62 protein-coding genes, 1 pseudogene and 4 riboswitches (2 of these 67 only partly in view) are annotated in these 55801 nt (G+C 45.0%); of the genes and pseudogenes, 19 read left to right on the top strand and 44 right to left on the bottom strand.

The window, feature by feature from the left end; translation table 11 throughout:
- The 7 genes from mgtE to ykoG all read right to left on the bottom strand — a co-directional run.
- Nucleotides 1–678, bottom strand: partial view of a magnesium transporter gene (gene mgtE, locus P3L57_RS07215; RefSeq protein WP_024121136.1) — the 5' end (the start) only. The gene continues 678 nt to the left of window position 1, outside the view; 678 of the gene's 1356 nt are visible here — the first part of the coding sequence; its start codon is at nt 676–678; the stop codon falls past the left edge of the window.
- Between the two features lie 17 nt (nt 679–695).
- Nucleotides 696–818, bottom strand: a complete 123-nt coding sequence (locus P3L57_RS07210) for a hypothetical protein (protein WP_010330178.1) — start codon at nt 816–818, stop codon at nt 696–698.
- Between the two features lie 95 nt (nt 819–913).
- Nucleotides 914–1080: riboswitch (M-box (ykoK) riboswitch) on the bottom strand.
- Between the two features lie 108 nt (nt 1081–1188).
- Entirely contained in the window at nt 1189–1326 is a 138-nt protein-coding gene (locus P3L57_RS07205) for a transcriptional regulator SplA domain-containing protein (protein WP_003218541.1), read from the bottom strand.
- A 76-nt stretch (nt 1327–1402) separates the two neighbouring features.
- The gene (locus P3L57_RS07200) at nt 1403–1915 is read right to left on the bottom strand and encodes a PepSY domain-containing protein (RefSeq protein WP_059352809.1); all 513 of its coding nucleotides are present in this window, start codon (nt 1913–1915) and stop codon (nt 1403–1405) included.
- 92 nt (nt 1916–2007) lie between these two features.
- Entirely contained in the window at nt 2008–2685 is a 678-nt protein-coding gene (locus tag P3L57_RS07195) for a PepSY domain-containing protein (protein WP_069486450.1), read from the bottom strand.
- Entirely contained in the window at nt 2682–4046 is a 1365-nt protein-coding gene (locus tag P3L57_RS07190) for a sensor histidine kinase (RefSeq protein ID WP_069486449.1), read from the bottom strand. The genes P3L57_RS07195 and P3L57_RS07190 overlap by 4 nt, the downstream gene beginning before the upstream one ends.
- A gap of 3 nt (nt 4047–4049) precedes the next feature.
- On the bottom strand, nt 4050–4736 hold the full coding sequence (gene ykoG / locus P3L57_RS07185) for a two-component system response regulator YkoG (protein ID WP_024121132.1): 687 nt from the start codon (nt 4734–4736) through the stop codon (nt 4050–4052).
- Between the two features lie 101 nt (nt 4737–4837).
- A riboswitch (TPP riboswitch) is annotated at nt 4838–4949 on the top strand.
- 96 nt (nt 4950–5045) lie between these two features.
- Between ykoG and P3L57_RS07180 the strand changes: the two genes are divergently transcribed.
- The 4 genes from P3L57_RS07180 to P3L57_RS07165 are packed head-to-tail and all read left to right on the top strand — an operon-like array spanning nt 5046 to nt 8619.
- Complete coding sequence (locus tag P3L57_RS07180) at nt 5046–5651, top strand: YkoF family thiamine/hydroxymethylpyrimidine-binding protein (RefSeq protein WP_069486448.1); 606 nt, start codon at nt 5046–5048, stop codon at nt 5649–5651.
- The gene (locus tag P3L57_RS07175) at nt 5648–6247 is read left to right on the top strand and encodes an ECF transporter S component (protein WP_069486447.1); all 600 of its coding nucleotides are present in this window, start codon (nt 5648–5650) and stop codon (nt 6245–6247) included. Before P3L57_RS07180 ends, P3L57_RS07175 begins: the two co-directional genes overlap by 4 nt.
- Nucleotides 6234–7880: an ABC transporter ATP-binding protein gene (locus P3L57_RS07170; protein WP_277617516.1), complete on the top strand. Its 1647-nt coding sequence runs from the start codon at nt 6234–6236 to the stop codon at nt 7878–7880. Before P3L57_RS07175 ends, P3L57_RS07170 begins: the two co-directional genes overlap by 14 nt.
- On the top strand, nt 7855–8619 hold the full coding sequence (locus P3L57_RS07165) for an energy-coupling factor transporter transmembrane component T family protein (protein WP_059292915.1): 765 nt from the start codon (nt 7855–7857) through the stop codon (nt 8617–8619). The genes P3L57_RS07170 and P3L57_RS07165 overlap by 26 nt, the downstream gene beginning before the upstream one ends.
- A gap of 74 nt (nt 8620–8693) precedes the next feature.
- Here the strand turns inward: P3L57_RS07165 and rsbRB are convergent, their stop codons facing one another.
- A complete protein-coding gene (gene rsbRB, locus P3L57_RS07160) occupies nt 8694–9527 on the bottom strand; it encodes an RsbT co-antagonist RsbRB (protein WP_044156176.1) in 834 nt (277 codons plus the stop codon).
- A 222-nt stretch (nt 9528–9749) separates the two neighbouring features.
- Between rsbRB and isp the strand changes: the two genes are divergently transcribed.
- Nucleotides 9750–10709 carry a serine protease Isp gene (gene isp / locus P3L57_RS07155; protein ID WP_024121126.1) on the top strand — a complete coding sequence of 320 codons (960 nt, stop codon included), beginning with the start codon at nt 9750–9752 and terminating at the stop codon, nt 10707–10709.
- 131 nt (nt 10710–10840) lie between these two features.
- Nucleotides 10841–10996, top strand: a riboswitch (SAM riboswitch).
- Nucleotides 10997–11124: 128 nt separating this feature from the next.
- Nucleotides 11125–13413: a 5-methyltetrahydropteroyltriglutamate--homocysteine S-methyltransferase gene (gene metE / locus P3L57_RS07150; RefSeq protein ID WP_044156178.1), complete on the top strand. Its 2289-nt coding sequence runs from the start codon at nt 11125–11127 to the stop codon at nt 13411–13413.
- Between the two features lie 36 nt (nt 13414–13449).
- Here metE and P3L57_RS07145 read toward each other — a convergent pair whose 3' ends face one another.
- On the bottom strand, nt 13450–14076 hold the full coding sequence (locus P3L57_RS07145; protein ID WP_069486625.1) for a histidine phosphatase family protein: 627 nt from the start codon (nt 14074–14076) through the stop codon (nt 13450–13452).
- A 129-nt stretch (nt 14077–14205) separates the two neighbouring features.
- On the opposite strand from P3L57_RS07145, the gene guaD reads away from it, so the two are divergent.
- Nucleotides 14206–14676, top strand: a complete 471-nt coding sequence (gene guaD / locus P3L57_RS07140) for a guanine deaminase (protein WP_059292917.1) — start codon at nt 14206–14208, stop codon at nt 14674–14676.
- Between the two features lie 31 nt (nt 14677–14707).
- On the opposite strand, the pseudogene P3L57_RS07130 reads toward guaD, so the two are convergent.
- Together P3L57_RS07130 and ohrB are read right to left on the bottom strand one after the other, a co-directional pair.
- Nucleotides 14708–15783: pseudogene (locus tag P3L57_RS07130) on the bottom strand (glycosyltransferase).
- A 119-nt stretch (nt 15784–15902) separates the two neighbouring features.
- Complete coding sequence (gene ohrB, locus P3L57_RS07125) at nt 15903–16313, bottom strand: organic hydroperoxide resistance protein OhrB (RefSeq protein WP_024121122.1); 411 nt, start codon at nt 16311–16313, stop codon at nt 15903–15905.
- Nucleotides 16314–16456: 143 nt separating this feature from the next.
- Here ohrB and ohrR point away from each other — a divergent pair, with 143 nt between their 5' ends.
- Nucleotides 16457–16900 carry an organic hydroperoxide resistance transcriptional regulator OhrR gene (gene ohrR, locus P3L57_RS07120; protein WP_069486445.1) on the top strand — a complete coding sequence of 148 codons (444 nt, stop codon included), beginning with the start codon at nt 16457–16459 and terminating at the stop codon, nt 16898–16900.
- 29 nt (nt 16901–16929) lie between these two features.
- Here ohrR and P3L57_RS07115 read toward each other — a convergent pair whose 3' ends face one another.
- The 9 genes from P3L57_RS07115 to P3L57_RS07075 form a co-directional block, all read right to left on the bottom strand.
- Nucleotides 16930–17355 carry an organic hydroperoxide resistance protein gene (locus tag P3L57_RS07115; RefSeq protein ID WP_044156181.1) on the bottom strand — a complete coding sequence of 142 codons (426 nt, stop codon included), beginning with the start codon at nt 17353–17355 and terminating at the stop codon, nt 16930–16932.
- Nucleotides 17356–17481: 126 nt separating this feature from the next.
- The gene (gene proA, locus P3L57_RS07110) at nt 17482–18729 is read right to left on the bottom strand and encodes a glutamate-5-semialdehyde dehydrogenase (protein ID WP_069486444.1); all 1248 of its coding nucleotides are present in this window, start codon (nt 18727–18729) and stop codon (nt 17482–17484) included.
- An 11-nt stretch (nt 18730–18740) separates the two neighbouring features.
- A complete protein-coding gene (proB, locus tag P3L57_RS07105; protein ID WP_044156184.1) occupies nt 18741–19838 on the bottom strand; it encodes a glutamate 5-kinase in 1098 nt (365 codons plus the stop codon).
- A 361-nt stretch (nt 19839–20199) separates the two neighbouring features.
- Complete coding sequence (gene purU / locus P3L57_RS07100; RefSeq protein ID WP_059336085.1) at nt 20200–21102, bottom strand: formyltetrahydrofolate deformylase; 903 nt, start codon at nt 21100–21102, stop codon at nt 20200–20202.
- 70 nt (nt 21103–21172) lie between these two features.
- On the bottom strand, nt 21173–21490 hold the full coding sequence (locus P3L57_RS07095) for a DMT family transporter (RefSeq protein WP_024121116.1): 318 nt from the start codon (nt 21488–21490) through the stop codon (nt 21173–21175).
- Nucleotides 21490–21828, bottom strand: coding sequence for a DMT family transporter (locus P3L57_RS07090; RefSeq protein WP_024121115.1), 339 nt, complete (start codon nt 21826–21828; stop codon nt 21490–21492). Before P3L57_RS07090 ends, P3L57_RS07095 begins: the two co-directional genes overlap by 1 nt.
- An 82-nt stretch (nt 21829–21910) precedes the next feature.
- Nucleotides 21911–22023, bottom strand: a riboswitch (guanidine-I (ykkC/yxkD leader).
- A 32-nt stretch (nt 22024–22055) separates the two neighbouring features.
- Entirely contained in the window at nt 22056–22571 is a 516-nt protein-coding gene (locus P3L57_RS07085; protein WP_069486443.1) for a GNAT family N-acetyltransferase, read from the bottom strand.
- Nucleotides 22561–23088: a DinB family protein gene (locus P3L57_RS07080; protein WP_044156190.1), complete on the bottom strand. Its 528-nt coding sequence runs from the start codon at nt 23086–23088 to the stop codon at nt 22561–22563. Before P3L57_RS07080 ends, P3L57_RS07085 begins: the two co-directional genes overlap by 11 nt.
- 112 nt (nt 23089–23200) lie before the next feature.
- Nucleotides 23201–23932, bottom strand: coding sequence for a DUF421 domain-containing protein (locus P3L57_RS07075; protein WP_044156192.1), 732 nt, complete (start codon nt 23930–23932; stop codon nt 23201–23203).
- A gap of 157 nt (nt 23933–24089) precedes the next feature.
- On the opposite strand from P3L57_RS07075, the gene P3L57_RS07070 reads away from it, so the two are divergent.
- Nucleotides 24090–24314 carry a hypothetical protein gene (locus P3L57_RS07070; protein WP_044156193.1) on the top strand — a complete coding sequence of 75 codons (225 nt, stop codon included), beginning with the start codon at nt 24090–24092 and terminating at the stop codon, nt 24312–24314.
- Nucleotides 24315–24385: 71 nt separating this feature from the next.
- Here P3L57_RS07070 and hmpA read toward each other — a convergent pair whose 3' ends face one another.
- Nucleotides 24386–25588 carry an NO-inducible flavohemoprotein gene (gene hmpA / locus P3L57_RS07065; protein ID WP_069486442.1) on the bottom strand — a complete coding sequence of 401 codons (1203 nt, stop codon included), beginning with the start codon at nt 25586–25588 and terminating at the stop codon, nt 24386–24388.
- A gap of 251 nt (nt 25589–25839) precedes the next feature.
- Complete coding sequence (locus tag P3L57_RS07060) at nt 25840–26358, bottom strand: acyl-CoA thioesterase (RefSeq protein WP_024121110.1); 519 nt, start codon at nt 26356–26358, stop codon at nt 25840–25842.
- A 188-nt stretch (nt 26359–26546) separates the two neighbouring features.
- Between P3L57_RS07060 and P3L57_RS07055 the strand changes: the two genes are divergently transcribed.
- Nucleotides 26547–27407: a dimethylarginine dimethylaminohydrolase family protein gene (locus P3L57_RS07055; protein WP_069486441.1), complete on the top strand. Its 861-nt coding sequence runs from the start codon at nt 26547–26549 to the stop codon at nt 27405–27407.
- A gap of 89 nt (nt 27408–27496) precedes the next feature.
- Nucleotides 27497–28546 (top strand): lactonase family protein, encoded by a 1050-nt coding sequence (locus tag P3L57_RS07050; protein WP_044156197.1) that lies wholly within the window; start codon nt 27497–27499, stop codon nt 28544–28546.
- A gap of 38 nt (nt 28547–28584) precedes the next feature.
- Here P3L57_RS07050 and P3L57_RS07045 read toward each other — a convergent pair whose 3' ends face one another.
- From P3L57_RS07045 to proG, 10 genes are all read right to left on the bottom strand, one after another.
- On the bottom strand, nt 28585–29568 hold the full coding sequence (locus tag P3L57_RS07045; protein ID WP_069486440.1) for an ABC transporter ATP-binding protein: 984 nt from the start codon (nt 29566–29568) through the stop codon (nt 28585–28587).
- Nucleotides 29569–29580: 12 nt separating this feature from the next.
- Entirely contained in the window at nt 29581–30471 is an 891-nt protein-coding gene (eepC, locus tag P3L57_RS07040) for a gamma-D-glutamyl-L-lysine dipeptidyl-peptidase (RefSeq protein ID WP_069486439.1), read from the bottom strand.
- Nucleotides 30468–31568: an L-Ala-D/L-Glu epimerase gene (gene ykfB / locus P3L57_RS07035; RefSeq protein WP_069486438.1), complete on the bottom strand. Its 1101-nt coding sequence runs from the start codon at nt 31566–31568 to the stop codon at nt 30468–30470. Before ykfB ends, eepC begins: the two co-directional genes overlap by 4 nt.
- Nucleotides 31565–32506, bottom strand: coding sequence for a S66 peptidase family protein (locus P3L57_RS07030; RefSeq protein WP_069486437.1), 942 nt, complete (start codon nt 32504–32506; stop codon nt 31565–31567). Before P3L57_RS07030 ends, ykfB begins: the two co-directional genes overlap by 4 nt.
- A 107-nt stretch (nt 32507–32613) precedes the next feature.
- The gene (gene dppE, locus P3L57_RS07025; RefSeq protein ID WP_044156204.1) at nt 32614–34245 is read right to left on the bottom strand and encodes a dipeptide ABC transporter substrate-binding protein DppE; all 1632 of its coding nucleotides are present in this window, start codon (nt 34243–34245) and stop codon (nt 32614–32616) included.
- An 18-nt stretch (nt 34246–34263) separates the two neighbouring features.
- Nucleotides 34264–35271 carry an ABC transporter ATP-binding protein gene (locus P3L57_RS07020; RefSeq protein ID WP_069486435.1) on the bottom strand — a complete coding sequence of 336 codons (1008 nt, stop codon included), beginning with the start codon at nt 35269–35271 and terminating at the stop codon, nt 34264–34266.
- 4 nt (nt 35272–35275) lie between these two features.
- Nucleotides 35276–36238 (bottom strand): dipeptide ABC transporter permease DppC, encoded by a 963-nt coding sequence (gene dppC / locus P3L57_RS07015; protein ID WP_059352794.1) that lies wholly within the window; start codon nt 36236–36238, stop codon nt 35276–35278.
- Nucleotides 36239–36243: 5 nt separating this feature from the next.
- The gene (dppB, locus tag P3L57_RS07010) at nt 36244–37170 is read right to left on the bottom strand and encodes a dipeptide ABC transporter permease DppB (RefSeq protein ID WP_044156207.1); all 927 of its coding nucleotides are present in this window, start codon (nt 37168–37170) and stop codon (nt 36244–36246) included.
- A 15-nt stretch (nt 37171–37185) separates the two neighbouring features.
- Complete coding sequence (gene dppA / locus P3L57_RS07005) at nt 37186–38010, bottom strand: D-aminopeptidase DppA (protein WP_069486434.1); 825 nt, start codon at nt 38008–38010, stop codon at nt 37186–37188.
- 127 nt (nt 38011–38137) lie between these two features.
- Nucleotides 38138–38956, bottom strand: a complete 819-nt coding sequence (gene proG / locus P3L57_RS07000; RefSeq protein ID WP_069486433.1) for a pyrroline-5-carboxylate reductase ProG — start codon at nt 38954–38956, stop codon at nt 38138–38140.
- Between the two features lie 181 nt (nt 38957–39137).
- On the opposite strand from proG, the gene htrA reads away from it, so the two are divergent.
- Together htrA and P3L57_RS06990 are read left to right on the top strand one after the other, a co-directional pair.
- Nucleotides 39138–40499 (top strand): serine protease HtrA, encoded by a 1362-nt coding sequence (gene htrA, locus P3L57_RS06995; protein ID WP_059352793.1) that lies wholly within the window; start codon nt 39138–39140, stop codon nt 40497–40499.
- Nucleotides 40500–40656: 157 nt separating this feature from the next.
- A complete protein-coding gene (locus P3L57_RS06990; protein ID WP_069486432.1) occupies nt 40657–40833 on the top strand; it encodes a hypothetical protein in 177 nt (58 codons plus the stop codon).
- Nucleotides 40834–41006: 173 nt separating this feature from the next.
- On the opposite strand, the gene P3L57_RS06985 is transcribed toward P3L57_RS06990, so the two are convergent.
- The 3 genes from P3L57_RS06985 to P3L57_RS06970 all read right to left on the bottom strand — a co-directional run bounded on the left by P3L57_RS06985 (nt 41007) and on the right by P3L57_RS06970 (nt 45370).
- On the bottom strand, nt 41007–41978 hold the full coding sequence (locus P3L57_RS06985; protein WP_044156214.1) for a glycosyltransferase family 2 protein: 972 nt from the start codon (nt 41976–41978) through the stop codon (nt 41007–41009).
- Nucleotides 41979–41990: 12 nt separating this feature from the next.
- A complete protein-coding gene (locus P3L57_RS06980; RefSeq protein WP_277617515.1) occupies nt 41991–44165 on the bottom strand; it encodes a glycosyltransferase family 39 protein in 2175 nt (724 codons plus the stop codon).
- 254 nt (nt 44166–44419) lie between these two features.
- On the bottom strand, nt 44420–45370 hold the full coding sequence (locus P3L57_RS06970) for a ring-cleaving dioxygenase (RefSeq protein WP_069486430.1): 951 nt from the start codon (nt 45368–45370) through the stop codon (nt 44420–44422).
- 394 nt (nt 45371–45764) lie between these two features.
- Here P3L57_RS06970 and steT point away from each other — a divergent pair, with 394 nt between their 5' ends.
- From steT to spoIISC, 6 genes are all read left to right on the top strand, one after another.
- The gene (gene steT, locus P3L57_RS06965; protein WP_059336100.1) at nt 45765–47081 is read left to right on the top strand and encodes a serine/threonine exchanger; all 1317 of its coding nucleotides are present in this window, start codon (nt 45765–45767) and stop codon (nt 47079–47081) included.
- A gap of 277 nt (nt 47082–47358) precedes the next feature.
- Nucleotides 47359–47976: a DUF47 domain-containing protein gene (locus P3L57_RS06960; protein WP_044156219.1), complete on the top strand. Its 618-nt coding sequence runs from the start codon at nt 47359–47361 to the stop codon at nt 47974–47976.
- 12 nt (nt 47977–47988) lie between these two features.
- The gene (locus P3L57_RS06955) at nt 47989–48990 is read left to right on the top strand and encodes an inorganic phosphate transporter (protein ID WP_044156221.1); all 1002 of its coding nucleotides are present in this window, start codon (nt 47989–47991) and stop codon (nt 48988–48990) included.
- A 108-nt stretch (nt 48991–49098) separates the two neighbouring features.
- A complete protein-coding gene (spoIISA, locus tag P3L57_RS06950) occupies nt 49099–49845 on the top strand; it encodes a toxin-antitoxin-antitoxin system toxin SpoIISA (protein ID WP_024121091.1) in 747 nt (248 codons plus the stop codon).
- On the top strand, nt 49845–50015 hold the full coding sequence (locus tag P3L57_RS06945) for a type II toxin-antitoxin system SpoIISB family antitoxin (RefSeq protein WP_024121090.1): 171 nt from the start codon (nt 49845–49847) through the stop codon (nt 50013–50015). Before spoIISA ends, P3L57_RS06945 begins: the two co-directional genes overlap by 1 nt.
- A gap of 83 nt (nt 50016–50098) precedes the next feature.
- On the top strand, nt 50099–50236 hold the full coding sequence (gene spoIISC / locus P3L57_RS06940; RefSeq protein WP_125825426.1) for a three component toxin-antitoxin-antitoxin system antitoxin SpoIISC: 138 nt from the start codon (nt 50099–50101) through the stop codon (nt 50234–50236).
- A gap of 36 nt (nt 50237–50272) precedes the next feature.
- On the opposite strand, the gene P3L57_RS06935 is transcribed toward spoIISC, so the two are convergent.
- The 9 genes from P3L57_RS06935 to P3L57_RS06895 form a co-directional block, all read right to left on the bottom strand.
- Nucleotides 50273–51166: an N-acetylmuramoyl-L-alanine amidase gene (locus P3L57_RS06935; RefSeq protein WP_059336101.1), complete on the bottom strand. Its 894-nt coding sequence runs from the start codon at nt 51164–51166 to the stop codon at nt 50273–50275.
- A 12-nt stretch (nt 51167–51178) separates the two neighbouring features.
- The gene (locus P3L57_RS06930; protein ID WP_024121086.1) at nt 51179–51442 is read right to left on the bottom strand and encodes a phage holin; all 264 of its coding nucleotides are present in this window, start codon (nt 51440–51442) and stop codon (nt 51179–51181) included.
- A gap of 11 nt (nt 51443–51453) precedes the next feature.
- Nucleotides 51454–51732 (bottom strand): hemolysin XhlA family protein, encoded by a 279-nt coding sequence (locus P3L57_RS06925; protein ID WP_059336102.1) that lies wholly within the window; start codon nt 51730–51732, stop codon nt 51454–51456.
- A gap of 128 nt (nt 51733–51860) precedes the next feature.
- A complete protein-coding gene (locus P3L57_RS06920; protein ID WP_059336103.1) occupies nt 51861–52001 on the bottom strand; it encodes an XkdX family protein in 141 nt (46 codons plus the stop codon).
- On the bottom strand, nt 52002–52391 hold the full coding sequence (locus tag P3L57_RS06915; RefSeq protein WP_059336104.1) for a hypothetical protein: 390 nt from the start codon (nt 52389–52391) through the stop codon (nt 52002–52004).
- Nucleotides 52392–52404: 13 nt separating this feature from the next.
- Nucleotides 52405–54372, bottom strand: coding sequence for a pyocin knob domain-containing protein (locus P3L57_RS06910; protein WP_069486429.1), 1968 nt, complete (start codon nt 54370–54372; stop codon nt 52405–52407).
- A 2-nt stretch (nt 54373–54374) separates the two neighbouring features.
- Nucleotides 54375–54647: a hypothetical protein gene (locus P3L57_RS06905; protein ID WP_044156234.1), complete on the bottom strand. Its 273-nt coding sequence runs from the start codon at nt 54645–54647 to the stop codon at nt 54375–54377.
- Complete coding sequence (locus P3L57_RS06900) at nt 54644–55222, bottom strand: YmfQ family protein (protein WP_277617514.1); 579 nt, start codon at nt 55220–55222, stop codon at nt 54644–54646. Before P3L57_RS06900 ends, P3L57_RS06905 begins: the two co-directional genes overlap by 4 nt.
- On the bottom strand, nt 55206–55801 hold the 3' portion of the coding sequence (locus P3L57_RS06895; protein WP_044156236.1) for a baseplate J/gp47 family protein. It continues 451 nt past the right edge of the window; only the last 596 of its 1047 coding nucleotides appear in the window; its start codon lies beyond the right edge, outside the window; the stop codon is at nt 55206–55208. The genes P3L57_RS06900 and P3L57_RS06895 overlap by 17 nt, the downstream gene beginning before the upstream one ends.

The raw sequence follows: 55801 nt of genomic DNA, 5'->3' as shown, positions 1-55801 counted from the left end.
ACGTTCAATCAGCCGCGCCACTTCTTCCTGATCTTGAAGCGCGTCTGCTGCAATGACACGGGTAAACATCAAGTCTTGTACCTTTTCTTCGGGTTCCCCGAGAATCAAATCGCGATATGACAGAACGCCGACAAGCTGCTTACTGTCATTTATGACATATAAGTAGTTGATAGACTCTGCGATTTCCGCGAAACTTTTTAGTTTGACGACCGCGTCTTTTACCGTGTAATGCTGAGGAATCCACACATAACGGTTGGTCATCATGCGCCCCGCTGAATCAGCCGGGTAATTCATAAGGAGCTGAACGGCTTTTGACTCTGAGGCTTCCATGCTGGATAAGAGCTGTTCCTTCAGTTCTTCATCCATTTCCTCAAGCAATTGAGCGAGGTCATCGTTGTCCATTTTGTTCATGGCGAGTGTTGCTTTTGTTTTTCCGACTTTATTTAAGACGGCTAGCTGAAATTCCCGTTCCAGTTCGCCGATCATATCAGTAATATCGTCAACAGTTAAATAAGATAAATAGCGGGCGCGGTGTTTTTCAGGCATTTCTTTAAAAATAAACGCCATATCATAGGGCTGAAGCTCATCAATAACACTTCTGAAATCCCTGATTTTTCCGTCTCGCAATAAGATAATGATGCGTAAAATGAGTTCGTCATAGGTCATGTTTTGAACCATCGGGACTCGTACCTCCTCTACGGAGACGTGCCGGCCTCGCCAGAAGGTGCGGCAGATCGTCTCCTCATCGTGTAATCAATTGTCTTGCTGTCATAGTATATGGGTACTTCTTCAGATTGACTCGAATGGGGAGAATCCATACTCCGCACCTCCTTTTTGTTCAACATTTCGTTTTCAAGGCATAAAAAAAGCCTTCTGGATTGAAGGTGAAAGAAGCACGGCAAAAAAAGCGTGCGGGCGCCTTCAATCGTAGAGCTTTAGCACTGTATGGCATAGGAGCAATCATCCAGCTGCATTAAAAATCACCTTATGTCGATGATTTCTGTTGACCCATTGGCGTCTTTGGACATTTTTGGGCAGCAGCGTATCTCCATACAGGAGCCTCACCTAACGAAGTTCGTAATTGGATTGACACACTGAGATTACAGAAAAAAACAAGCAATGTCAACTTAAAAAAGTTATTTATGCGTTTACATCTCATCAGATGAAATAAAATAAGGGCCTTAGCCCTTATTCTGTTGTTTGCGTCTCATCATCTTCTGAAAGCAAATGATAGGTTTCATGAAGAAATAAGGCGTATTCCCCTTCCTTCGTCGGATGTGGAACATACTCAGCCTGATTGATGTATTGTTCTTCTTTCTTTTCCAAGCACTTCGCCTCCTTTTCTTATTAGATTGTCCAAAAAGCGGCTCGTTATCATGAAAAAAACCCCGCGGGTGCGGGGTTAGTCGTCTAATTCCTGTTTCATAATACGTCCGTCCTTTGCAGAGATGTCAAATTCTGCTTCAGTCCCTTGTTTCGTTTGGACCTCAATTTCGTAGATATAAGCACCGTCGTCTTCATCCAGCTTGCTTTCTGTGACGGTTCCAGCTGTTTTCTTTAGAGCAATCTGTTCTGCTTCTTCTTTTGTCAAAACAACTTGTTCTTTTTTCTCTTTTAACGGGTCATTGAGCGCTTGTTTGGTCTTGATATCCACATAAACATCATAGTCTTCACCGTCTTTTTCGATTTCAACTTCATAAGCTTCTTTGCCATTATAGATGTCTCTGTCGATGTCATCCACTGCTCCGTCAACAACTGTTTTGGCAATGGACTCCGCTTCTTGTTCAGTAAGTCCGCCAGTTTCAGAAACAGACTGTGTTTGTTCATTATTTTCTTTCGCAAACGCGTTGTAGCTGAATCCTCCGGCCGCTAAACACCCTGCTAATAAGCCAATCATCCATCTTTTCTTCAGCATGTGTGATTCCTCCCTTGTTCGTTATGAGTTCAGTTTACACACTCAACATGAAAGGAAAACGAGAGAAAGATGAGAATTTGATGAGAAAACCATTAGTCTTCATAGATAATATTAGAAACTTTGCCGGTATAGGCGTTTATTTTCACCGTAGCTTCCTTGTCATTCGGGAGATCAACATCTACTTCAAACAGGAGAGTGCCCTCGCTTTCTTCCAAATCGGCGTCATCCGCTTTTCCTCCAGCCTCACGCTCCGCAATGGCTTTTGCCTCTTTTTCGGAAATTGTTGTCTTTTGTTTGTCTTTGCTGCTGATTTTATCAGCGGACACCACCGCTTTTGTCTTCATATCTACCTTCACTTCGTATGTTTCCCCATTATTTTTTTGAATGGTATACGACGCAACTCCGTGTTTTCGCGTGTGTTTTTTAACAGTGCCCGGCACCCGCACCAGAGCGAGCTGCTCAGCTTCTTTTTCTGTCATGTCAGATGTGTTCGTCTTTTTCACTCTGTTCATTGACAATATGTCGCCCGATTTAGCATCAGCTTTTAGAAAATAAATTCCTTTTGGATTTTCCAGAGTCATATCATACGTTTTTTTATCATTGGATTGCGTCACTTTTGTGATGTCGCCTTCATAGGAGGTTTCTACTTTTTTTATGACTGCCTCCTTTGACAGCACGTCCTCATGGGTTTGCTGAATGATAAGAACGGCGCAGATAACAATGGCTAAAACGGCCGCAGCAGCAGCTCCTGTTTTCATTCGTTTTGTCATAGCGCTCCCCCATTCTGTTCTCTAAATTGCATCGTGACATTTGTTCCCTGTCCCGGTTTGCTTTTTACAGACAGGTCAATACCATGCTCGTCGGCAATATGTTTGGCAATGGATAGACCTAAACCCGTTCCGCCTGTTTTGCGGTTACGCGCCTCATCCGCCCGGTAAAAACGTTCAAACAGGCGCGGGATATGCTCTTCAGGTATGCCGATTCCTTCATCCCTTACAGACAAAAACGGACGTCTGTTATTGGTTCCGGCGGAAATCACAATGGCCTTGTCACTATACTTTATGGCATTATCAAGCAAAATCGTCAGCAGCTGCTTTATGCGTTCTTCATCTGCCGTTACAAGCAAATTCTCCTTGTCCGTCTCGAGAAAGATGTCGCGTTTATAAACCGGCTGGAGTGTTTGTATGACGGAGCGCGACACTTCGATCAGGTCAACCGTTTTCAGATCAAGCTCCAGTTCTTTATGGGTCTTGGCCAGCGTAAGCAGCTGATTGGTCAGTTTTTTCATATGGACCGCTTCTGAATGAATAGCTTCAATGGATTCCTCAAGCACTTCAGGCTTTTTTGCCCCCCAGCGTTTCATCAGATTGCTGTAGCTTTCAATAATGGTAAGCGGGGTTTTCAGCTCGTGTGAAGCGTCTTGGACGAATTGCTGCTGTTTGTCGTAGTGCTCTTTCAGCATGCTCGCCATCTCATTAAAGGTCAGCCCCATTTGATACAGTTCGTCATGCGACTGTCCTTCCAGAGAAATTGTTTTGAATGCTTTTTCTCTCTGTATGTCTTTCATCGTTGTCACCAATTGTCTGATTGGATTGATGATATGGCGGGCGAGTAAGCTGCCGGCAAAGAAGGAAGCGATACAGACCGCAGCGCTGGCCGCAATTAAGATGATTCTTAGCAGAAAAAGACTCTCTTCTGTATGCTCCAGCCTTTCCACGAGCTGAAGAGATACGACTTGTCCGTCTGTCCAAATGACCGGGACAGCTGCTGCTGCAAACAGTTTGCCTTCATGCTTTGTCACGTCTGTCGTTTCCCCGCTGTGAAAAGAAAGAGGGAAGTCTTTATATGCTTTTTCCTTTGTGATGGTCATCACGGCTTTCCGATCCGCACTCACTATCCGCACCATTCCATTTGCCGGAAGATAGGCCTGCAGCATATCCTGCAAAGCCACTCCTTGTGTTTCGGCGGTGTGAAGAGCTTCAGCGATATTGTCCGTTTCATCGGCAAGACGGGCCGCATCCTTTGAGGTGAGTGCCGATGAAAAAATGAGATAGACCGCAGTATGAACCAACACTAATAAAATCAACAGCCAAATGGATGTATAAAGATGAATCTTTGTCTTCAGCTTCATCATTTACCCCTTAATGGTATAGCCGACCCCGCGTACGGTATGAATCAGCTGTTTTTCGTAAGGATAGTCCAATTTTTTTCTGATATATCTTATGTACACGTCGACGACATTTGTATCACCGATGTAATCAAACCCCCATACAGAGCTGAGAATTTGCTCTCTCGTCAGCACTTGCTGCGGATGCTTCAGCATATAGACGAGCAAATCAAATTCCCGGGGCGTTAATTCAACCTCTTTGTCTCCCCGTCTGACTTCACGTGTTTTCTCGTTCACCTGCAAATCGTCATATGTCAAAAATGTGCCGATATCCTCTGTTTTGCTTCCGGTTTGGCGGAGCGCCGCTCTGATTCTGGCAAGCAATTCTTCAATTTCAAACGGCTTGGTGACATAGTCATTCGCACCGATGTCAAGCCCCGTTACCTTATCTGGAACGCTGTCGCGGGCTGTTAACAAAATAACCGGTGTCTCTTGATCCGTTTTCCTCAGCCGGCGCAGCACTTCAAGCCCGCTCAACCCTGGCAGCATGACATCGAGCAGCAATAGGGAATACGAACCTTCTGTGGCCGCGTTAAGTCCTTCAGAGCCATTATGTTTGATGGTGACGCTGTATCCTTCATATTCCAATTCAAGCTGAAGGACCCTCGCGATTTTTTCTTCATCTTCCACAATTAATATGTGCCCTTTTTCCAATTCCGATCATCCTCTCATGTTCCTATATGAAAAAAATGATTTCATTGTTTACAAAATGATTCTTATCATCTATTATGATGTCAAAATAAAAAATTGTATACGGAAAGCACTAGGGGTGCTGTTATGGCTGAGATAAAGCGCGAAAAACCGCGCTTTGATCCCTTATGACCCGATCTGGATAATACCAGCGTGGGGAAGTGCAGGTTGACCGAAAGGTGTATTTTTTCGTGCGCTTACTCGATCTATGACTGCATATTCCCTAAGGATATGCAGTTTTTTATTTTACCAAAAAAACAGGAGGTCAGAGAAATGGACAACTTATGCGGCACAAGCAAAATCGCCGGATTTCGGTTCTCTTTATACCCGATGACAGATGATTTTATCAGTGTGATCAAGTCTGCGCTGAAAAAAACGGATACGTCAAAGGTTTGGACAAAAACCGATCATATCAGCACAGTTTTGCGCGGATCGATCGCTCATGTATTCGACGCCGCCAAAGCCATCTACCTGTATGCAGCAAATAGCGAAAAGCACATTGTCATGAACGGGACGTTTTCCATCGGCTGCCCCGGCGATACACAAGGAGATACATATCTGACAGCAGATGAAAAGCGAGTCAATGAAGAATCTGTTCACGACCTGAATGTAGAGGCTCCATGCCAATTTGCACTTTATCCGATGAATGAGCCGAACTATATGGACATCATCATGAAAGCTGTTGAAATCGCTAAGGCTGACGGCACCTTTGTACAGGGTGTTCATTACGCAAGTGAGGTAGACGGAGATGCACACGACGTGTTCCGGACACTGGAAGCCGCTTTCCGCATGGCAAATCAGCAAACAGCCCATGTCACCATGACCGTGAACTTCTCGGCAAACAGTCCATCAAGAAAACAGAAAGCAGGGATAAAATGAAAAGCTGGAAAGTAAAAGAAATTGTCATCATGTCTGTTATCAGTATTGTTTTTGGCATTGTTTATTTAGTATTCACCCATTTCGGAAACGTACTTGCAGGGATGTTCGGGCCCATCGCTTATGAACCGATTTACGGCATTTGGTTTATCGTGTCGGTGATTGCCGCGTACATCATTCGTAAACCGGGCGCGGCCCTTGTTTCAGAAATCATCGCAGCTCTCGTTGAATGTTTGCTGGGAAATCCTTCAGGCCCGATGGTTATCGTGATCGGCATTGTTCAAGGTCTCGGAGCAGAAGCTGTATTTCTTGCGACACGCTGGAAAGCATATTCCCTTCCTGTGCTGCTTCTGGCGGGTATGGGGTCTTCGGTGGCCAGCTTTATTTATGATTTCTTTGTTTCCGGTTATGCGGCGTACTCACCGGGCTATCTGCTCATTATGCTTGTGATCCGTCTCGTTTCAGGTGCGGTCCTGGCCGGCCTTCTCGGAAAAGCTGTCAGCGATTCTCTCGCATATACGGGTGTCTTAAACGGAATGGCACTCGGAAAGGAACTGAAAAAGAAACGGAAACGGGTATCAAATCATGCAAGCCTATAACAAGTTGCTTTCGGTTGATCGGCTTAACTTTTCATATGAAGAAAACGAGAAACCGATTTTTCAGGATATAACGTTTGAGCTCCAAAAAGGAGAATGCGCTTTATTGTTAGGGCCGAGCGGGTGCGGAAAAAGCTCGCTTGCCCTCTGTTTAAACGGGCTTTACCCTGAAGCTTGCGACGGGATGCTGTCTGGGCATGTATTCTTATTTCAAAAACCGATCACTGACGCTGAAACCTCTGAAACAATCGCTCAGCATGTCGGAGTCGTCTTTCAGGATCCTGATCAGCAGTTTTGTATGCTGACAGTAGAGGATGAAATCGCCTTTGGATTGGAAAATCTTCAAGTCCCCCAAGAAGAAATGGTGAAGAAAATTGATGACGTTCTGGAAAAATTACATATCACTCATGTAAAGGAAAAAACGATTTCTACTCTGTCAGGGGGACTGAAGCAAAAAGTCGCGCTCGCCTGTATTTTGGCAATGGAGCCTGAGCTCATTATTCTGGATGAACCGACTTCCCTTTTAGACCCTTATTCAGCACGGGAATTCGTTCAAATGATCAAAGAGCTTCAGCAGGAAAAAGGCTTCGGCCTTCTCGTGATCGAACACCAGCTTGATGAGTGGGCGCCTTGGGTTGAAAGAACAATCGTACTGGATGGAGCAGGCAAGAAAGCCTTAGACGGGCCGACTAAGGATATGTTTCAGCATCACTCAAACATGTTAAGAACAATGGGAATCGCTGTGCCAAAAATTTGCGGCTTACAAGAAAATGTGAGCATACCATTTACATTGTCAAAAGAAACGCTGTTCAAGGAACCCTTCCCGGCTGGGCCTGCTGAAGAAGCGGCGGTTCTTTCTGCTGAACACGCAGTGCAGGTCCAGAACTTATCGTTTTCAAGAGGACAGCAGACCATTTTCAAAGACATCAGTTTTTCATTGCGTGCAGGCTCTTTGACGGCACTTGTCGGACCAAACGGCACAGGAAAATCTACGCTGTTGTCTGTTCTCGCCCGTTTGCTCAAACCGAAAAGTGGTAAGATTCTTCTGCATGATAAGCCGCTGGAGTCTTACAAAGAAAAAGAGCTTCGCAAACAAATGGGATTGGTTTTCCAAAATCCAGAGCACCAGTTTGTGACTGACACAGTATATGATGAGCTGCTGTTCGGCCATACGGCAAATGCCGAAACCGAGAAAAAAGCGCAGAATCTGCTGCAGCGTTTCGGCATTGCACATTTGGCGGACCACCATCCGTTTGCGATCAGCCAAGGGCAAAAACGGCGGCTGAGTGTCGCCACCATGCTGATGCACGATGTAAAGGTTTTGCTTTTAGACGAACCGACCTTTGGCCAAGACGCCAAAACAGCGGCTGAATGCATGGAGATGATTCAGCATATCCAGACAGAAGGCACCGCTGTCCTCATGATCACACACGATATGGAGCTTGTATCTTCTTCATATGCTGACAGCGTGCTTGTGCTTCACGGCACACATTTGGCCTTTGACGGAACACCGGAACAATTATTTTCTAGGGAAGCCGAGCTCGTCCAAAAAGCAAAGCTCACCCTCCCCCTTCGATATGAATGGATGACATACCAGCAGGAGGTGCGTGATGAAGCAGCCGTTACATCTCATTAACCCGGCAGTAAAAGCAGCGGCGGTTTTTTGCTGTGTCGTCATGCTGTCGTTTATTTACAATCCTTACACCCCGGCGTGTTTTTATATCATGATTGTTGCGGGTGTCCTGTTGGCGGCCAGAATACCGCTGAAAAAATGGCTTTTGTTCACGATTCCGTTTTTGATTTTAGCATTCGGCTGCGTATGGACAGCCGCTGTTTTCGGCAAGATTCCGACGACCGCAGATAATTTTCTGTTCCAAGCCGGCCCTTTTTCGATCAACAGTGAAAATGTGGCTGTCGGCATCTCACTCGGGTTTCGGATTTTGTGCTTTTCCGCCTTATCGATGATGTTTGTTTTTACAACCGATCCGATTTTATTTATGCTGAGTCTCGTACAGCAGTGCAAGCTGTCCCCGAAGCTCGCATACGGTGTCATTGCCGGATTTCGTTTTCTCCCTCTGTTAAAAGAGGAGGTCCAGCTGATCCAGCAAGCACATAAAATCCGAAGCGGAGCGGCGGAAAATGGCTTAAAAGAAAACATAAGCGCGTTAAAGCGCTATACCATCCCGCTATTAGCAAGCGCGATCAGAAAAGCGGAACGAACAGCTCTTGCGATGGAATCAAAAGGATTTACAGGCAGCCGAAACCGGACGTATTACCGGTCGCTTACCGTCAGCCCGCGCGACTGGCTGTTCTTTTTCCTCGTTCTCTTGCTATTCGCAGGATCTTTTCTTGTGTCTTTATGTTTTACCTCGTAAAAAAAGCCGCTATGTTTGGGTCTGACCCCTGTTTTTGAGACAGGGGCCAGTCCCGTTGAATAGCGGCTTTTTTATTATTGATGATAGTTCAATGCTTGGGCAAGATTGGTTTTAATATTAATGTTCGTAAAATCAATTCCAAGCTGTACAGCGGTTTGCGCAATTTCTGGTCTGATTCCAGACAATGTGGATCTGACACCGATTAAAGTAAGCGCCTCAATCAATTTAAAGATTTGATGCGCCACCATTGTATCAACAACGACGACACCTGAAAGATCGATCAACAGATGCTCAACGCGTCTTTTCGCACATGCATTAAGCGTGTTCTCAAGAATAAACTTTGCCCGTTCAGTATCAATATCACCGACAAGCGGCAGCAGAGCTGTCGTTTTGCTCAGAGTAATGACAGGCGAGCTTAATTCCAGTATCATTTCTCTCTGGGCATTTAATTGCTGTTTTGCATTCGATTCAGCGTGATCGACGAATGTATAAATGGTAAAATCAAAAACTTTCACAATCAAATCGGCCCATTTTTGTTTCTCTCCCGGTCCAAATGCCGACTCGTTTTCTTCTGCGAACTTCTCATAATACTTCGTATATAATCTTCGGTTTCTCATAAACTCACGGATGACGTATTGCACCGGGGTATCGAGATGTTTTTGATCATTCGTCAGCTCAATAACCCATTGTTGAAATTCATCGAGAAATTGTTTTTCCGGTAAAACATACATGTAATTCAGATGCCGGTAGAACTCTCTGTCCTGCTCTTTCAGCTCCTCGGTTACAGTTGCATTATGTAAGGCATAAATCGAATTCGGATCACTTTCCTCCATTGTGTCAATCCATTCCTCGGCCATTTGTTCTACATGCTCAGAAAAAAACGCAAATATTTTTTCATTCAGTTTCATCACACTGCTCCTTTCCCACCTTCTATTATAACTTGACTGACAGCTGAATCCCAGCCATACACGCTAGAGACATCCATTATTTTGAAAATTACTAATCCATTGGATTGTATCCTATTTTTTCAAAATGCTTCAAACGACTCTGTCCGAGCGGCTGCTTTTTTCATATAATGTGAGATAACACCCTTGTATCCACTTGCAAGCATAAAAAAGGAGGGCTTTTTTATGAATGGTGAAATCCGCTTGATCCCGTATGTGACGAATGAGCAGATCATGGATGTGAACGAGCTTCCTGAGGGTATTAAAGTGATTAAGGCGCCAGAAGTGTGGGCAAAAGGGGTTAAAGGCAAAGACGTAAAAATTGCTGTATTGGACACCGGCTGCGATACGAGCCATCCCGATTTAAAAAACCAAATCATCGGCGGAAAGAATTTCACAGATGATGACGGCGGCAAGGAAGATGCCATTTCCGACTACAACGGACACGGCACACACGTTGCCGGAACGATTGCGGCTAACGATTCAAACGGCGGCATCGCCGGGGTTGCGCCTGAGGCAAGCCTTTTAATTGTAAAGGTGCTTGGCGGTGAAAACGGCAGCGGAAAGTACGAATGGATTATTAACGGCATTAACTATGCTGTTGAGCAAAAGGCTGATATCATCTCAATGTCCCTTGGCGGACCGAGCGATGTGCCTGAACTGGAGGAAGCGGTCAAAAACGCCGTCAAAAACGGAGTGCTAGTCGTTTGTGCCGCGGGAAATGAAGGTGACGGCGACGAACGCACAGAGGAGCTTTCCTATCCTGCTGCGTATAATGATGTAATTGCGGTTGGATCTGTTTCAGTAGCGCGTGAATCGTCAGAATTTTCAAACGCAAATAAAGAGATTGATCTTGTTGCACCTGGTGAAAACATTTTATCCACTCTTCCCAACAAGAAATACGGGAAGCTTACCGGCACTTCAATGGCTGCCCCTCATGTCAGCGGAGCGCTTGCTTTAATTAAAAGCTTTGAAGAAGAATCTTTTCAAAGAGAGCTTTCTGAATCTGAGCTTTATGCGCAGCTGATCCGCAGGACACTTCCGCTCGATATCGCAAAAACATTGGCGGGGAATGGATTCCTGTATTTAACCGCTCCTGATGAGCTGTCAGAGAAAGCAGAGCAATCACATTTACTGACCCTATAATATTATTTTTCTCATATAATATATACCGTAATTTGTAAAAAAAATTTCAAAATCTTTGTTGACAATGAATTTGAATTGCTGTTAAGATTACCAACAAATGATTCAACTTTTCAAAAAATTAATAACATTTTCTCTTATCGAGAGTTGGGCGAGGGATTGGCCTTTTGACCCCAACAGCAACCGACCGTAATTCCATTGTGAAATGGGGCGCACTGATTTTCGCGCCGAGATTTATATCTCTTAAGGCACGGTGCTAATTCCATCAGATTATTTCTGAGAGATGAGAGAGGCTGTGTGTTTTGCAAAAAAGCCTCTTTCTCTCATGGGAAAGAGGCTTTTTAGTTGTGAGAAAACCTCTTAACAGCCTGTATCCGCGGGTCAACAAGAGTGTTTTACATATAAAGGAGGAGAAACAATGACAACAATCAAAACATCAAATTTAGGATTTCCAAGAATCGGACTGAACAGAGAATGGAAAAAATCGCTTGAAGCGTATTGGAAAGGAAACAGCGATAAAGATACGTTTTTGAAGCAAATCGATGAATTATTCTTATCCGCAGTGAAAACGCAAATTGACCAGCAGATTGATGTTGTGCCTGTTTCTGATTTCACACAGTATGATCATGTTCTTGACACTGCGGTCAGTTTCAACTGGATCCCGCAACGCTTCAGACACCTGACTGACAGTACAGATACATACTTCGCCATCGCCCGCGGAATAAAAGACGCCGTATCAAGTGAAATGACAAAATGGTTTAATACAAACTACCATTACATCGTGCCTGAATATGACGAGAGCCTAGAGTTCCGCCTGACAAGAAACAAACAGCTTGAAGATTATCGCCGAATCAAACAGGAGTACGGCGTTGAAACAAAACCTGTTATCGTCGGCCCTTATACGTTCGTCACGCTTGCAAAAGGCTACGAGCCATCTGAAGCTAAAGCAATTCAAAAGCGTCTCGTGCCGTTATATGTACAGCTTTTAAAAGAGCTTGAAGAAGAAGGCGTAAAATGGGTGCAAATTGATGAACCTGCGCTTGTCACCGCTTCAGCTGAGGATGTACGCGGCGTAAAAGAGTTATTCGAGAGCATCACAAATGAGCTTTCTTCCTTGAATGTGCTTTTGCAAACGTACTTCGATTCTGTTGATGCTTATGAGGAGCTCATTTCTTATCCTGTACAGGGCATCGGGCTTGATTTCGTTCATGATAAAGGCAGAAACCTGGAACAGCTTAAGACACACGGCTTTCCGAAAGATAAAGTGCTGGCAGCCGGTGTCATAGACGGACGCAACATTTGGAAAGCGGATCTTGAAGAACGCCTGGATGCCGTGCTTCATATCCTCAGCATTGCACAGGTTGATGAATTGTGGATTCAGCCTTCCAGCAGCCTGCTTCATGTTCCGGTAGCGAAACACCCAGATGAGCATTTGGAACAGGATCTGCTGAACGGATTGTCCTACGCGAAAGAAAAACTGGCAGAGCTAACAGCTTTAAAAGAAGGCTTAGTATCAGGCAAAGCCGCCATCAGTGAGCAAATTCAGCAAGCGAAAGCGGACATCAAAGCGCTCAAACAATTTGCAACAGGAGCCAATTCTGAACAAAAGCAAGAGCTGGAACAATTAAGCGATAAAGACTTCAAGCGCCCCATTCCGTTTGAAGAACGCTTAACCCTGCAAAATGAATCTCTCGGACTCCCGCTTTTGCCGACAACAACAATCGGAAGCTTCCCGCAGTCTGCTGAAGTACGCAGCGCACGCCAAAAATGGCGGAAAAACGAGTGGTCTGATGAACAATACCAAAACTTTATCAATGCGGAAACGAAAAGATGGATTGATATTCAGGAGGAATTGGATCTTGATGTTCTTGTTCACGGTGAATTCGAACGGACAGACATGGTTGAATACTTTGGTGAAAAGCTGGCCGGCTTCGCCTTTACGAAATACGCCTGGGTTCAATCATACGGTTCACGCTGTGTACGCCCGCCGGTCATTTATGGAGATGTAGAGTTTATTGAACCGATGACAGTGAAAGATACTGTATACGCTCAATCGTTAACATCCAAGCATGTAAAAGGAATGCTGACAGGTCCTGTTACGATTTTAAATTGGTCTTTCCCTCGGAACGATATCTCGAGAAAAGAAATCGCGTTCCAAATCGGACTCGCCCTCCGCAAAGAAGTAAAAGCGCTTGAAGAGGCGGGCATTCAAATCATTCAAGTCGATGAGCCAGCTCTGCGTGAAGGCCTTCCGTTAAAAAACCGTGATTGGGATGAGTACTTGACTTGGGCTGCCGAAGCATTCAGATTAACAACCTCTTCCGTGAAAAATGAAACACAAATTCATACACATATGTGCTACAGCAACTTTGAAGACATCGTCGATACGATCAATGATCTTGACGCTGATGTCATTACGATCGAACACAGCAGAAGCCACGGAGGATTTTTGGATTACTTAAAAGAGCATCCGTATTTGAAAGGGCTTGGGCTTGGTGTTTATGACATTCACAGTCCACGTGTTCCGTCAACTGAAGAAATGTACAACATTATCGTTGATGCGCTTGCCGTATGTCCGACTGACCGTTTCTGGGTAAATCCTGACTGCGGTTTAAAAACAAGACAGCAGGAAGAAACAGTCGCAGCCTTAAAAAATATGGTTGAAGCGGCGAAACAGGCAAGAGCTAAGCAGACACAGCTTGTATAATACGAAAACCATCTGCAAATGCAGATGGTTTTTCTTTTAGAAAACAGAAATCGGTTTTCGATGCTCCCCATCCCCTTCTTTTAGTATTTTGGCTGTTCCGTTTTTATCAAATGCCACAAGGCTCAAAGACGTATCATGTATGTAAGCAGAATTCCATATGTCATGAATGCCTCTTTCCTTTATGATATTTAACAGCATTAATATAAAGACAGAATGGGTAACCAGAAGAATATTCCCGGAAGAATGGCTGTCTAAAATCGATTGGAGAGCCAGCCGTGCCCTGCTTTCGAGGTCAAAAAACGTTTCACATCCCGGCTGGCGATATGCTTCAGGATGATGAAAATAAGCATGAAAAAGATCAGGTTCGTCTCTTTCAATATCCTCTTGTTTTTTCCCTTCCCATGGCCCCAGCGACATTTCTCTGAATATACGATCTTTCACCAGCGGCAGGCGGCGCGATCCCAATATAGCTTTTGCCGTCTCTTCTGTCCGCTTGCTCGGGCTGATGTAAACCTGATTGAATTCAATATCCTTCAGCCGTTCTCCAAGAGCGCGGGCATTGTACAGCCCAAGTTCTGTTATACCAGAATCCAGCCAGCCCTGCATCCTTTTTTCTACGTTCCAATGTGTCTGTCCATGCCTGGCAATATACAAATGCAGCATATGCTCCCCCCCTTTTTTCATCTTAGCAAATCCCCCAAATATTTTGTTTATTTTTCATTTTTTTGAGAATGTTTTTTGCACTTCTTTTCGGCTATACTTATATCATTCGATCGACTGGGAGGGTATGGGATGAATCATGAAGCGTTTTTAAAGCGGGCTGTCGAGCTTGCTCGTGAAGGAGTGAATGCTGGAATTGGCGGGCCTTTTGGAGCCGTTATCGTGAAGGACGGGGCCATTATAGCCGAAGGACAGAACAACGTTACTACAAACAATGATCCGACTGCCCATGCGGAAGTAACTGCTATTCGAAACGCCTGTAAAGCGCTTGGGACATACCAGCTTGATGACTGCATGTTATATACGAGCTGCGAGCCTTGCCCCATGTGCTTAGGCGCCATCTACTGGGCCCGGCCGAAAGCCGTTTACTATGCTGCTGAGCATACAGATGCTGCTGAAGCCGGTTTTGATGATTCATTCATTTATGAAGAAATCGATAAACCTGCTGAAGAAAGAACGATCCCCTTTTATCACGTGACTCTCGCGGAGCATTTATCTCCGTTTCAAGCATGGCGGGATGTTGACCATAAAAAAGAATATTAAAGGATCAGGCATGTGCGGCCTGATCCTTTGTTCATTCACTGAGCAGCTGCTGTGCCTGAGTACACCTCGGGTTTGCTTTCAGCGTTTTTTGCAAATATAAAACTGCTGTCATATATTGATGCAATTCAGCGTGACAGACGCCCAGCCAGCAAAGGGATCGAAAATCAGCGGCTCCTTTAACCTGTACATACTGATGGTTTTCACCTTGCGTTTGCAGACAGGATTCAAATGCTGTAATCGCTTCTCTGACTTTTTTAAGCTGATACATCATTATTCCTTTGTAGTAGTAAAGGGGCTGTAATCCGGATAATGCCGCAGTGCTTCATCAATATCCCGCTCAGCTTCTTCATACCGTTCAGAATCAATGAAGAGTTTAAACTTGATATAATATAAAACCGCTGGAGGAATTTGCTTTTTGCTGTTACATTCATTTATGCACTTCATTGCCAGGCGGATGGCTTTGCTCTGTTCGCCGCCTCTGTCGTACTCAGCTGCTTTCTGATAAATGAGAAGCGGGTCGTCATATGACGTCAATAATTCTGTATTCAATATGCTTAAATTACGTTTATGCTTACACTTTGCCTCCTGCTCCAGATAGCCGTAATGGTGAATAACACAAGGGAGAGAGAAGGCGCTGCTTGCCTCCTCACCCACGGGCTTTTCGCAAATTCTTCCCTTAAACGTTATCTTCCGCTGATTCCGTATCAGTCTGATCTGCATTTGTTCAAATGCTTCGTTTTCATCCCATTGCTTTCCCGTGTAGTTTATAACCTTTACATAACCAAGGGGCTGCCTGCAGTCATTCAGCAGTGAACGCAGCAAGCTTCCCGTATCCACGTCTAACTCTTCATCTGCATCCAAAATCAAAATCCACTCACCCTTGGCATGCTGTAAACTGATGTTTCTTGCCTGCGAATAATCCTGTGTCCATTGATGATGATAGACCTGAGCATGAAAACTTCTGCAAATTTCTACTGTTTGATCGTTTGATCCGGTATCAACGACAATGATTTCATCAGCAATATGCTGCACGCTTTCTAAACAGCGGACAATATGACGTTCTTCATTTTTGACAATCATACAAACTGACAGCTTCGGTCTTTTCATTCGCTCACCTTTTCTCTAGTCTGAATCCACCTATACTACATGTATTCACACTCCGAAAAGATCATAACCAATCCGTTCATATCAAAAAAACATCCTGAGAACTCTCAGGATGCTGCAAATTATTTTAATTCTAATTTCACATCAACATTTCCTCTTGTTGCTTTTGAATAAGGACAAAATTCATGAGCAGCCTCGACAAGCTCTTGGGCTTTATCCCGATCCAATCCCTTTGTATTGACGACAAGTGTGACTCCGATTTTAAAGCCGCCGTCACTTTCATCCTTCATGAGGCTGACCTGTCCTTCTATTTCTGAATCAATGTCAATATTTTGTTCTTTGGCCACGTGTTCAAGCGCGCCGCCAAAGCATGCTGCATAGCCTGCAGCAAAGAGCTGTTCCGGGTTTGTTCCGGTTTGTCCTTCTTTTTTTGCATTGGGCATGACAATGTCAAAATCGAGTACCCCGTCATCTGATTGAATATGTCCTGCACGTCCGCCGCGAGCGGTGGCTTTTGCTGTAAATAGTGCCATTTGTTTTCAGCCTCCTTATTTGTCTTTAGTTGTTATATTTCCCATACAAATCTTTTTAAACATGTTTTGTTTGCCGAGAATAGGAAAAGTGATGTTTTTCAGCTACAATAGTATGTAATGTCAGAAAGAGTTGGTGAACACAGATGGAAAATGAATTTGACCATATGAAATTGGAGAATCAGCTTTGTTTTTTGCTTTATGCGAGTTCGCGGGAGATGACAAAGCAGTACAAGCCGCTGCTTGAAAAGCTGAATGTGACATACCCTCAATATTTGGCTTTGCTTTTATTGTGGGAACACGAAACACTTTCCGTCAAAACAATGGGTGAGCTTCTGTATTTGGATTCCGGAACGCTGACACCGATGCTGAAACGGATGGAGCAGCAGGAATTGATTATAAGAAAAAGATCTGAAGAGGATGAGCGGTTGGTGATGATCAGCCTGACAGAGAACGGAACGTTATTAAAAGAAAAAGCGGCTGATATTCCGGGAACGATTCTGGCACTCTCAGGCCAGTCCGATGAGGAATTGAAACACTTAAAATCGGCTCTATATACATTGCTTGAAACGCTGCACCAAAAAAAATGAGGATGCCCTATGTGAGGCATCCTCATTTTTTATTCAGCGACTTCCAATGTGACATCGATATTTCCGGAGGTTGCTTTTGAATAAGGGCAGACACCGTGGGCTTTTTGCACAAGTGCCTGTAATTCTGATGCACTGATCCCTTTTCCTTTCACCTGCAGCGTCACACCCAGTTTGTAGCCTTGATCTGCTTCATCCTTTAGCAGGCTGACATGCGCTGTAACCTCGGTCTCCACTTTCACTCGTTCTGTTCTTGCTACAAGCTGAAGTGCGCTGTCAAAGCAAGCTGCGTAACCTGCGGCAAACAGCTGCTCCGGATTTGTCGCTTTTTCTAATTTCTTAGCTCTCGGTGTTCCCGGCATTGCGACATCGAGCTCGAGAACGCGGTCTGAGGAAATAATTTTACCTTCTCTTCCTCCTATCGCTGAAACGGATGCTGTAAATAATGGCTGACTCATATTGTATTCCCCCTCTTTTGTTTTACACAATTAAATTGTACACAATTAAATTTATCGTGTCAATTTTTTATTCATAAAAAAAGCTTACCTCCTTTTAGAGATAAGCTTTTTAGAGAATACATCGTGCTATTCGCGAATTTGTCCTGTTCCTTTAATGATATATTTTGTAGAAGTTAATGCAGGAAGCCCCATCGGTCCTCTTGCATGAAGCTTTTGTGTACTGATGCCGATTTCTGCTCCGTAGCCAAATTCAAAGCCATCGGTAAAACGGGTCGACGCGTTATGATAGACCGCGGCGGCGTCTACAGCCGTTTGAAAGTAAGCCGCATGCAGATCGTTTTCAGTTAAAATGGCTTCAGAATGATTAGTGCCGTATTTCTGGATATGCTGCACGGCTTCCTGTACACTTTCAACCGTCTTTACACTGATGACAGGCCCTAAGTATTCCGTTCCCCAATCTTCTTCTGACGCCTGTTTGCTTGAAGAATGAAGCCCGCATACGAATTCATCGCCGCGGATTTCGACTCCCGCTTTTTCCAGCTGCGTCAGCAATTCTTTTCCGTGCTGCTCTGCCCATGCTTTGTGGATCAGCAGTGATTCAATCGCGTTGCACACGGAAGGGCGCTGCGTTTTGGCGTTTATGACAATCTTTTCAGCCATTTGCTGATTTGCCGTTTCATCTATGAAAATATGACAGTTGCCGGCTCCGGTTTCTAATACCGGGACTGTTGATTCTCTTACAACGAGATCAATCAGTTTTTTTCCTCCGCGCGGAATCAATACATCCAATCCGTCATTTAACGTAAAGAGTTCTTTTGCTGTCTCTCTGCTCGTATCCTCAATCAGCTGCACAGCGTTGATTGGAAGCGCTGATTGCTCAAGCGCTCTGTGAATAACACTGACGAGTGCTTTGTTGCTGTGAATGGCCGAGGAGCTCCCCCGCAGGACAACCACATTTCCTGTTTTCAGGCAAAGGGTAGCCGCATCAACTGTGACGTTTGGCCTCGCCTCGTAAATCATTCCGGCAACACCGAGCGGCACACGGATTTTTTCAATAAACAGGCCGTTCTCTTTTTCAATTGTTTCAAGAGATTCGCCGACTGGGTCAGCCAGATCAATCAATAGCTCTACCGCGTCCGCGATGTCGCGTATGCGTTTCTCATCCAGCGTGAGACGGTCAATGACATCGGGTGTTAACCCATTTGCTTTTCCGTTCTCAATGTCTTTTGCATTTTCCGATAAGAGAAAATCCAATTCTTTACGGAGTCCATTTGCAATAAGACTAAGCGCCTCATTTTTTTCAGCCGTTGTTTTCATCATCATTTCAGCTGCTGCTTCTTTTGCCAGCTTCGCTTTTACAGAAACTTCACTCATTTTTCCGCCCCCTAGTCTTTTAAGTTGACCCAGTCATTCCTGTGAATGACCTCAAACGTTTTGTCAAAATCAAGCTCATTGCTTCGTTTGCCTTTTGCCTCCATAATCTCCTCAGATGAATAATGGGTCTGGCCTTTGCCGATCACACCGCCCGGTCCCCGGACTTCCACGACAGCCCCTTTTGGAAAGCTCCCGTTCACGCCCACTACGCCAGCCGGTAAAAGACTGCTTCCGTTATGAACCATCGCCTCTTCGGCACCCGCGTCAATGACGATTTCCCCTGATATCGGCGAGTGGAATTGAATCCATTGTCTCGTATTGTTGACTGAGGATAGCTCCTTGTCGCCGATATAAGTCCCATCTCCCCTGCCGTCTAAAATATCCGCCAGCTTTTGTTCGCCGCTGCCTGTTCCGATGAACACTTTGACCCCAAGAGACAGTGCGGTTTGTGCAGCTAACAGCTTTGATTTCATACCGCCCGTGCCGACCTTTGATCCGGCTGAACCCGCGTATCCCAGCAATTCAGGGGTGATCTCCGGCAAATAATCAAATCGTTTCGCATCGGGATTTTCATTTGGATTGGCATCATACAGCCCGTTAATGTCAGTCAGGATCATGAGCTGGTCTGCATGAATTAATCCGCTGACCAAAGCAGAGAGCATATCATTGTCGCCAAAAGTCAATTCTTCAACAGACGTAGAATCATTTTCATTAATAACCGGGATAACACCGCGCTCCAGCAATTCCATAATCGTTGCATACGCGTTTCGATACCGCTCTCTCTTCGAAAAATCATTTCTCGTCAAAAGGATTTGACCCGGGGTAAGTGAGTATTGTTTAAATTGATTCATGTATTGCTGCATTAACAGTGTTTGTCCGACCGCGGCTGCCGCCTGCTTTCCCTTGAGGGTAACAGGACGGGACGGATAACCGAGACTGGAAAACCCCGCCGCTACCGCTCCCGAGGTAATCAAAATCATTTCATGCCCCGCTTTTTTCAAAAGAGAAATTGCCTGAACGTGTTCTCTGATTTTTACCTCATCAATGCTTCCTTTGCTATTTGTAAGCGAACTGCTTCCTATCTTCACTACTATTCTTTGTTTTTTCATTTATTCTCCTCCGCGGCTCTTCGCCAGCCAACTTACAATAAAAAAACCCATTTCATCCTCATTAATAAGGACGAAATGGGTTTCCGTGGTACCACCTTGTTTGAACGCACTTCAGCACGTTCCGCTTCCCTGTAACGCCAGGTTATGCGCCTAGGTTTTCCCCCTAAGACTCCAAGGCAGGTTCGGCAGGTTTCATGCGGCAAAATGTTTCAGCCACTCATTTTGCTCTCTGTCACAGAAAGGTCTGCTTACTAATCCTCTTCAACGCTCAATGATTTTTTTATATTATGCAAAGAAAAAAGCCTCTTGTCAAGGTTTTTTCCACATCAAAAAAGCCCGCATTGCGCGGGCGTCTGGCAGTCTAGTTAAAGACAATGGTTTTATTTTCGTGAACGATGACGCGGTCTTCCAGGTGCCATTTCACAGCGCGGGCAAGAACGCTGCGTTCAATCGTTCTGCCGATATTTTTCAGCGCGTCGGCATTGTCGCGGTGGTCAACACGCTCAATGTCCTGTTCAATGATCGGCCCTTCATCAAGGTCATTTGTGACATAGTGAGAAGTTGCGCCAATCAATTTGACCCCCCGCTCATAAGCCCGTTTATACGGATTGGCACCGATAAAAGCAGGCAGGAAGGAATGGTGGATATTGATGATTCGATTCGGATGAGCCGACACAAAATCAGGCGTTAAGATCTGCATGTAGCGAGCAAGAACGATCACATCAATATCATATTGCTCCAGCAGTTCAAGCTGCTGTTTCTCAACTTCCGCTCTGATATCTTTGTTCGCTTTTAAATAGTGGAATGGAATGTTCAGCGGTTCAACAAGGTCTCTCGCATCTTCATGGTTGCTGATGACAACCGCGATTTCCGCCATGAGATTGCCTGTTTGCCATTCCCAAATGAGCTCATGCAGACAATGAAGCTCCTTTGATACAAAAATAGCGACACGCTTCAGCTCGCTGGCCATCGTTAAGCTCCACGTCATGTCGAATGTATTCGCAATAGACGAAAACGCGTCCTGGAGTTTTTCTTTTTTCTCCTGAATGCCCTCACAGTCGAAGTCAATTCTCAGGAAAAAACGCCCGCCTTCAGGATCTGTCGTATATTGATTGGATTCAATAATATTGGCGCCATGTTCTAATAAAAACGCAGAAACGGCAGCAACAATACCCGGCTGATCAGGACAGCTGACCAAGAGGCGCCCTTTATCTTCATTTCCGTCACGGTATTCATTTAACCGCTGGGTCATATATGATTTCATGAATAATCCCTCTTATCTTTGTAAGTCTAAACTAATTATCCATTATACTGAAGATTTGATAAAAATCAATTTATGACAGAATTTTTAAACCGACGGCCGAGCACAAGATTAAAGCGATAAAGAAGATCCGTTTGGCGTCTTTCGGCTCATTGTAAAAGAGAATGCCGATAAGCGCCCCGCCCGCGGTGCCGATTCCTGTCCAAACGGCGTATGCGGTGCCCATCGGAATGGTTTCCATAGCAAATGATAATAAGGAAAATGAGGCGGCAAAACCGATAATGATCAGCACTACCCATTTGGGGCTTTTTTCTTTCGCAAATTGATTCATAAGTGCGACGCCTGCCATTTCCAAAAATCCCGCGCCTAATAAACTGATCCAATGAAGCATTATGCCTCGCCTCCTTTTTCATCAGCCTCATCCTGTGTCACAAGCTTCAATCCGATCACACCGATTAAGAGCACGCCGATTAACAAAAGCTTCGGCAATCCGACCGGTTCGTGAAACAGAAACATTTCACTCATCACCGTTCCTGCTGTGCCAAGACCTGTAAAGACGGCGTATACGGTACCGACCGGCAGGCTGGCTGTCGCCTTCATTAACAAATAAAAGCTAACTATGATACCGACGGCAGTGCCGCTCCATGTTAAGACTGAGTCAGCATGCTTTAAGCCCACAACCCAAACAACCTCAAATACGGCGGCTAACACAACCAATCCCCATTTCATATCACATCATTCCTTTCTATCTATGCAATAAAATTCTCCGAAAACAAAAAAACCCCGGACAGTCGACTCATAATGAGCTTGACTCTCCCGGGCTTTTTTCCCTCCGTGTGCATATGCGCTGTTATGATGCGCATATGTGTTTTCTCTCGGACCAGTCCATGTCAATGAACATGCGGAACCCTAGAAAACTTTATCTGGTCTTATGATACTACACCTCGACGCTGTCTTCAATTGTAAGATTTTCTTTCATACACAGCGATCGGTTTATTCCATTTTCTGATCGTCCGGCTGTAAAGCATGCCGATTTTCTCTGCCACCCGTAAAGACGCTTTGTTATCCGGGTCAATCAAAGCTGCAATTTTGCCGTACTGCCTCTCCTTGAAACCATAGTCCAGGCAGGCTTTTGCCGCTTCTTGCGCATAGCCGTTTCCCCAGTGCCGGCGGGCAAACATATAGCCGATTTCCATTGCCGTTTCATTTTCGGTTTGCTGAGGCACGATTCCGCATTGGCCTAAAAAATCCCCCGTCTGTATGTCTTCGGCGATCCAGAGACTGACCCGGTACCCTTTTTCATTTCTTTTGTTCCAAGCGATCCACTCGCGGGTTTGCCGTTTATCTTTTAAACCGGAATAATATTTCATCACTTCAGGGTCGCTGAAAAGCTCAAGTAAAGATTCTTGATCCCGGTCCTCCATACAGCGCAAACGAATCCGTTCGGTCACAAGCTTCGTTTCAGCGTCCATTTTTGATCATATCCTGCTTCCATTCTTTTTTAAGGGCTTCAATATGGGCTTGATGATAGCGATTATGGTCCGCCATATGCCATATCCCCCATCTTACTGTTGCCTTGTCACCCTCGTAAGAAAGTGTTTGATGCAAATCGCTCTCGGTCAAGGTCTTACATACCGATTTCAGCTCGTTTACGACATGTTGATGTCTTGTCAAAAGTTCTTCTAACCCCGGCTGATTCTTTGGTTCAGGCAATCGTCCGCTTTCATCTGTCATCGGGCCGTAAATGTCTTCAATATGTTCAGGGACCCGATTCTCCTTTATGCGCCACACCCATCTGATATCAACATTTGCGATATGCTGCAGCAGCTGTGCCGTGCTGTTTTTTGTTTGACAGCACCCCTTATAATATAGCTCTCTGTGAGTCATGCGGCTCACAATGGATGCCAGACGGAGGCTGTTTTCTTCCACTGCGGAATACAGCAGACTGACTGTCGGCGCCATGTCTTTTCTAATGAATAAGTCCCTCATGTTCCATTCCCTCCTTACCTATGTGTACATTTTGACGTAAGGGGGGACATTTCCTTTGCAGAAGGCACAATCTAATCTATCAAAAAAGCGCCAAAGAATGTCGGCAGCACATTTAATTGTTATTTCCAGGCTTGTACAAATACGGATCATGGTGCGCATCGTTGGATGTATTCAAATCGAGTGAGATGTCACCGCGGTCATTTAACGTGCCGAGCGTGACCAAAGACAGCTGTTTTGGGCTGTGTCCTTTTTCCTTAAGCTTTTCAAACAGCCAGCTTCGATTTTTTTGAAGGTACTTCAAATTGTGATCAAGGATCTCGCCGTCCAATATGAGGGGTATCGGGATAAAGTTCCGTTCAGCCTCTATATTCAAATCCCGCACCTGCACTGCTCTCGCTTCTTCTGTCGGGATCACGCTTACTTCTCCCGTTTCTTCAATGATGGCAAGGTCAATATCAGCCGGATCAGCATAGCCCTTTTCTCTCAGTTTTCCGAGCAGCTCATTGACGGTCAGCCTCTCTTTTTTGAGTCCACGCTCATCGATATCCCCGTTCCGGATTAACACTGTCGGACTGACCACCAGCAGCCATCTCCACTTATTAGAAAGAGCAAGCTTGCTCATCAGAAGATAAAGCAATAAAAAAGCGCCTGCGTAATAAATAGACATCGGCAGCTTGGATGTGAGGATTGGCTCACTGATGATGGTTCCGATTGCGAAGGTCAAAAGCAAATCAAAATTGTTCATTTGTGACACGGCTTTTTTTCCGGCAAGCCGAAACAAAATATATGCAATCGAAAACACGATAACAGGCTTGAATAAAAATGCCCATACCATCCATAACACTGATCATTGCCCTCCATCCGCTAGTCATAATGAATATATTGTTCCCAGTAACTGAAACGCTATGCATATCTTACCTCTTCATCCAGCATCCAAATAGGCGAACGTGCAGAATGCAGGCACATAACATAGTAGAAAGTCATGTTATTGGAGGGACAGCATGAAACATCAGCATAAGAGTGCCAATTGGCAATATGAAAGCATACAGTCAAAATCCGCATCCTATCAGCCATACCATACAGCTGACAGGCTGGCCGGTTTAGAGCTTAAAATGGAGCATTTGATCAGAGCCATCGAGGTGAACAATGAATTGCTGAGAACGATTCAAGAGCAGCAAAATCGCGTATGCACAAATGGAGGCGGATCAGTCATTGTGCGGATGTAGAAGAAGGCGCGTCCGCCTTCTTCTATTTACCTAAAAAAAGCCCTTCTCATATAGGAGAAGAGCTGTGTGTATTAAGAAATGGACTGTGCGATGCTTAATTGAGGACCGAACAGTTCGTAATGAATAGACTCTGGCGCTGATCCGAGTTCCGATACAAGCTTATGCATTTGAGTGATAAATGACGGTGAACCGCAAATATAATAATCCGCATCTGTATTGGCAATCAGGCTTTTGAGAAACTGCTGGTCAATTTGGCCTTCATGAAATTGAATGTCACCCGCGCGGTCCTCTTCTGTCGGCTCGCGATACACAAATGCCGTTTTAACAGAAGAATGCTCTGATGCCTCTTCTGCTTCATCGCGCAGCGCGTGGTATTCACTATTTTTCGCGGCATGGATAAAGAGAATCTGCCGCTCAGGCTGTTTGGAAACAGACGTTTTTAGCATGCTGATCATCGGTGTGATGCCAACTCCGGCACTAAGCAGAACGAGATCTTTGCGGGATGAAGAATCTAAAACAAAATCTCCTGCCGGTGCGCTGATTTCTAATGAATCCCCCTCATGCAGCCCTTCGTGTAAATAAGAAGACACAGCACCGTCTTTCTTAACTGAAATTCGATAGTAGTCTTTTCCCGGCATATCAGACAAGCTGTATTGACGGATATGCGTATATTCAGAATCAGGAATCCGGACTTTGATGCTGATATACTGCCCTGCTTGAAATTCAGGTAACGGCTTGCCGTCTTCCGGTTTCAAATAGAAGGATGTTATTTCTTTGCTTTCACGCACTTTTTTCGCAACGATGAAAGGCTTATACTCCTTCCATCCGCCAGTTTGGTGTTCCGCTTGTTCATACATTTCTTCTTCAATTCCGATAAAAGCGTCAGCTATAACTCCATACGCTTTCTCCCACGCCTGCATAATGTCAGGAGTCGCTGCATCTCCCAAAACATCTTTAATCGCAATCAGCAAATATTTGCCGACAATCGGATAATGTTCAGGCTTAATACCGATACTGCGGTGTTTATGGCCGATTTGTTTGACGACCGGAATGATATTGCCAAGCTGGTCAATATTAGCTGCAGCTGCAATAACGGCATTCGCCAGGGCGGTACGCTGTGTTTTTTTCTTTTGGTTTGTTTGATTAAAAATGTTTAAAAGCTCAGGATGATCTTGGAACATGAGGTCGTAAAAACGTCCTGTAATGGATTCTCCGTGCTGCTGTAATACTGGTACAGTGCTTTTTATGATTTCGATTGTTTTGTTATCTAACATCGTTTAACAACCCTTCCGAAAAGATGTATTTAAAATATATCTTTAAAATACATGATCTTTTCTTTAAAAGATATATTTAAAATGAATCTTTAATAAAGTTGTCACAAAATTATCAATTTAACGTGACAATTGTTGCTTTTTTATAGAATTCCCTAGCAAAAACGGACTAACCTCTGTAATGATCACCATTAACAGCGAAAAAATGGAAGGTACAAAAAAACCCAAAACAACGTATGTTTTGGGTTTCATGTTTACCAAGGCTTGTCTGTTCCAAGCGCATTTGCCAGCGCCTGACTGTGTTTTTTTCGGTTTTTCCGTTCACTGGCACGCTGAACCGCTGTGTTATGCAGCATGATTTCCTCTTCTGTTTCCGGTACAACTCTCGGCACAGGCACCGGCTTGCCGTTTGAGTCTAATGCGACAAAGGTCAAAAAGGATGTCGCGGCGAGCTCCCGTTCACCAGTCATCAGATGCTCTTTGATGACTTTCACAAACACCTCCATGGAAGATGTGCCGACCCAAGTCACATATGATTCCAAGCAGACAGACTCCCTTTGCCCGATCGGTTTCAGAAAATCGACAGAGTCCATCGAAGCCGTTACCGTATCACGTCTGCAATGGCGCGCTGCGGAAATAGAGGCAATATCATCGATATAACTCATCAGTTTTCCGCCAAACAGCGTATTATGATTGTTCGTATCGAGAGGGAATACCCTGCTGGTTTTCACAACCTTTGACTCTTTACAATATTTTGTTTCCTGTGCTTCCATACCTTTCTCCCCTTTGATGTCTGATCGATTAGTAAATGCACTCATATTCTCCTATTAAACAATATTCTCATCCATTTGTCTAAAATTTAAAATGATTTGTCTGTCAGGTTTTCTTTCTTAAATGTTTAATGATTTGGCTGACGAGGGAATAATATACGTATTCTTCACACGGTCAGGAGGAGAAACAAATGGATGTATCTGTTCCAAAACATCAGCACAAAACGGTATGCCAAACTGAATATGACACCTTGAAGAAAGTTATTTTATGCAAACCCGAGCATATGACAATTAAGGACGTTATTAATGAAACCCAAAAACATTTTGAAGAAGACAATATTCAGGTCAAAACCGCCAAAGAGCAGCACAAACGCTTAGTAGAAGAGCTCAGGTCACACAGCATTGAGGTCATCCTTTTGCCTGTTCAGCACGGACTGCCTGAGCAGGTATTTACCCGGGATATCGGTTTTGTCATCGGGGAAAAAGCCTTTCTTTCCAGCATGACTGAGCCCATTCGCCAAGGGGAAGAACCTGTGATAAAAGAATTTTTCCACAATCAAGGGATTCCATATACCCGGATGCTGGATACTAGCATTGAAGGCGGAGACGTCGTCATAGATGGCGATAGCGTTTATGTCGGAATCAGCCAGCGCACGGACATCTCAGCGGTCGGCCAGCTGCAAGAAGAGCTTCCTGAATATACCATCATCCCAGTTCCGCTCCATGAAAAATTTCTGCATCTGGACTGCGTATTTAATATCATTTCTGAAAGCGAAGCATTAATCTACCCTGAAGCCCTCCCGCAGCAGGAAGTTGATATGCTGGCAGAGCGTTACAATCTCATTGAGGTACCCGAAAACGAACAATTTACACTTGGCACCAACGTCCTGTCTATCGGCAGAAAAACCATCATCAGCCTGCCGGGCAATCGTCATGTGAATCGTGAATTATCCAAAAGAGGCTATCACATCATCGAAATTGACTTGTCAGAAATTATCAAATCAGGCGGTTCCTTCAGATGCTGTACGATGCCGCTCATTCGAGGCGAATGAAGAATATTCCCCTTTTTCATGTTTTGAACAGCGTATTTCTTTAAGATACGTTAATATAGAGATGACATCATTTTTAAGGGGGAAATCGCATGACAAAGTACATAGGATATGTCGGAACATATACAAAAGGCGGAAGTGAAGGCATTTATTCATTCGAGCTGGATACTGAGAAAAAAACACTCAGCGAGCCAAAGCTTGCCGCAAAGCTGGGAAACCCCACATATGTGACGCCGAATAAAGACAACACGATTCTTTATTCAATCGAAAAAGCAGACGGTAAAGGCGGTATTGCTGCCTATAAAATCGATAAAAACAGCGGCGAATTAACATTTCTGAATCATCAGTTAATCGATGGCCCATCGCCATGCCACGTGAGCGTCGATGATCATCAGCAATTCGTATTGACAGCCAACTATCACAGCGGGAAGGTGCACGCTTTTCCGGTTCAACAAGACGGAGGTCTGCAATCTCCCGCTTCAGAAGCCGCCCATACAGGAAAGGGTCCGCATGAAAGACAGGAAAAGCCGCATACACACTATGCGGGCTTTACACCTGAACATAATTATGTCGTAGCGGTTGACTTAGGGACAGACAAGCTGTACACCTATAAGCTGAAAGACGGTGAATTAACTGAATCCGGAAGCCATTCCTTCGCTCCCGGTGCAGGCCCTCGTCATATCGCTTTTCACCCGAAAGAAAAATACGCATATGTCATGACAGAATTAAGCAATGAAGTGATTGCGCTTGAATACAATCCGACAGCCGGCGAATTCAGAGAACTTCAAGTCGTCTCTGCCATCCCTGATGATTTCACAGATAACAGCCAGGGAAGCGCCATTCACGTCACTCAGGATGGGCGTTTTGTTTACGTTGCAAACCGCGGCCATGACAGCATCGCTGTTTTTGAAGTGAATCAATATTCAGGCGAGCTGGCATTTGTGGAAAGAGTATCGACTGAAGGAAACTGGCCTCGTGACTTTGTGCTGGATCCAATGGAGACCTTCCTCGTTGCTTCAAATGAAGAAACGGGCAATCTCGTATTGTTTGAAAGAGACACAGAGACAGGCCGGCTGTCGCTGCTTCCTTCAACCGTTTCTGTCCCTTATCCGGTGTGCGTGAAATTTTTACAGCAATCATAAAAGAAAGCTGGCTCCCAACAGCGGAGCCAGCTTTTTGTTTATCTCACCTTTTCTTTCGTTTCAGCATTTCGATATAAATGGCAGGCAACGAAACGGCCGGCTTCGATTTCTTGAAGCAAAGGGCGTGATTCTCCGCATTCAGGCATCGCCTCCGGGCAGCGCGTCCGAAACACACAGCCGCTCGGCGGATGGACCGGACTCGGCAGCTCCCCTTTTAAAATGATGCGCTCACGCTTGTCCTCTAATTCGGGGTCCGGAATCGGAATCGAGGACAGCAGCGCCTTCGTATACGGGTGCAGCGGTTCACGATACAATGTGCCGCTATCTGTAATTTCCATCATGTGGCCTAAGTACATAACGCCGATTCTGTCGCTGATATGCTTTACCATCGATAAATCATGGGCAATAAACAGAAATGTGAGCCCTTTTTCTTTTTGAAGCCGCTTCAGCAGGTTGACCACTTGCGCCTGAACCGACACATCAAGCGCAGAAATCGGTTCGTCCGCTACGATAAACTCCGGATTCAATGAAAGCGCTCTGGCAATCCCAATTCTCTGCCTTTGACCGCCGCTGAATTCATGCGGGTAACGGCTGCCGAAATCCGGGTGAAGCCCCACTGCCTCAAGCAGCTCGTCCACAACGAGAAGCCGCGCTTTATGGGTATTGTAAAGATTATGAATTTCCATCGGCTCTAGAATGATTTCTCGAACAGTCATCCGCGGATTGAGCGATGCATAAGGGTCCTGAAAAATCATCTGCAGTTTGCGGTTAGAGGCAAACTGCTCTTTCTCACTGAGGGCGTGAAGATTTGTTCCGCGGTATTTGACGCTTCCTTCTGTGGGATGGTAAAGACGCATCAGCACTCTTCCCAAGGTTGATTTCCCGCAGCCGGATTCTCCGACAAGCCCGAACGTCTCCCCCTCATGAATCTGGAAGGTTACCCCGTCGACCGCTTTGACTGTTCGCTTTTTCCCTGCGTCAAAATGCATTTTCAGCTGACTGACCTCTAGCAGTGGTATCATGTGTCTCCCTCCTCATTCTGAAAAACAGCGGCGTGCCGCACAAAGCTCTTTTTCATATCCTGTATCTTTCAGCGTGATGATTTCGATCGATTTCCCTGTTTTAGGAGAATGGAGCATTTTTCCGTTTCCTATGGACAGACCAACGTGATGAATTGCTCCTTTTCCTTCCTCATATGCAAAAAACAGCAGATCACCGGCACCAATGTCGTGAAGCGGCACTTCCTTCCCTGTTTTCGCCTGGTCTCCCGCATCACGGGGAATCCTGTATCCATTTGCTTTAAATACGCTGTACATAAAACCAGAGCAGTCAAATCCAAACCCGCTTATACCTCCCCATAAATAAGGAAGCCCGAGAAAACATGCCCCTGTCTGAATGATGTCTTCCGCCGTTCCTTTCTTATTCTGAACAAACGCCGCATCAGTTTGTCGCAGGAGCCTATCTCCAAAAGGAGTCGCTACCTTGAAAAAGCCATTCTCTTCTTCAATCAGCGGCAGAGCAGTTAAGAAGCTCAGTTCAATTTCCTTATCTCCGGTATCCCCATACAAAAAAGCTGTTGGTTTGCTGATCGCCACGGTGTGATTCGATTGTAGGAGATTTGTGTTTTTCAGCTGGTTCTTTTTCATCCAGCCCGGATAACCGCGTTTATCCTTGCGGGATGACTGGCCGGGCACAACTACAGACACCCATTCATCCTGTTCTGCCGTGACCAGCACCTCCTCACCAAAGAGAACCTGCGTCTGAATCACATTATCTGTACATAACCCAAGCCGCTGATCATAGGTCATGCTCTTCAGCCATTCTCTGATCGACACGGTCGGATCGAGCATGGTGTGATCAAATGGACGAGGAGTATCAGGTGCTGTCCATATGTTGGCAACTGCTGATATAACAGTATGGTTCATGTTTCCATCCCTCCTTTCTGATACGCGACTCCGGTAATGCCAAGACCAGGTTTGTCAGGCATCGTAATCGTGCTGCCGCTGTAAATAATCCCGCCCTTGATCAAATCCGTTTTCAGCATGAGCGGGGCGTCGAAATCAAAGCGGGTAATGTTTTTTTTGCTTGCCGCGAAATGCGCCGCAGCTGTTATGCCAAGCTTTGTTTCGATCATGCTGCCGACCATGCACTCCACCCCGCAAATCTCAGCCATGGCATTGATTTTCTCTGCACCGCTGATTCCTCCTGCCTTCATCAATTTAATATTGATCAGGTCGGCGCTGCGGGTTTGAAGGACTTCGAATGCCTGTCGCGGAGTAAATACACTTTCATCAGCCATGATTAGGGTGTCCGTTGCATCCGTAACTTTCTTGAGCCCGGCAAGATCATCCTTATGGACAGGCTGCTCGACAAGCTCAATGTCCAGGCCTGCATCCTCCATTTTCCGAATGGCCGTTACCGCTTCTTTCGGCACCCATCCCTGATTGGCATCCAAACGCAGCTTTACCCCAGGCCCGACACACTTTCTGATTTCTTGAATACGGGCGATATCTGTCTCAATGTCATCTCTGCCAACCTTTATTTTTAGCGTGTGAAAGCCTTGTTTAAGAAAGCTCTCTGCATCCGCCGCCATCTCTTCAGGCGAGTTCACACTGACGGTGTAGTCCGTTTCAAGTGTGCTTCGATATCCGCCGAGCATTTGGTAAAGCGGCTGTCCGCTCATCTGCGCCCAGCCGTCGTATACAGCCATTTCTACAGCTGCTTTTGCGCTTTGATTCCCTTGCAGAAGATGCTGGATGTCATGCAGAATGGCCTCGCAGCCGGACAGTCTTCTTCCAAGCAGTGCCGGCTTTAAGACGTTGTGAATCGCACTTTCAATACTGTCCATGCTGTCTCCGGTAATCACAATCGTCGGAGGCGCTTCTCCCCATCCGATTGCGCCATTATCATAAGTGATCGTTACGATAACAGATTCGGCCGTATACACTGTGCGAAGCGCCGTTTTAAACGGCTTTGTCAGCGGCACGGCGACCCGTTTCGTGTCTATTTTTGTGATCTTCATACTGAGAGCGCTCCTTCAGAAACGCCCGCCTCAATGACGACCGTTTTTTCGGCTGTATCCATGGCAGCGTGGGCACCGATCGGAACGGCAATACTCGGCGAACAGTGGCCGATCTTAAACCCTCTAAGAGCAGGCCTTCCGGCGGACACAATATAGTCTTCGAGCACCTGCTCAAGCGTCAAAGATTTCTCCCGCTTCACCGGGATGCAGTTATGAAAATCACAAACAAGAATACCGGCTGCGTCCGCCAGCTTCCCTGCCATTTTCAGCTGATTCAGCATCCGGTCAATTTGATACGGCTCTTCATCAATATCTTCAATAAACAGGAGCTTTCCCCTCGTATCAATTTCAAACGGCGTGCCGAGTGTCGATGACAGCAAGGATAGATTGCCGCCGACAAGGTCTCCTTCCGCTTTTCCCGGAACAAGCACCGTCAGCGGAGAAAGCTTCTCTGTATAGGTGAATACTGTCTCTTGAAACAGCTGCTCATACGACGCTTTTGTCAGGGGATGAACGTCTTCCAGGCCAATATCTGAGCTGAGCATCGGCCCGTGAAAAGTGACGAGGCCTGTGTTTTGATGGATGGCGGTATGTAAAAACGTAATATCACTGTATCCCCAAAAGATTTTAGGATGTTTGCGGAGCAAGCTGTAATCAATGCCTGAAGCGATCCGCCCCGTGCCAAAGCCTCCGCATGCGCACAGCACCGCTTTCACCTCCTGGTCTTTGAACATCTCGTGCAGATCAGCCAGCCGCTCATCATCCTGTCCCGCTAAATAGCCGTGCTGGTTTTTCAGCGCCTTGCCCAGCTTTACCTGAAGACCGAGCTCCTCTAAAAATAAAAGCGCCGTTTCAAGCTTTTTCGGATCAGGCGGGCTTGCAGGTGCGATGACACCGACTGTATCGCCTTTTTTCAGTGCGTTCGGATTGTGATTCAACTCCGATCAGCTCCCTTCATTTGCTCTGCACCCTACGTATACGTGAAAATAAGAGAAAAAATACCGCTCCTTCACCTAAAGAGAGCAGTATTTTCTCAATCGCCGCGTTAGTTTTTATCGGCCCATTTTAAATCGATGTAGCCGACAGGGTGCCGGACGATGTCCTTTACATGTTCGTTTTGCAGATTGACCTGATTATAGAAATAAACTGGAATGATCGGCGCTTCATTGATGAGAAGCTTTTCCGCCTTATGCATGAGTGAAAAACGCGTTTTTTCATCCGCTTCATTTTTTGCCTGCTTCATAAGCTGATCATATTCTTTGTTGTTCCAGCCTGTACGGTTCATCGAATTTCCTGTTTGGAAGGCTTCCAGAAAACTGATAGGGTCCGCATAGTCAGGCAGAAATGAGCTTTGTGAGAATTGGAACTTAAGCGCTTTTTGCTCTTCTAAAAACACGTTCCACTCCATATTGGCCAGCTTCACATCGACGCCAAGGGTGTTTTTCAATTTTTGCTGGATGGCTTCAGCAATCTTTTTATGCTCCGGTTTCGTACTGTAAGTAAGCGTGACCGCAGGCAGCTTGTCATACTTCTCTTCCTTCATTCCTTTTTCCAGCAGCTGCTTCGCTTTGTTTTCATTTGGTGTGATCAGGTCTCCGCCCGCTTCACGGAAGTCCTTGCCGTCAGGCTGTGTAAACCCTGGCGAAACAAAAGCGTGTGCCGGTTTTTCATTGTTTTTCGTGACATATTTTACGATTTCCTTCTGATCAACAGCCATTGCGAAAGCTTTTCTGATGTTTTCATTTTGGAACGGCTCCATATTGACATTAAAGCGGTAAAAGTATAAACCCGCCTGATCAACGATGTGCACATTGTCTTGATCCAGCAGCTGGTCACTTAGCTCAGCCGGTACGTATGCGGTGTCCAATTCACCGGACTGGAACATTTGGTAATCTGTATTTCTGTCACTCACCATTGCCCATTTCACTTTGTCAAGCTTCACGGTTTCTTTATCCCAGTACGTATCGCTTTTTTCCATTGTGATGCTGTCATCATGCTTCCATTCCGTCAGTTTAAACGGACCGTTGCCGACAAATGTATCGGCTTCAGCAAACCACTTTGGATTTTCTTTGTCGACTTTTTCGTTAACCGGAAAATACGCCGGGTTTGACACCACGCTCAGGAAATATTTTTGCGGTGCGGCAAGCGTCACTTCAAGGGTGTGATCATCCTTCGCCGTCACCTTCACATCGTCTCTTTTCCCTTTTCCGCTGTTATAGGCTTCGCCGCCTTCAATAAAATAGCCGAGAAACGCGGAAGAAGCTCCTGTTTTCGGGTCAAGCATCCGTTTCCAAGCGTATTCAAAATCTCCGGCTGTCACAGGGTCTCCGTTCGTCCATTTCGCATTTTCCCGAATCGTAAATGTGTACGTTTTCTTGTCTTTCGACACAGACCACTTCTCTGCCATCGCCGGCTCCGGTTCATTGTCTTTGCCGAGGCGCGTTAACCCTTCCATGATGTTATTTAACGGCTGCCAAGACACGTTATTAAAACCGATCGGCGGATCAAACGAGGTCGGTTCATTTTCATTATTTAAGTACAGTACCTTTTCTCCGCTTGTCTTTGCCTTATCTTCTCCGCTTTCTTTTCCAGCCTGCTCATTTGCTGTACATCCCATCAGCGCAAATGAAAGTCCCAGTGCAAGGCCCATTCCCCATAGCTTCTTCACTCTCTTCATCCTCTTCCCCCTTTTTTGTTATTCATCCTTCGCTCCCGGCAGCACCGCATGCTCAGCCCGTTTATCCTGAAGCCAGCAGTGTACAGCGTGCGTGCCGGATCGAACAGTTTGATCAGGGTATACCCTGTCACACACGATCATTCTGCTCGGACAGCGGGCGGCAAATGGACAGCCCGGCGGCGGTGAAAATAAATCCGGCGGCGTGCCGTCAATCGGAATCAGTTCCGCGCCCTCAAGATCCAGCCGCGGGACAGAATTCAGCAGCCCTTTTGTATAAGGGTGCTGCGGCTTGTAAAATATATCTTTTCTTGTGCCAACTTCCGCTATTTTTCCGGCATACATAACAGCCACTCTGTCAGCAACCTGGGCAACCACGCCTAAATCGTGTGTGATCAAAATGACAGAAACCTTTGTTTTTCTCTGAATCTCTTTAAACAGTTCCAGTATTTGCGCCTGTATGGTGACGTCAAGGGCAGTTGTCGGTTCATCCGCTATTAAAATATCAGGCTCGCAGATCAGCGCCATCGCAATGACAATCCGCTGTCTCATGCCGCCGCTGAATTGATGGGGGTACTGCTTCAGGCGTGCTTCAGGATCCGGAATGCCGACCAATTCCAGCATGGAAAGAACCTCTTTCTCAGCCGCCTTTTTCGTCATCCTTTTGTGACGAAGAAGCGCTTCCACCAGCTGGTCGCCGACAGTCAGCGTCGGGTTTAGCGCCGTCATCGGGTCTTGAAAAATCATTGAAATATCCGCGCCCCTTATGCTCCTCATTTCTCTGTCAGAGAGACGGCAAAGGTCTTTGTTTTTAAATAAAATGCTGCCGTCTGTCACCTTCGCCGAATAGGGCGGGAGCAGTCCCATAATGCTTTGAGAGGTGACGCTCTTGCCGCAGCCCGATTCACCGACAATGGCAAATGTTTCGCCTTTGTACAAATCGAAGCTCACGCCTCTGACAGCCTGAACCGTCCCGCCGTAAGTCGTAAAAGAAACATGCAGATTATTGACTGACAGAACTTTCTCCATACAGCTACCTCCTTAGCTTAGGGTCCAGTGCATCCTGCAATCCGTCCCCCAGCACATTAAACGCGTACATCGTTAACGAGATGAAAAAGGCAGGAAAGAACAGGCGCCACCAATGCCCGGACAAAATGGTCGGCAGGCCGTCATTCGCCATCACACCCCAGCTGGCAAACGGCGCTTGAATGCCGAGACCGAGAAAGCTCAAAAATGATTCTGCGAATATGGCGGTAGGTACAGTTAAAGTCATTTGTACGATGATCGCGCCCATTGTATTCGGCAGCAAATTTTTGCGGATGATGCGAAAGGTTTTCGCACCAAAGGTTTTCGAGGCGAGCACATACTCGTAATTTTTTATTTGCAGCACTTGGCCTCTTACAATTCTCGCCATGCCGACCCATCCCGTAACAGTCAGCGCTACGATAATGGTGCCGAGCCCCGGACCCATCAAGACCATCAGCAAAATGACAACAAGGAGATACGGCAGCCCGTACAGCACTTCAATAATCCGCATCATGACACTGTCTGTTCTGCCGCCTTTATAGCCGGCGATGCCTCCGTAAATGACACCGATTAAAAAATCAATCAGTGCGGCCATCACTCCGACAAATAACGAAATCCTCGCTCCGTACCATGTTCGTGTAAACACGTCCCGGCCAAGCTCATCGGTACCGAACCAATGATCGGCAGAAGGCGGAAGATTTTGTTCTGTCAGCGATTGGCGCTCGACACTATGAGGAGATAAAAAAGGACCGATTGCTGCCATCACAAATAGAAATAAAAGAATAAAAAGCCCGGCCATCGCTAGTTTATTTTTCTTCAGCCTCCTCCAGGCATCCTGCGCATAGGACAAACTCGGCCGTTTGACTGAATCGGTCTCTTGGGTCTTTTCCTGATTCGGAACAAACCATTCGTCCGGCACCTGAGCGTGCTGCTGCGGCTGGCGTTCATCTGTTTGTACAGGGAGATTCATACGCTTCACCCTTTCTTATGCAGTTTAATGCGCGGGTCCAGCAGACCGTAGGCCAAGTCGACCAAAAACAGCATTACGATCAAAATGACGCTGTAAAAAACGGTCGTTCCCATAATCACGGGATAGTCCCGCTGATTAATGCTTTCGACAAAATATTTTCCCATTCCGGGAATGGCAAAGATTTTTTCAATCACAAAACTTCCTGTTAAAATGCTGGCAACGAGAGTTCCCAGTACGGTAATGACGGGCATGAGCGCGTTTCTGAGTGCGTGTTTTACGATAATTTTGAGCGGAGACAGCCCTTTTGCTTTCGCTGTGCGGATATAATCCTGTGTCAGGACTTCGACCATGCTTGATCTTGTCAGCCTGGCGATAATCGCCATCGGTCCAACTGCAAGCGCTGCGGTCGGAAGCACCATATGGATCGGGCTCGTCCACGTAGCGGCGGGAAATAGTTTAAAATTTACGGCAAACTGCTGAATAAGCAACGTCGCCATAATGAAATTCGGGATGGAAATGCCGAGTACCGCGAGGCTCATCGCAGCGTAGTCCAAAAAGCCATTGCGGCGCAGCGCGGCAGTTACGCCAAGTATCAGCCCTGAGATCACAGCAATGACAATCGCTGCCATCCCAAGTTCGAAGGAAACGGGAAATCCGCGTTCCAGCATATCATTTACGCTGTCTGACGGTTTTTTTATAGAAGGGCCAAAATCGAATGTAATGATGGATTTTAGATAGATGATGTATTGGATAATGAGAGGATCGTCTAAGTGATAGTAGGCTTCGAGATTTCTTTGAACCGCTTCATTTGTGCCCCTCTCCTCATTAAAAGGAGATCCGGGAATGACCTTCATCAGAACGAAAGTCAGGGTGGTAATGACCAAAATCGTAGCTGCCATTGCCCAAAAACGCTTCATTATATATCTTGCCAAAGCCTTAACACCCCTTTAGCAGAATGATGTTCGCATTGCCAGTTCAGTCATGACAAGCATAGCCTGATAGGCTTCAAGCATATCCTTCGCCTGAAATTGAACGGTTGTGGTTCCCGGTTTAATTTCTGTACCCGGCATTAGATGAGCCCATTCAGCTTGGCCGTAATTGGCAAATTCAATGCTTAATACAGGCCTGTCAGGCGGTGTAAGCGGTTTAACTTTATCTTTGTTCTGCAAGGCATATGCGGTTTTTTCTGTCAGCAGCCGGCCGGCTTTCGCAGGCGACAGACATTTGACTGCAGACCTTGAAATCGTTTGTTTAACAGCAGCTGTCGTGACATTTGGGATGAGCTCTTCAGCTTCTTTGGCCGCCCGGTCATCACCGGCTACCATTAATACCGGAACATCGTAATAACCGGCAATGTAAGCATTTAATCCAAGCTCACCGACAGGCTGATCATTTATGTAAAAATGACGGACACCGAAAATCATACTATGGGACATGACACCGGGAGTTGAGGCTCTCGCGTGATAACCGAGAAACAACGCGCCCGTGAAAGTATCATCCAGCCCCTGCACCATTGAAAATGGTTTAACATCGCCGGAGATCAAATCCGCCTCCGGATGAAGCTTTTCAACCATCAGATTATTCATTTTCGAATGGCTGTCATTCACCAGCACCTCCGTACACCCGCTGTTAAACGCTTCGGTAATACAGTAGTTTGCTTCTTCGGTCATGATCAGCCGTCCGCGTTCATAATTACGCTTGCCGGAATCAACAAAGGTATCATCCGGAAGACCTGAAATACCCTCCATATCTACTGACATGTACAGTTTCATAACGCTCCTCCTTTTTTACTAAATTATGAATATTCTAACAGATTATATTAAAAAAAGAGGAAAATTGCAATATATCTGGGAAAAATCACTAACGTTCAGAGATAAAAAAGAATCCTCTTTCAAGGATTCATGTTTCTTTTGCTGCCTGTTCTGTCAGCTGCTCATATTTTTCGAGTGTTTTTTCAAATACTTGATCAAAAACATGCGGCACGGAGGCACGTATCACCGCCGCTCCCTCTCCTGTAATTCCGCCTTTCGTTGCAACACGGTTCAGCGTCTCCTCAAAGGACATCTTCTTTTCGATCAGCAGCTTGCCTGTCCCATACAGTGAGTGTATCAGGAAATCAAAGGCTTCTTCTTTTGTCAGGCCGCTGTTTCTCACAGCCGACAGCGCTAATTCTTCAAACACTGCGGCGATGAAGCCCGGGGCAGAGCTCGTCAGATTACTGGCGGCATCTAAATTAGATTCTTTTATTTCTCGCACACTGCTGAAAGCCGATAACAGTGCATCCAAACGTTCTTTCTTCTGTGCCGCGAGTGCTTCGCTGTGAACAACCAGTGAGATGCCGGCTTCCGCTTCAGATGTAATGGCCGGAATCAACCGTGATATTCCAGCTGCCGTTTCAGCCTCTAAAAGCCGCAGAGGCACACCAGCCGCAATGGATACAATATGAGAATTCCGGTTCACATACGGGTGAAGCCGGCGCACTGTTTCAATGACATGGAGCGGCGGGACACATATAAAGATCAAGGCGCACTTTTCCGCCCATATCTCAAGCGGTTTTGCCGAAACGTTTGGATAATCAGCGAGCAAAGCCTGAAGCCGCTCCCCCTTAGTTCTTGTCTCAACAAACAGCTCATTTTCCTCTATTTGTTTATGCTTCAACAGCTGCCTGGCGATCATATCCGCCATGCTGCCATATCCGATCAATCCGATTGACTCCATCGTTTCAGCCCTTTCATGTACAATATTCCTTATAAAGTGTACCGTTTTTCGCACTTTTTCACAATTTCCCATAATGTTTTCATTTTTATCCCACAGTTTTTGTTTATGATAAACTCAAGTCATAAAACTGCCATAAATAAAATGTAATTTGTTGAAAATAGAGAGAAACGGAGTGAACATGATGGATAACTATCGTGACGAAAATAGAACAGAAGGACAAGAGAATGAGGTTTTTTTAATGAAAGAGAATGATCAAAACCCGTCTTACTCAGCCCGCAATGTGATTCATGATCAAGAGAAGAAAAAACGCGGATTCGGATGGTTCAGGCCGCTGCTCGGCGGAGTCATCGGCGGAAGTCTCGCCCTTGGCATTTATACGTTCACACCGCTTGGCGACCACGATTCTCAGGACGCAGCGAAACAGACGTCCAGCCAGCAGCAAACTCAATCTGTTACAGCTAAAAGCACATCCTCTGAATCAAGCAAAAGCTCGACAAGCTCATCTGCATTTAAGAGTGAGGATTCTTCTAAAATCTCAGATATGGTGGAAGATCTTTCACCGGCGATTGTCGGCATCACAAACCTTCAGGCACAGTCAAACAGCTCTTTGTTTGGCTCTGGCTCTTCCGGTTCCAGCTCTGATTCAAGCGAAGATACAGAAAGCGGCTCAGGATCGGGTGTCATTTTCAAAAAAGAGAACGGCAAGGCTTATATCATTACGAATAACCACGTTGTAGAAGGCGCAACTTCACTTAAGGTGTCTTTATACGACGGCACTGATGTGACAGCTAAGCTCGTAGGCAGTGACTCTTTAACAGATTTAGCCGTTCTTCAAATCAGTGATGACCACGTAACAAAGGTAGCAAACTTCGGTGATTCATCAGATCTCAGAACAGGCGAAACCGTCATTGCGATTGGAGATCCGCTCGGAAAAGACCTGTCTCGCACAGTAACACAAGGAATTGTAAGCGGCGTGGATAGAACAGTTTCAATGTCAACTTCAGCCGGTCAAACAAGCATTAACGTGATTCAAACTGATGCCGCGATTAACCCGGGTAACAGCGGCGGTCCATTGTTAAATACAGACGGCAAAATTGTCGGCATTAACAGTATGAAAATCAGTGAAGATGATGTTGAGGGCATCGGATTTGCCATTCCAAGCAATGATGTAAAACCGATAGCTGAAGAATTGCTTTCTAAAGGGCAAATTGAACGTCCGTATATCGGTGTCAGCATGCTTGATTTGGAACAAGTGCCGCAAAACTATCAGGAAGGCACACTCGGCTTATTCGGCAGCCAGCTGAATAAGGGCGTATACATCCGTGAAGTCGCTTCAGGCTCCCCTGCTGCAAAGGCCGGGCTGAAAGCTGAAGATATTATCATCGGTTTAAAAGGAAAAAAAATCAATACAGGCAGCGAATTGCGCAATATCCTATATAAAGACGCAAATATCGGCGACACCGTCGAGGTGAAAATTCTCAGAAACGGAAAAGAATTGACGAAAAAAATCAAACTCGATCAAAAAGAAGAAACACCTTCTTAAGAAAAAAGCCTCAGGCCGCAAAAGCTGCCTGAGGCTTTTTATTAGACAAAAGACCTTTATACTCTATGAAACTTTCTGCCAAGACACCCGTATACGATACAGGCTAACATCATTCTAATCAGATGCTTGAAGCATTGTTTAAAAAAGGAGGAATAACATGAAAACCGTGGGATTGAGCATAATTTGCGCAGGATTGGCTTTTCTGATGCTGAGCTTTCTCCTTCCTGCATCAACATTGGCATGGGGAGTTACACTGGGGACCAGTATTCTATTAAACATAACAGGTACGGCTGTGATTATGCGTTTCTTAAAAACCCTTCAATCTAACAGCTGATTCAAGCAACGCCTAAGACGAAAGCTTTTAGGCGTTGCCGTTTTTATTTCAGCTTGCCTGACCGCAGTGCAAGTTCACAATCCCTTCTCCTCTCCTTCTTCCTTCCATATCAGCACCTTTTACTTTGATCATTACATAAAAAACCCCTGTCCGTAATGGACAGGAGGTTCAGGTTAGGACATATGCTGGTCTCTATAGAGTCTTTTATTTTCAATCCCATACGATTTCTGTACGATGTAAAGCGGCCGGTCTTTGGCTTCATCATAGATTCTGCCGATATATTCACCAATCATGCCCAGTATCAGAAGCACGATGCCGCTGAACAGGAGCTGGATGACGATAAGCGATGACCAGCCGGTAATGGTGCTGTCGGTGAACAGCTTCAAATACAGTACGATAAACATATACAGAAATCCTGCGCTTGACATGAAGACCCCGGCATAGCTTGCCAGCTTCAGCGGTTTATGTGAAAATGTCGTAATGCCGTCCATTGAAAGCTTCAGCATTTTCTTAAGCGGGTATTTCGTTTCTCCGGCAAGCCTTTCATCACGTACATACTCAACTGCCGTTTGTTTGAAGCCTACCCAGCTGACGAGTCCTCGGACAAAAGGGTTTTTTTCCTTTAATTTTTTCATTTCATCACAGACTTTTCTGTCCATGAGACGGAAATCCCCGGTATCAATCGGGATATCAATATCTGTCATGCTGCTGAGAAGCCGGTAAAACATGGCCGCTGTCTGTTTTTTGAAAAAGGTTTCCCCTTTTCGTTTTGTACGTACGGCGTATACGACCTCATAGCCTTCCTTCCACTTTTCAATCATGTCTAAAATTAACTCAGGAGGGTCCTGCAGATCGGCGTCAATGACGGCGATTGCATTCCCCTGTGCATAATCCATACCCGCAGTAATCGCGATCTGGTGCCCAAAGTTCCTTGAAAAATCAATGATTTTCACTCTCGGATCAATCAGACTGTGTTCTCTTAAAATCTCAATACTGCGATCTTTGCTGCCGTCATTGACAAATAGCAGTTCATAGTTTTCCTTCGTTTGATCCATGACCTCTTTTAAGCGCTGATAGGTTTCATGAATGACAAGCTCTTCATTATACACAGGTACCACAATTGAATATTGAATATGTCTGCTCATGTTTTTTTCCTCCTATTCATCAGCATGTAGTTCGTATAATGCAGCTGACTGGTTCATTCCGCCAGGCCCGCCGCCCATTTTGCCGGTTTGGCCTGGTGCGTTGCTCTCGCTTGACGTACCTGATGAATCAGTCTGATCAGGTGATGTCTGCTGATCAGCGCTTGACTGCCATTTATCAGAAGAAACTTTCTTGCCGTTTTCTTGAACCCATTCGACAATTTCATTGTTTCCGCCTTTCCCCATTCCTGAAGCCAAGAAGTATTTCACTTTTCCTTCTTTTACGAGCTTTTTAAATTGAGTCAGCGTGATGGCCGGGTCAGAACCGCTGAATCCGCCGATCGTCATGACGGCCTTTTTCGTTTTGATAATATACGGAGCCGCTGTGTTTGAATCAGTTGTGGCGAATAAATATTCCGCTCCGGAATTGTTTTCTTCTAAATACTCAATCAATTTTTCATTTACACTCGACTCGTTCATTCCCATGCCTTTTCCGCTGCTTGAAGCGAGCTGCGGCCCTGTTTCAGGAAGAGAACTGTTTCCTCCGTACAGGAGAGGTGTGCTTGCCCAATAAATCGGCATCACAAGCAATACGAGAAGACCTGCAAGTGATATATAATATGTGAGCGGTTTTTCACGCTGTTTAAAAATCAAAAGAGCAATGGCAGATAACGCACCGATAACCCCTACGCCGATACTCCATCCAACACCGATTTGATCGTTGTAGTTTCTCAGAATAAACAATTCAAATCCTGTTGTGGCAATCATCGCCGCCGGCAAAAGCCAAGACTTCCAGCCTGTATGGTTTCGGTATAACTGAACGAGCGCAACCCATCCAGCTCCGACAAGTGCAGCAATCGGCGGCGCCAGCATAATGAGATAATAATGATGGAAAAATTCTGCTACACTGAAGAATCCGGCAATCGGCACAAGCCATGCAACCCAGAACACCGTCTCCTTCTGCTCAACTGATAATCTTCTTCTTTCTCTCGCGCCAGCGATCAGTAAGCCTGCGATTCCAAATATCGCAAATGGCAGCAGCCAGCTGATTTGATCAGATAGTTCTTGTTGGAAGAGCCGAAGCGGGCCAGGTGTTCCCGTTCCGAACATTCCTGTACCTGATTGCATTTTTGAGCCGGTTCCTGTACCGCCTTTCCCTCCGTCTCCGCCGGGTCCGCCTTGGCCGCCATCTCCGCCGCTCGGAGGGCCTCCTTGACCGCCGCTTGGCATTTCCCCATTGGATGGCGGTGCCGTCATATTGCCATTTGCAGATTTGCCATCGTTTGATGAGCTGCTGCTTGATGACTGATTAGGCGGTGCCTGAGCGTCAGATGAACTGTTCTCCGCAGAAGGCATTTCTTTTGGTGCGTCTCCGCTTGACCCGCCCTGACCGCCGCCGGAATTTTGTCCTGTCAGCCGCTGAATTCCGTTGTATCCGAAAGCCAATTCCAAAACAGAGTTGGTCTGGCTGCTTCCGACATAAGGGCGTTTGCTGACAGGGATATTGTCAACAATGAGCGGCCATGATAACGAAACTGCCGCTAATATGACTAATGCGCTTCCTAATGAAATGATTTTTTTCCTGATTGTGGCATTTGCCGCAATCAGGTAGAACAATAAGAAAGCCGGCAAAATCATATAAGCTTGAAGCATTTTTGTGTTGAAACCTGCACCAACGACGAAAAATGCTGCTAACAGCCAGATCAGCTTTCCTTTTCTGATGGCTTTAAAGAGAAGCCATGTAGCCAGCAATAAGAAAAATACCAGTAATGCATCAACATTGTTTGTCCGGGCCACAGCCACCGCAATCGGTGTACATGCCATGATGAAAGAGGCAATTCTTGCTGCCGTCTTACCGAATGTCGGTTTTATTAACAGATACATTAAAAGGACAGAACCTACACCAGCAAGTGCCTGAGGCAGGATGACGCTCCAGCCGTGCATACCGAATATAAGTGCGCTGATGGTTTGTATCTGGAACGTAATAGGCGGTTTATCAACCGTTATAAACCCCGCCGCGTCGAATGAGGCATAGAAAAAATTATGAAAGCTTTGCATCATACTTGTGACTGCAGCGGTGTAATAAGGATTCACCGTATCATCATTCCAGATGTTATAGATATTTAAAAATGCAGATGCGAGCAAAATGAGAATCAGGAAGATGTCCAGCTCGCGTTTTTTCTTTTCCACGTTTGTCTTCACTCCTTTTCGTCTAACTTTGAAATAGTGTAACAAGCAAATGTGAAAAAACTATTAATAAACAAAGGCAATATTTTTGCCATAATCAATTCATACGATCAGTCCATAAAAGCAAAAGTTTTTGGGTCTTTATCCTGGTCTAATTCTGATATTTTTTACCTAATCAACCACGCTATTTATGTAAGCCGTTTTTGAACAAAAAAGCCTTCCGGTGACGCCGGAAGGCAAAGAATCACAATATATCGTTATTGAATCGGCTTCAGCTTTGCTTCAATTTCCTCTCTTCTATGCTCAAGATATGGCGGAAGAGCGATGGTTTGGCCAAGCTCATCAATTTCTTCATCAACCATAAAGCCCGGACCGTCTGTAGATAACTCAAACAGAATGCCGTTCGGTTCTCTGAAATACAGCGCCTTGAAATAGTAGCGCTCAACGATGCCTGAGTTGCTAAAGCCTTCCCGGCTGATGATGCGGTGCCATCCGGCAAGCTCTTCTTCGTCTCTCACGCGAAATGCGACATGATGGACACTTCCTTTTCCTTGACGTTCGCGCGGAAGATCATTTCTTTCAATTAAATGGATTTCTGTGGCCGCACCGCCTTCTCCAGATTCTAAAATGACCGCTGTCCCCTGTCCTTCAACCGGCTCTCGGCTGATCTCTGTAAACCCAAGAATATTGGTTAATACATGTAATGTTGGTTCAGCGTACGGAACTATCAATTCAACAGGCCCTAACCCGCGAAATGAAAATTCTTCCGGAATGCCGCTTTGTTTAACAGGCAGACCATAACCTTTGCCTTTCTCATCAGCAGTCAGCACAAGTCGCTGTCCTTCATGATCCTCGAATGCCAATATGTCACGTCCGGCTCTTTGGGCGATACCGCTATGCACCACCTGATGCTCTTCAAAACGCTCTTTCCAGTAATGCAGCGCTTCTGTGCTTGGAACACGTAATCCAATAGAAGAAATACTGTTTGTTCCCGCATGAAACGGCGCAATGCGGGGAATCTCAAAAAACGTCAGTTCCGTTCCCGGATTTGCCACTTCATCTCCGTAGAATAGATGGTACATCGTCGGTTCATCTTGGTTTACGGATTTTTTGACGAGTTTTAATCCTAATACTTTACTATAGAAATCTAAGTTTTTTTGCGCGTCAGCTGTTAATGCGGACACGTGGTGAATGCCGTTGACTTTCATATGCTGTCCCTCCAGGCTAATTTATCTCGATTTCGAGATATTATATTAAAGATGTATATTTATTTTCCTAATTACAAGGTATTTTATTCACATACGAAAGTCAACATATCAGCTTCATCTAGATCCGGCACCCTGCTAAGTCCCGCTGTCAGCCGTTTAATATGTTCATTCTCCGCTTGGACACCTTTCGTAAAACACGAACTTTATATAAGATTACAAACAATTTTATTCGTTTCAAGAGATAGAAAATAGACGATTTCATAGATTTTACGAATGTAAATAGAGCAAATATCGAAAATCAGAAAATTTATTTTATTTCACTTTTCTAAAATAGGGTTTACAATATGAAAAATAGATTCTTCATCACGAAGCTTCATCATAGGAGGTTAAGGACATGCATACTGAAGAAAACGGTTTAAAAAAAGAGATAGGCCTCTTGTTTGCCCTTACTCTTGTTATTGGAACCATTATCGGTTCCGGCGTTTTTATGAAGCCCGGTGCTGTGCTCGCTTATTCAGGAGACTCAAAAACGGCGCTATTTGCGTGGCTGTTAGGCGGTATATTAACGCTGGCAGGCGGACTGACGATTGCTGAAATCGGTACGCAGATTCCGAAAACAGGCGGACTTTATACGTACCTTGAAGAAGTATACGGCGAGTTTTGGGGATTTTTATGCGGCTGGGTGCAGATCATTATTTACGGCCCGGCGATTATCGGGGCACTCGGTTTATATTTTGGATCTTTAATGGCGAATCTTTTCGGCTGGGGTTCAGGCCTATCAAAGGTAATCGGTATTATCGCAGTTATCTTTTTATGTGTCATTAATATTATCGGTACAAAATACGGCGGTTTTGTTCAGACGCTGACTACGGTCGGAAAGCTGATTCCGATTGCTTGTATCATTATTTTCGGCCTTTGGAAAGGCGATCAGCATATCTTTACGGCAGTAAACGAAAGCATTTCTGATATGAATTTCGGAGCAGCCATTTTGGCCACATTGTTTGCTTATGACGGATGGATCCTGCTTGCGGCTCTCGGCGGAGAAATGAAAAATCCTGAAAGGCTTCTGCCTCGCGCAATGACTGGCGGACTGTTAATCGTAACAGCCATTTATATCTTCATTAATTTTGCGCTGCTGCATATCCTGTCCGCAAACGAAATTGTGACACTTGGAGAAAATGCGACAAGCACTGCTGCCAGCATGCTGTTCGGTTCAATCGGCGGAAAGCTGGTCAGTATCGGAATTATTGTCAGCATCTTCGGTTGTTTAAACGGAAAGGTTCTTTCTTTCCCGCGTGTGACCTTTGCGATGGCAGAACGAAAACAGCTGCCTTTTGCTGAGAAATTGTCTCGCGTGCACCCGACATTCCGCACACCGTGGATTGCGATTTCTTTCCAAATCGCTGTGGCGATCATCCTGATGCTCATCAGTAATCCTGATAAGCTCTCTGAAATCTCTATTTTTATGATCTATATCTTTTATGTGATGGCCTTTTTTGCAGTATTTATTCTTCGTAAACAAACAAAGGGAAAAACGCGTGCTTACAGTGTTCCGCTTTACCCGTTCATGCCGATATTGGCGATCGCAGGTTCATTCTTTGTATTGGGAAGCACACTCATTACAGACACATTAAGCTGCGGACTATCAATTCTCATCGGTCTGGCCGGACTCCCTGTGTATTATTGGATGCAAAAACGAAAAGCCCGCTAAAAAAACGGTTCCCTTGTTTAGGGAACCGTTTTTTGGTGAATCAGAAGATAAATGTTGACAAAAAAAACACAACTTTTGATATACTTTTTACGTTAACCAGAAAGATTTTGCAAACTTGGTTCGTTTTTTTGAGGTGAAGTAGGCCAAAATAAGGAGACACGTTTTATCGAAAAAGTCAAGCCGCGTTTTTTTCGACTTTTCCTGTTTTTTTTCGACAAAAGGCTATATAATAATTTGATGTGTGCATTGTCTCATTCAAACAATGGAGGGTTTTTTAATGATAAGAAGAAAAAAAGATAAGTTTTCACTCCTTTTAACAGAAATTGCAAAAAATATAGACGAAACTGCAGAATATTTTGTAAACTTTAAAGTCACAAACCAAACGACGCTTAAAGAGTTTGCAGATACGTTAAAGGAATTTGAAACAAAAGGTGACAATCATGTTCATGTCATGATCAAAGAGCTTAACAAAGCTTTTATCACTCCTATTGAGCGCGAAGATATTCTTCAGCTGACAAACAGCCTGGATGATGTGCTGGACGGAATCGAACATTTTTCTGCCATGATGGAGATTTTCTCAATTACTTCATCAGACGAGCATATCGATAAATTCAGCGGATACATCAGAGAATGCGCGAAAGAAATTTTGATTACAATTGAGCTGCTGGCTGAAAACCGCTTAAAAGATATCCAGCCTCACGCAATTAAAATTAAAGAGTATGAGCACAGCTGTGACAACCTGCACAGAAAATCATTAAAAAATCTTTTCGGAACAGAAAAAGATCCGATTAAAGTGATTCAATATCGTGAAATTTACGAAACGCTTGAGGAAATTGCTGACTCTTGCCAAAGTGTTGCCAATAATCTTGAAACCATCATTATGAAAAACGCGTAACGAGGGGTTATAATGGATATTCTCTTAATATTAACGATACTAATTGTGATTTTTGCTTTGGCGTTTGATTTCATCAACGGGTTTCATGATACAGCGAACGCAATTGCGACCTCAGTATCGACAAAAGCGCTGAAACCGCGCCATGCTATTATAATGGCGGCTGTGATGAACTTTATCGGAGCGATGACCTTTACAGGCGTTGCCAAAACCATTACAAAAGATATTGTTGACCCTTATACTTTGGAAAATGGCTCTGTTGTTATTTTAGCTGCTTTAGTCGCAGCAATAATCTGGAACCTGCTCACTTGGTATTACGGCATTCCAAGCAGCTCATCCCATGCGATCATCGGGGCGATTGCCGGTGCTGCAATTGCGGCAGCTGGATTTGGAGCTTTAAATTATAAGGGATTCATTAAAATCATTGAAGCGCTGATCTTATCACCGATCATTGCCTTTGTTCTTGGTTTTATCCTTTACAGCATCGTCAAGCTGATTTTCAAAGACAGCAATTTGGCGAAAACGAACAAACAATTCCGCAGAGTGCAGATTATAACAGCTGCCCTGCAATCCTATACACACGGAACAAATGATGCGCAAAAAGCAATGGGAATTATCACAATGGCGCTGATCACGGCGAATTTACATACTTCTGCTAATGACATTCCGACCTGGGTGCAATTCGCCTGTGCGACAGCCATGGGTCTCGGTACATCAATAGGCGGCTGGAAAATCATCAAAACCGTCGGCGGAAAGATCATGAAAATCCGTCCGGTAAACGGGGTATCCGCTGACTTAACCGGAGCAGCCATTATTTTCGGTGCCACATTTATTCATTTGCCAGTCAGTACAACGCACGTCATTTCTTCATCAATCCTTGGCGTCGGTGCATCACACCGGGTAAAAGGCGTAAACTGGGGCACGGCAAAACGCATGCTGATTACATGGGTTATCACGCTTCCGATTTCAGGAACACTTGGTGCTATCGCCTACTTTATTTTAAATATGATTTTTTAATGTGGAACCGCTTCTTAACAGAAGCGGTTTTTTTGATGGAACAGGAAAACCAGCCGCATCTCTAGAATACAATAATCAGAACCTATTTCAGATGCGAGGGATTGATGTATGCTTTTATTCTTTCAAATCATGGTCTGGTGCACTATGGCCGCTTTAGGCTTATACGTATACGCCACATGGCGGTTCGAAGCGAAGGTCAAAGAAAAAATGTCCGCCATCCGAAAAACATGGTATTTGCTGTTTGTTTTGGGCGCCATGATATACTGGACATATGATCCCTCTTCCCTGTTCACAAACTGGGAACGGTATGTCATTGTCGCTGTCAGCTTTGCTTTAATTGACGCTTTTATCTTTTTGAGCGCTTATGTGAAAAAACTGGCCGGCAGTGAACTGGAAACAGACACAAGAGAAATTCTCGAAGAAAACAACGAAATGCTCCACATGTATCTCGATCGGCTGAAAACATACCAATATCTATTGAAAAACGAACCGATTCATGTTTATTATGGAAGTATAGAAGCATATGCTGAAGGAATTGATAAACTGCTGAAAACCTATGCTGATAAAATGAATCTGACGGCCAGCCTTTGTCACTATTCGACACAGTCTGATAAAGACCGGTTAACCGAGCACATGGAGGATCCCGCTGACGTGCAAACGAGGCTGGATCGAAAGGATGTCTATTACGACCAGTATGGAAAAGTAGTGCTCATTCCCTTTACAATCGAGACACAGAGCTATGTCATCAAACTGACGTCTGACAGTATTGTAACGGAATTTGATTATTTGCTATTCACATCATTAACGAGCATATATGATTTGGTGCTGCCAATTGAGGAGGAAGGTGAAGGATAATGGAAAACGCGTTTCAAAACGGATGCCATCCGCGGGCAAAGAAACCGTTTAAAATCCTGAAAAAACGTTCAACCACCAGTGTCGCAAGCTATCAAGTCAGTCCGCACACAGCAAGAATCTTCAAAGAAAACGAACGGCTGATTGATGAGTATAAACGTAAAAAAGCATGATCACACTAAAAGGACAAGAGAAACAGCTCTTGTCCTTATTCCTTTTCTTAAGGGGCTACATATAATAAAACAAACAGAGGATAATGTCAGGTGATACAGTGAAAAAATTGGTGCGGCGTGTGAAGGTTATTGATTACGGGAGGTTTGGCTTTTCCGGGTATTCGCTTCGGGTGAGGGAGCGGAGTGCAGGAATTTTAAAAAAATTGAAGAAGAAAAAATAAATCCCGGAGCAACTCCGGGATATTTAGGTTCTTTCATCAGCTAACTTGAGCTGCGATCTTCGCTTTTGTCGCAGGTCCGTAGATACCGTCAGCGGGTAGACCGTTAACAGACTGAAAACGCGCAACCGCGTCTGCTGTTTTCGGCCCGTAAATGCCGTCGATTCCGTTGTTCACAGCTCCTTTATCAGGATAAAAGTAGAGAGCCGCCAGCGCTCGTTGCACCTGAAAGACGTGTTCGCCTGAGGTATATGGTGTTGTCAGCTGAATGATACCGTCAGGAAGCGGATAGAGTTCTGGCTCTGCAGCGGACGAAGGAGCACTTACAATTAACACTTGACCAACCTGAATGAGATTCGGATCTTCGATGTTGTTCCACTCTTGCAGCTGAGCAACAGTGACACCGAACGCTCTCGCTATGGATGTAAGTGTGTCACCTTTTTTTACGACGTAAGTTTGGCTTCCGCCACCGCCAATTCCCGCTTTAAACGAGTCCCACGTATCCAACAGTTTGCGAGGGCATTCCTTCCCTGACCAATATTTGTGAGGCACGACGTTAGCGAGGCTGATACCGTGTTCATCCATCAATGTTTTGATCAGCCACTGGGCATTAGCTGTTGCTTGTGCAAAGTCACCATCCGCATTTTCACAAATTTCAATCCCAATAGAAGCCCGATTGCCGCTTCCATTCCCGTCTCCTGCATGCCAGCCGTTTTCATTTAACGGCAGATGCTGATAAATCTCTGTATCATCAACTGTAAAATGCCAGCTTGTTGTCGTATCAGGGTTTTTCAAATAGCGGGCATGCGCTTGGGCATCGGCGCCTGCTGCCGTGTTCGCTGTATTGTGCACGGTAATATAAAGAGGTGTCATCGCGTAGCCTGGACGGTTATTTGCACCGACCGGAATAAAATCTTGAATAATGTTAACCATTTTCATCTCTCCTTATTTCGTCAGATTATTTTCCTTTAACAAGTCGCGTTGCTTTTTCCCTTTTTCTGTTACATAGTTGTTTTTAAACCAAGCTGCTAGTGTTGTCCCAATTGTGAAGATCACTGATCCTGCTGAATACAGAGCATCTGCAAGCTGATTCACCTGCTCTTCCTGTATGTCCAATGGTGATTTGCCAAACATCAGCATGCTCTGGTTGATGAGCGCAAGCAAAAGAAGCACCGTCCTAGTGACCGTGCCTTTATCATACGTTTTCATGATAATCCCCCTTAATGCTGCAGCAGGTTGTACATAATGGCGATCGCTCCGCCAATGATCCCTGTGCACACTGCTGTAATGATGGCACCAGTGATGGTGCGCTTAATCCATGTTGTATTTTCTTCAATTTTGTTTAATTTTTCGTTCAGCGTCATGATTTGCTGATCCTGCCGGTCAGACACGCGTTCCAATGCGGAAACTCTCTGTTCGAGCGCTTTTTGTTCACCTTTTATGTCTGCTAAATCCTGCTGAAAGACATTAACATCAGGTACCTCCGTCGGTTGTGACACCGGTACGCCCTCCTTTTACTTCATCTTGTTCACCTCCTTTGAGGCAAAATAAAAAAACGCCTATTAAGCGTTTATCCTTCCTTATTAAGTCACAATAAGTTCGTTCGTCTCCTCGGGATTGCTGGGAATTAGTAATCCTTTCCGGTAATTTCTTTATATTGCTCTTTTGTGATCCATTCAATCCTAACGTATTCTTGAACTTTTTCATCCGTATAGCATTTCCACATATAAAATTGCTTTATGTCAGCTACTTCTGGATACCTAGCCATTTAATTTGCTCCCTTCAATTCTTGTATTTGTTTTTGCATCTGGGCAATGACAAAAGCCTGCTCTGCTTCCCTCATACGTCTTTCTTCATTTTCCTTCTCTGTCTTAGCAATCTGCAAAGAAAGCGCCGCATTTTGCTGCTTCAAAAGTTCAACTACAGAGACTTCTTCTCCCACTGAACTTAAAACCGCATCAATCTCTTCCTGTGTAGCTGCCTCAGTCCATTCCTGTTTATCTGCATCAAACTTTGGTTTGAACAGAGAAGGAGAATCCGGCAGCGCAACGGTAGTGCAATCAGCAGGAATGATATAATTGCCTTTCTCGTCAACTTCAATCACCAAGACAGGCTCAACAAACATAAAATCTTCATCATATCTAAAGACTTGTATCAAGTTTTCAACCTCCCTAATTTAATGCAATTACATTATCCATGTAGTAACCAGTTACATTGCTGTTATTATTCGAATGAATACCTGACAATTTCATATCTCCACTTGTATGGATAAATAACTTAGAATAACCAGTCGTTCCTGAAACAGGGACATTTACAACTGCACCGTTTTCTGGCAATCTCTCAGACGGAATTGTTCCACATACAACTTCACGATTTGCTGTGATATGGCCACGTAATAGAAGCAGATTTCCCCACTTTGCGTATTGAAACGGTCTGTCTCCAGTAGCAGCGCCATTTTTTAGTGTGACGTTTTGCCATGTTACCGATTCAAAATCCTCATTAGTAATAAGACGCTTCCATCCTAAAAAATTGCCCTCTTTATGAAAAATTCCAATCCATGTTTGATTATCGTAAGATCTAGTAGCGACAATTTTCCTTAACCCTTGAGGCGGAGCGAGGTCAGCTTGAACATCTGTAATATCATAATAGTACCAAGCTGCTTCATCATCACCTGGATGATTCACAACCCCTGCACCGAAATATAAGCCAGTTGGGTAATCAAAAAGATTCTTTCCATTATCAATCTTAATTCGTTGACCATTCTCTGTTGTTAATGGATATAGTTGTGCATTATTCCATTTGTCTTTATCAGATTTTATTACGTGGATATCTGTTTGATTTGCATGTGCATCTACCTTAGATTGCGCTCCTGCTGTAGATTCGATAGGATACCAATTGATTGCAGTGTTGTTAGCATTATAGTAAAACCACCATGCATTACCTTCTACGTCTACAGCGTACCCAATGCCTATTCCCGGCTGTCCTACTAACTGCATACCGCGCAAGCTTGTCTTTGAAGGGCTATCTGTTACAGCATTTGTTCCATAGAAAGAAACGGAACCAACATCTTTTAGGGAATCATAAAATGAGCCAGAAGTTAAATTTATTTTTTGTGTACCATTATCGGCGGTTATTTTGAAAAGTTGACTGGCATTCCATTTTTCTTTTTCAGTCTTAGTTACATGTATATCAGTAAGTTTGGCGTGAGCATCGACTTTCCTTTGAGCTCCCTCTGTAGTTTCTATATCAATCCAAGATGTCCATGTGATAGAATCATTTTTTCGGATTCGATAGAAAGTTTTCAAACCATTTGAAGCATCGTACGCAGTTTGAACGAGCGTATTCCCATAGCTCATTACTAGAAGAAAGCATTGGATCAAGCCTGGTCCATTCAATCCAGCATTGTATATCAGATACATTCCAGTAGCAGTCAGTTCATTATAATCCGTTGTCTCACTGCTACTTTTATAAAATACCTTGCCGTTGTCTTGCGTTATTTTATAGAACTGTCCTGCATCCCATTTGTCTTTATCGCCTTTTGTTACATGTATATCTTTATTATCAGAATGAGCAGCCACTCTTTTTATTGAGTCTTCTTCCGTTTCATATTTTATCCAGTCAGACCAGATTCCGTTAACTAAAGACTTTCTCCAAAAGCCACCATCTTCAGCCATGGCCATTGCTTCTCCAGCCGTCGAAGAGGAATGCAAGTAAATACCATGAACCGATTGAGAAGGCGCATTTTTCGCATCACTCGAAATATAAAAAGTAAAAGTCTTGTTCTGCCCTAAGGCAACACTATGAAAGTCATAACTTTTACTGATGTTAATAAGGATCGATCCATCGTCTTTCGTAATTTTCGAAAGCTGCGCACCATTCCATCTAACCCGTTCTTCATGCGTAATATGCCGCACCTGATCTTGCTCATGTTCATCAAAATCCTTCTTCGCCGCTTGCTGCACATTATCAACATTCCCCAGCCCGACTTGCGCCTTTGTTGTGTTGTGGGGGTTGTTCATGTCGTTTTTGTGGGCAGCCAGGTCTGTGTGGGCGTCTTTTATGCCTTTTTCCCAGCGGTTGACGTCGTCTTCGTTGATTGGGTCGTCCGGGAGCCAGTCTGTTTTTTCTTCGTATGCCATGTTTACACCACCTCAAAGGTAAATCTGAAATCGAGTGTTCTGTTTTCACTGACGTCCAGGTCTGTTTCTCTTTCTGTAATGATGTTGCCCAGTTCGTCAAAAATTTGTACCGTTTCTATATGTTTGATGTCTTCCTCACGTTTTGTCAGAACGGTCACTGTTGCTCCTTCAATGGTGAGCTCCACTATTTCTGTTTCTTGGCCGTTAAGCAGCACGTGATGAATCCTGCTTTTGAGATCGGCAGCTGTACGTTCTCTGTATATGGTTGAAATCAAGTTAAGACCACCTCATTATTGTTAAGAGTGACAGAATAACCGACCTTCAGCTCACTGACTGTTCGGTATCTTCGGTGATTCAGGATGACTCTGTCCTTTATTTGGAGCGTCTCATTCAATCCGCCTCTGAGCGTATAGGCCAGATGTGCCGGCTTCATGTTTTCCAATGCTTCGATCAGCTCATTCATGTGCTGGAGATCATCAATATTGATGTCTACATTAAATCGGTATTCACCGGGCAGCAGGCGGACTTGTGCCGACGGTTTTTTTAAGAAACGGTTCACCGCCTGCTCAATGGCCCTGTAGGTGATCGGCGGGATGTTCGACATCTTCGAAATGAGCCGTAATCGCCTGATTTCATCGGTGTCTCCAGATTCCCGCGGCACGTTTAAAATCTTTTCCCAGCGGCTAAGCCCCCATGTTGCTGTTGGCACAAATAACTGGTCTGTCAGATCAAATATGCTGTTATTTTGCTGATCAAACTCAGGTGCTTCCGCTTTCAGCAGCTCCGACATTTCTTTTAAGCTGGTGAGAAACGGCGGCAGATATGAAATCATGTCATCTTGTTTGCTCAATGATATTCACCTGCCCAAGCTTAGGGATTTCTACGTCGCTCAGCACTAAATTTTCGGAAGTGCCGTTGATTTTAATATTTGAATAATCACTGACAGATGGCGAATTATAGACGATGTTATTAATTTGAGAAAGGCGGATAATGTTATCTTCGAATGCCATTTTCTTAAAGAGATTTAAAACGCCTTCTTGAATTTCTGTCTTTACTTCATCAATCGAGTGATTGACTTCCGGAAGCACTTCGGCAGAAATCTCAACTTCCTTCCAGACCGCGCTTTCCACTGTGACAACGGCTCCGATTGGCGCCTGCCCCTCGCCCTGACCGGGCTCAGGATCAATATAGTCTTTCACTTTTTGAATTAAGATTTCAGAAGCCGGTTCAAGGTTAGCATTCGTGACGACAATTTTAACCGTCCCGTCTCCGTTCCAAAGCGGGAAGATCTTTGCCTTTCCAACACCGTCCACTTCTTCAGCCCACTCTTTATAATGCATTTTATTGGCGCTGACAGCCTCACGCCGAACCCTCGTAAAATACCGTTCTCTTAAGCTGTCATCTCCTTCTTCTTCACGCCCCGGAATCA

Origin of the sequence: Bacillus sp. B28, assembly GCF_029536185.1 — a bacterium.
In the GTDB taxonomy this organism is placed as follows: domain Bacteria; phylum Bacillota; class Bacilli; order Bacillales; family Bacillaceae; genus Bacillus; species Bacillus halotolerans.
Note: the sequence above shows the minus strand (reverse complement) of the source record. Positions and strands in the feature narration are given on the sequence as shown.

What these genes read in the sequence shown, in the direction of transcription:
- dppA (WP_069486434.1), bottom strand. Translation starts at nt 38,010, where the DNA reads ATGAAACTGTACATGTCAGTAGATATGGAGGGTATTTCAGGTCTTCCG.
- P3L57_RS07145 (WP_069486625.1), bottom strand. Translation starts at nt 14,076, where the DNA reads ATGCTGCATTTGTATATTGCCAGGCATGGACAGACACATTGGAACGTA.
- P3L57_RS06930 (WP_024121086.1), bottom strand. Translation starts at nt 51,442, where the DNA reads ATGAAAACGTATGATAAAGGCACGGTCACTAGGACGGTGCTTCTTTTG.
- P3L57_RS07115 (WP_044156181.1), bottom strand. Translation starts at nt 17,355, where the DNA reads ATGAGTCAGCCATTATTTACAGCATCCGTTTCAGCGATAGGAGGAAGA.
- isp (WP_024121126.1), top strand. Translation starts at nt 9,750, where the DNA reads ATGAATGGTGAAATCCGCTTGATCCCGTATGTGACGAATGAGCAGATC.
- P3L57_RS07175 (WP_069486447.1), top strand. Translation starts at nt 5,648, where the DNA reads ATGAAAAGCTGGAAAGTAAAAGAAATTGTCATCATGTCTGTTATCAGT.
- P3L57_RS07080 (WP_044156190.1), bottom strand. Translation starts at nt 23,088, where the DNA reads ATGAGGGACTTATTCATTAGAAAAGACATGGCGCCGACAGTCAGTCTG.
- P3L57_RS06955 (WP_044156221.1), top strand. Translation starts at nt 47,989, where the DNA reads ATGGATATTCTCTTAATATTAACGATACTAATTGTGATTTTTGCTTTG.
- P3L57_RS07060 (WP_024121110.1), bottom strand. Translation starts at nt 26,358, where the DNA reads ATGGAAGCACAGGAAACAAAATATTGTAAAGAGTCAAAGGTTGTGAAA.
- P3L57_RS07165 (WP_059292915.1), top strand. Translation starts at nt 7,855, where the DNA reads ATGAAGCAGCCGTTACATCTCATTAACCCGGCAGTAAAAGCAGCGGCG.
- metE (WP_044156178.1), top strand. Translation starts at nt 11,125, where the DNA reads ATGACAACAATCAAAACATCAAATTTAGGATTTCCAAGAATCGGACTG.
- dppC (WP_059352794.1), bottom strand. Translation starts at nt 36,238, where the DNA reads ATGAATCTCCCTGTACAAACAGATGAACGCCAGCCGCAGCAGCACGCT.
- P3L57_RS06985 (WP_044156214.1), bottom strand. Translation starts at nt 41,978, where the DNA reads ATGAGCAGACATATTCAATATTCAATTGTGGTACCTGTGTATAATGAA.
- steT (WP_059336100.1), top strand. Translation starts at nt 45,765, where the DNA reads ATGCATACTGAAGAAAACGGTTTAAAAAAAGAGATAGGCCTCTTGTTT.
- htrA (WP_059352793.1), top strand. Translation starts at nt 39,138, where the DNA reads ATGGATAACTATCGTGACGAAAATAGAACAGAAGGACAAGAGAATGAG.
- proG (WP_069486433.1), bottom strand. Translation starts at nt 38,956, where the DNA reads ATGGAGTCAATCGGATTGATCGGATATGGCAGCATGGCGGATATGATC.
- eepC (WP_069486439.1), bottom strand. Translation starts at nt 30,471, where the DNA reads ATGAACCATACTGTTATATCAGCAGTTGCCAACATATGGACAGCACCT.
- P3L57_RS07050 (WP_044156197.1), top strand. Translation starts at nt 27,497, where the DNA reads ATGACAAAGTACATAGGATATGTCGGAACATATACAAAAGGCGGAAGT.
- P3L57_RS06970 (WP_069486430.1), bottom strand. Translation starts at nt 45,370, where the DNA reads ATGAAAGTCAACGGCATTCACCACGTGTCCGCATTAACAGCTGACGCG.
- P3L57_RS07095 (WP_024121116.1), bottom strand. Translation starts at nt 21,490, where the DNA reads ATGCTTCATTGGATCAGTTTATTAGGCGCGGGATTTTTGGAAATGGCA.
- ohrR (WP_069486445.1), top strand. Translation starts at nt 16,457, where the DNA reads ATGGAAAATGAATTTGACCATATGAAATTGGAGAATCAGCTTTGTTTT.
- ykfB (WP_069486438.1), bottom strand. Translation starts at nt 31,568, where the DNA reads ATGAAGATCACAAAAATAGACACGAAACGGGTCGCCGTGCCGCTGACA.
- P3L57_RS07190 (WP_069486449.1), bottom strand. Translation starts at nt 4,046, where the DNA reads ATGAAGCTGAAGACAAAGATTCATCTTTATACATCCATTTGGCTGTTG.
- proA (WP_069486444.1), bottom strand. Translation starts at nt 18,729, where the DNA reads ATGAGTGAAGTTTCTGTAAAAGCGAAGCTGGCAAAAGAAGCAGCAGCT.
- P3L57_RS06920 (WP_059336103.1), bottom strand. Translation starts at nt 52,001, where the DNA reads ATGGCTAGGTATCCAGAAGTAGCTGACATAAAGCAATTTTATATGTGG.
- P3L57_RS07180 (WP_069486448.1), top strand. Translation starts at nt 5,046, where the DNA reads ATGGACAACTTATGCGGCACAAGCAAAATCGCCGGATTTCGGTTCTCT.
- spoIISC (WP_125825426.1), top strand. Translation starts at nt 50,099, where the DNA reads ATGTCAGGTGATACAGTGAAAAAATTGGTGCGGCGTGTGAAGGTTATT.
- dppE (WP_044156204.1), bottom strand. Translation starts at nt 34,245, where the DNA reads ATGAAGAGAGTGAAGAAGCTATGGGGAATGGGCCTTGCACTGGGACTT.
- purU (WP_059336085.1), bottom strand. Translation starts at nt 21,102, where the DNA reads ATGAAATCATATATGACCCAGCGGTTAAATGAATACCGTGACGGAAAT.
- P3L57_RS07200 (WP_059352809.1), bottom strand. Translation starts at nt 1,915, where the DNA reads ATGCTGAAGAAAAGATGGATGATTGGCTTATTAGCAGGGTGTTTAGCG.
- ohrB (WP_024121122.1), bottom strand. Translation starts at nt 16,313, where the DNA reads ATGGCACTATTTACAGCAAAAGCCACCGCTCGCGGCGGACGTGCAGGA.
- guaD (WP_059292917.1), top strand. Translation starts at nt 14,206, where the DNA reads ATGAATCATGAAGCGTTTTTAAAGCGGGCTGTCGAGCTTGCTCGTGAA.
- proB (WP_044156184.1), bottom strand. Translation starts at nt 19,838, where the DNA reads ATGAAAAAACAAAGAATAGTAGTGAAGATAGGAAGCAGTTCGCTTACA.
- P3L57_RS06960 (WP_044156219.1), top strand. Translation starts at nt 47,359, where the DNA reads ATGATAAGAAGAAAAAAAGATAAGTTTTCACTCCTTTTAACAGAAATT.
- P3L57_RS07085 (WP_069486443.1), bottom strand. Translation starts at nt 22,571, where the DNA reads ATGGACGCTGAAACGAAGCTTGTGACCGAACGGATTCGTTTGCGCTGT.
- P3L57_RS06910 (WP_069486429.1), bottom strand. Translation starts at nt 54,372, where the DNA reads ATGGCATACGAAGAAAAAACAGACTGGCTCCCGGACGACCCAATCAAC.
- P3L57_RS07090 (WP_024121115.1), bottom strand. Translation starts at nt 21,828, where the DNA reads ATGAAATGGGGATTGGTTGTGTTAGCCGCCGTATTTGAGGTTGTTTGG.
- P3L57_RS07020 (WP_069486435.1), bottom strand. Translation starts at nt 35,271, where the DNA reads ATGGAGAAAGTTCTGTCAGTCAATAATCTGCATGTTTCTTTTACGACT.
- P3L57_RS06990 (WP_069486432.1), top strand. Translation starts at nt 40,657, where the DNA reads ATGAAAACCGTGGGATTGAGCATAATTTGCGCAGGATTGGCTTTTCTG.
- P3L57_RS07045 (WP_069486440.1), bottom strand. Translation starts at nt 29,568, where the DNA reads ATGATACCACTGCTAGAGGTCAGTCAGCTGAAAATGCATTTTGACGCA.
- hmpA (WP_069486442.1), bottom strand. Translation starts at nt 25,588, where the DNA reads ATGTTAGATAACAAAACAATCGAAATCATAAAAAGCACTGTACCAGTA.
- P3L57_RS07055 (WP_069486441.1), top strand. Translation starts at nt 26,547, where the DNA reads ATGGATGTATCTGTTCCAAAACATCAGCACAAAACGGTATGCCAAACT.
- spoIISA (WP_024121091.1), top strand. Translation starts at nt 49,099, where the DNA reads ATGCTTTTATTCTTTCAAATCATGGTCTGGTGCACTATGGCCGCTTTA.
- P3L57_RS06935 (WP_059336101.1), bottom strand. Translation starts at nt 51,166, where the DNA reads ATGGTTAACATTATTCAAGATTTTATTCCGGTCGGTGCAAATAACCGT.
- rsbRB (WP_044156176.1), bottom strand. Translation starts at nt 9,527, where the DNA reads ATGAAACTGAATGAAAAAATATTTGCGTTTTTTTCTGAGCATGTAGAA.
- P3L57_RS07170 (WP_277617516.1), top strand. Translation starts at nt 6,234, where the DNA reads ATGCAAGCCTATAACAAGTTGCTTTCGGTTGATCGGCTTAACTTTTCA.
- P3L57_RS07070 (WP_044156193.1), top strand. Translation starts at nt 24,090, where the DNA reads ATGAAACATCAGCATAAGAGTGCCAATTGGCAATATGAAAGCATACAG.
- P3L57_RS06945 (WP_024121090.1), top strand. Translation starts at nt 49,845, where the DNA reads ATGGAAAACGCGTTTCAAAACGGATGCCATCCGCGGGCAAAGAAACCG.
- P3L57_RS07195 (WP_069486450.1), bottom strand. Translation starts at nt 2,685, where the DNA reads ATGACAAAACGAATGAAAACAGGAGCTGCTGCTGCGGCCGTTTTAGCC.
- P3L57_RS07210 (WP_010330178.1), bottom strand. Translation starts at nt 818, where the DNA reads ATGGATTCTCCCCATTCGAGTCAATCTGAAGAAGTACCCATATACTAT.